The organism is Paraburkholderia sp. CNPSo 3272 (assembly GCF_024206495.1).
GTDB lineage: Bacteria > Pseudomonadota > Gammaproteobacteria > Burkholderiales > Burkholderiaceae > Paraburkholderia.
Genome location: NZ_JAMBPQ010000027.1, coordinates 1 through 57,139, shown reverse-complemented (window position 1 = coordinate 57,139; position 57,139 = coordinate 1). Strand labels below are relative to the sequence as shown.

51 protein-coding genes and 4 pseudogenes (1 of these 55 cut by a window edge) are annotated in these 57,139 nt (G+C 64.5%); 42 read left to right on the top strand and 13 right to left on the bottom strand.

The features are described from left to right. On the top strand, positions 1-154 hold the final stretch of the coding sequence (locus tag M3I53_RS38485) for a ProQ/FINO family protein (protein ID WP_254318855.1). Its footprint begins 782 nt before the window's first position; only the last 154 of its 936 coding nucleotides appear in the window; its start codon lies beyond the left edge, outside the window; it ends in the stop codon at positions 152-154. A gap of 213 nt (positions 155-367) precedes the next feature. Here M3I53_RS38485 and M3I53_RS26690 read toward each other — a convergent pair whose 3' ends face one another. The 3 genes from M3I53_RS26690 to M3I53_RS26680 all read right to left on the bottom strand — a co-directional run bounded on the left by M3I53_RS26690 (position 368) and on the right by M3I53_RS26680 (position 3,729). Then, a complete protein-coding gene (locus M3I53_RS26690) occupies positions 368-1,105 on the bottom strand; it encodes a transglycosylase SLT domain-containing protein (protein ID WP_254318853.1) in 738 nt (245 codons plus the stop codon). A 137-nt stretch (positions 1,106-1,242) separates the two neighbouring features. Continuing rightward, complete coding sequence (locus tag M3I53_RS26685) at positions 1,243-2,139, bottom strand: fructose bisphosphate aldolase (protein WP_254318851.1); 897 nt, start codon at positions 2,137-2,139, stop codon at positions 1,243-1,245. A 195-nt stretch (positions 2,140-2,334) separates the two neighbouring features. Next, a complete protein-coding gene (locus M3I53_RS26680; RefSeq protein WP_254318849.1) occupies positions 2,335-3,729 on the bottom strand; it encodes a PLP-dependent aminotransferase family protein in 1,395 nt (464 codons plus the stop codon). A gap of 172 nt (positions 3,730-3,901) precedes the next feature. Here M3I53_RS26680 and cyoA point away from each other — a divergent pair, with 172 nt between their 5' ends. From cyoA to M3I53_RS26655, 5 genes are all read left to right on the top strand, one after another. Continuing rightward, the gene (gene cyoA / locus M3I53_RS26675; RefSeq protein ID WP_302057856.1) at positions 3,902-4,936 is read left to right on the top strand and encodes a ubiquinol oxidase subunit II; all 1,035 of its coding nucleotides are present in this window, start codon (positions 3,902-3,904) and stop codon (positions 4,934-4,936) included. A 7-nt stretch (positions 4,937-4,943) separates the two neighbouring features. Beyond that, on the top strand, positions 4,944-6,953 hold the full coding sequence (cyoB, locus tag M3I53_RS26670; protein WP_254318848.1) for a cytochrome o ubiquinol oxidase subunit I: 2,010 nt from the start codon (positions 4,944-4,946) through the stop codon (positions 6,951-6,953). Between the two features lie 3 nt (positions 6,954-6,956). After that, entirely contained in the window at positions 6,957-7,562 is a 606-nt protein-coding gene (gene cyoC, locus M3I53_RS26665; protein WP_254318846.1) for a cytochrome o ubiquinol oxidase subunit III, read from the top strand. Beyond that, entirely contained in the window at positions 7,559-7,933 is a 375-nt protein-coding gene (gene cyoD, locus M3I53_RS26660) for a cytochrome o ubiquinol oxidase subunit IV (RefSeq protein WP_309249547.1), read from the top strand. The genes cyoC and cyoD overlap by 4 nt, the downstream gene beginning before the upstream one ends. Before the next feature lie 104 nt (positions 7,934-8,037). Continuing rightward, positions 8,038-8,235 (top strand): CsbD family protein, encoded by a 198-nt coding sequence (locus M3I53_RS26655; protein ID WP_254318845.1) that lies wholly within the window; start codon positions 8,038-8,040, stop codon positions 8,233-8,235. 71 nt (positions 8,236-8,306) lie between these two features. On the opposite strand, the gene M3I53_RS26650 is transcribed toward M3I53_RS26655, so the two are convergent. From M3I53_RS26650 to M3I53_RS38480, 3 genes are read right to left on the bottom strand one after another with little or no spacing between them, the layout of a single operon-like run. Then, the gene (locus M3I53_RS26650; protein WP_254318843.1) at positions 8,307-8,780 is read right to left on the bottom strand and encodes a PaaI family thioesterase; all 474 of its coding nucleotides are present in this window, start codon (positions 8,778-8,780) and stop codon (positions 8,307-8,309) included. 16 nt (positions 8,781-8,796) lie between these two features. Beyond that, complete coding sequence (locus tag M3I53_RS26645) at positions 8,797-8,955, bottom strand: helix-turn-helix transcriptional regulator (protein WP_254318900.1); 159 nt, start codon at positions 8,953-8,955, stop codon at positions 8,797-8,799. A 16-nt stretch (positions 8,956-8,971) separates the two neighbouring features. Continuing rightward, complete coding sequence (locus M3I53_RS38480; RefSeq protein WP_254318842.1) at positions 8,972-11,542, bottom strand: helix-turn-helix transcriptional regulator; 2,571 nt, start codon at positions 11,540-11,542, stop codon at positions 8,972-8,974. 365 nt (positions 11,543-11,907) lie between these two features. On the opposite strand from M3I53_RS38480, the gene M3I53_RS26635 reads away from it, so the two are divergent. The 14 genes from M3I53_RS26635 (at position 11,908) to M3I53_RS26570 (ending at position 27,856) form a co-directional block, all read left to right on the top strand. Then, positions 11,908-13,464: a long-chain-fatty-acid--CoA ligase gene (locus M3I53_RS26635; RefSeq protein ID WP_254318841.1), complete on the top strand. Its 1,557-nt coding sequence runs from the start codon at positions 11,908-11,910 to the stop codon at positions 13,462-13,464. 59 nt (positions 13,465-13,523) lie between these two features. After that, the gene (locus tag M3I53_RS26630) at positions 13,524-14,708 is read left to right on the top strand and encodes a lipid-transfer protein (RefSeq protein WP_254318839.1); all 1,185 of its coding nucleotides are present in this window, start codon (positions 13,524-13,526) and stop codon (positions 14,706-14,708) included. Positions 14,709-14,722: 14 nt separating this feature from the next. Continuing rightward, entirely contained in the window at positions 14,723-15,169 is a 447-nt protein-coding gene (locus M3I53_RS26625) for a MaoC family dehydratase N-terminal domain-containing protein (RefSeq protein WP_254318837.1), read from the top strand. Between the two features lie 19 nt (positions 15,170-15,188). Next, positions 15,189-15,605: a MaoC family dehydratase gene (locus tag M3I53_RS26620; protein ID WP_254318836.1), complete on the top strand. Its 417-nt coding sequence runs from the start codon at positions 15,189-15,191 to the stop codon at positions 15,603-15,605. Positions 15,606-15,637: 32 nt separating this feature from the next. After that, positions 15,638-16,468: an SDR family NAD(P)-dependent oxidoreductase gene (locus tag M3I53_RS26615; protein WP_254318834.1), complete on the top strand. Its 831-nt coding sequence runs from the start codon at positions 15,638-15,640 to the stop codon at positions 16,466-16,468. 28 nt (positions 16,469-16,496) lie between these two features. Further along, positions 16,497-17,645, top strand: a complete 1,149-nt coding sequence (locus M3I53_RS26610; protein WP_254318832.1) for an acyl-CoA dehydrogenase family protein — start codon at positions 16,497-16,499, stop codon at positions 17,643-17,645. A gap of 21 nt (positions 17,646-17,666) precedes the next feature. Further along, on the top strand, positions 17,667-18,863 hold the full coding sequence (locus M3I53_RS26605; protein ID WP_254318831.1) for an acyl-CoA dehydrogenase family protein: 1,197 nt from the start codon (positions 17,667-17,669) through the stop codon (positions 18,861-18,863). Positions 18,864-18,872: 9 nt separating this feature from the next. Beyond that, positions 18,873-20,006, top strand: a complete 1,134-nt coding sequence (locus M3I53_RS26600; protein WP_254318830.1) for an acyl-CoA dehydrogenase family protein — start codon at positions 18,873-18,875, stop codon at positions 20,004-20,006. A 472-nt stretch (positions 20,007-20,478) separates the two neighbouring features. Then, positions 20,479-21,318, top strand: coding sequence for a TauD/TfdA family dioxygenase (locus M3I53_RS26595; protein ID WP_254318899.1), 840 nt, complete (start codon positions 20,479-20,481; stop codon positions 21,316-21,318). Positions 21,319-21,366: 48 nt separating this feature from the next. Next, positions 21,367-22,797: an aldehyde dehydrogenase family protein gene (locus tag M3I53_RS26590; RefSeq protein ID WP_254318829.1), complete on the top strand. Its 1,431-nt coding sequence runs from the start codon at positions 21,367-21,369 to the stop codon at positions 22,795-22,797. Next, on the top strand, positions 22,794-24,449 hold the full coding sequence (locus M3I53_RS26585; RefSeq protein ID WP_254318828.1) for a GMC family oxidoreductase: 1,656 nt from the start codon (positions 22,794-22,796) through the stop codon (positions 24,447-24,449). Before M3I53_RS26590 ends, M3I53_RS26585 begins: the two co-directional genes overlap by 4 nt. Before the next feature lie 90 nt (positions 24,450-24,539). Next, the gene (locus M3I53_RS26580) at positions 24,540-25,823 is read left to right on the top strand and encodes an MFS transporter (protein WP_254318827.1); all 1,284 of its coding nucleotides are present in this window, start codon (positions 24,540-24,542) and stop codon (positions 25,821-25,823) included. 116 nt (positions 25,824-25,939) lie between these two features. Beyond that, positions 25,940-27,055, top strand: coding sequence for a porin (locus M3I53_RS26575; protein ID WP_375542589.1), 1,116 nt, complete (start codon positions 25,940-25,942; stop codon positions 27,053-27,055). 183 nt (positions 27,056-27,238) lie between these two features. Further along, entirely contained in the window at positions 27,239-27,856 is a 618-nt protein-coding gene (locus M3I53_RS26570; RefSeq protein WP_254318824.1) for a histidine phosphatase family protein, read from the top strand. A 20-nt stretch (positions 27,857-27,876) separates the two neighbouring features. Here M3I53_RS26570 and M3I53_RS26565 read toward each other — a convergent pair. Continuing rightward, positions 27,877-28,980 (bottom strand): annotated as a pseudogene (locus M3I53_RS26565) (serine hydrolase). 184 nt (positions 28,981-29,164) lie between these two features. Between M3I53_RS26565 and M3I53_RS26560 the strand changes: the two are divergent. The 10 genes from M3I53_RS26560 to M3I53_RS26515 all read left to right on the top strand — a co-directional run bounded on the left by M3I53_RS26560 (position 29,165) and on the right by M3I53_RS26515 (position 39,392). Then, a complete protein-coding gene (locus M3I53_RS26560; RefSeq protein WP_254318822.1) occupies positions 29,165-29,845 on the top strand; it encodes a MarC family protein in 681 nt (226 codons plus the stop codon). An 85-nt stretch (positions 29,846-29,930) separates the two neighbouring features. Next, entirely contained in the window at positions 29,931-30,686 is a 756-nt protein-coding gene (locus tag M3I53_RS26555; protein ID WP_254318820.1) for a GntR family transcriptional regulator, read from the top strand. 36 nt (positions 30,687-30,722) lie between these two features. Next, a complete protein-coding gene (gene mtnK / locus M3I53_RS26550) occupies positions 30,723-31,982 on the top strand; it encodes an S-methyl-5-thioribose kinase (protein WP_254318819.1) in 1,260 nt (419 codons plus the stop codon). 60 nt (positions 31,983-32,042) lie between these two features. After that, positions 32,043-33,119, top strand: a complete 1,077-nt coding sequence (gene mtnA, locus M3I53_RS26545; RefSeq protein WP_254318817.1) for an S-methyl-5-thioribose-1-phosphate isomerase — start codon at positions 32,043-32,045, stop codon at positions 33,117-33,119. A 71-nt stretch (positions 33,120-33,190) separates the two neighbouring features. Further along, positions 33,191-33,826, top strand: a complete 636-nt coding sequence (locus M3I53_RS26540; protein ID WP_254318897.1) for a class II aldolase/adducin family protein — start codon at positions 33,191-33,193, stop codon at positions 33,824-33,826. A 124-nt stretch (positions 33,827-33,950) separates the two neighbouring features. Further along, complete coding sequence (locus M3I53_RS26535) at positions 33,951-35,066, top strand: sugar ABC transporter substrate-binding protein (RefSeq protein ID WP_254318815.1); 1,116 nt, start codon at positions 33,951-33,953, stop codon at positions 35,064-35,066. A gap of 82 nt (positions 35,067-35,148) precedes the next feature. After that, positions 35,149-36,687 (top strand): sugar ABC transporter ATP-binding protein, encoded by a 1,539-nt coding sequence (locus tag M3I53_RS26530; RefSeq protein WP_309249548.1) that lies wholly within the window; start codon positions 35,149-35,151, stop codon positions 36,685-36,687. Then, a complete protein-coding gene (locus M3I53_RS26525) occupies positions 36,684-37,688 on the top strand; it encodes an ABC transporter permease (RefSeq protein ID WP_254318813.1) in 1,005 nt (334 codons plus the stop codon). Before M3I53_RS26530 ends, M3I53_RS26525 begins: the two co-directional genes overlap by 4 nt. Before the next feature lie 58 nt (positions 37,689-37,746). Continuing rightward, the gene (locus tag M3I53_RS26520) at positions 37,747-38,775 is read left to right on the top strand and encodes a dihydroxyacetone kinase subunit DhaK (protein WP_254318812.1); all 1,029 of its coding nucleotides are present in this window, start codon (positions 37,747-37,749) and stop codon (positions 38,773-38,775) included. Then, positions 38,772-39,392 (top strand): DAK2 domain-containing protein, encoded by a 621-nt coding sequence (locus M3I53_RS26515; protein WP_254318811.1) that lies wholly within the window; start codon positions 38,772-38,774, stop codon positions 39,390-39,392. Before M3I53_RS26520 ends, M3I53_RS26515 begins: the two co-directional genes overlap by 4 nt. A 10-nt stretch (positions 39,393-39,402) precedes the next feature. On the opposite strand, the gene chrA is transcribed toward M3I53_RS26515, so the two are convergent. Further along, positions 39,403-40,638, bottom strand: a complete 1,236-nt coding sequence (chrA, locus tag M3I53_RS26510; RefSeq protein WP_375542588.1) for a chromate efflux transporter — start codon at positions 40,636-40,638, stop codon at positions 39,403-39,405. 255 nt (positions 40,639-40,893) lie between these two features. On the opposite strand from chrA, the gene bfr reads away from it, so the two are divergent. Further along, positions 40,894-41,370 carry a bacterioferritin gene (bfr, locus tag M3I53_RS26505; RefSeq protein WP_254318810.1) on the top strand — a complete coding sequence of 159 codons (477 nt, stop codon included), beginning with the start codon at positions 40,894-40,896 and terminating at the stop codon, positions 41,368-41,370. A 99-nt stretch (positions 41,371-41,469) separates the two neighbouring features. Here the strand turns inward: bfr and M3I53_RS26500 are convergent, their stop codons facing one another. Together M3I53_RS26500 and M3I53_RS26495 are read right to left on the bottom strand one after the other, a co-directional pair. Beyond that, complete coding sequence (locus M3I53_RS26500) at positions 41,470-41,823, bottom strand: Type 1 glutamine amidotransferase-like domain-containing protein (protein WP_254318809.1); 354 nt, start codon at positions 41,821-41,823, stop codon at positions 41,470-41,472. Between the two features lie 224 nt (positions 41,824-42,047). Then, positions 42,048-43,754 carry a site-specific integrase gene (locus M3I53_RS26495; RefSeq protein WP_254318807.1) on the bottom strand — a complete coding sequence of 569 codons (1,707 nt, stop codon included), beginning with the start codon at positions 43,752-43,754 and terminating at the stop codon, positions 42,048-42,050. A gap of 335 nt (positions 43,755-44,089) precedes the next feature. Here M3I53_RS26495 and M3I53_RS26490 point away from each other — a divergent pair, with 335 nt between their 5' ends. Beyond that, the gene (locus tag M3I53_RS26490) at positions 44,090-44,836 is read left to right on the top strand and encodes a carbonic anhydrase family protein (RefSeq protein ID WP_254318805.1); all 747 of its coding nucleotides are present in this window, start codon (positions 44,090-44,092) and stop codon (positions 44,834-44,836) included. 46 nt (positions 44,837-44,882) lie between these two features. After that, complete coding sequence (locus tag M3I53_RS26485; protein ID WP_254318804.1) at positions 44,883-45,062, top strand: hypothetical protein; 180 nt, start codon at positions 44,883-44,885, stop codon at positions 45,060-45,062. A 9-nt stretch (positions 45,063-45,071) separates the two neighbouring features. Here the strand turns inward: M3I53_RS26485 and M3I53_RS26480 are convergent, their stop codons facing one another. Next, the gene (locus M3I53_RS26480; RefSeq protein ID WP_254318802.1) at positions 45,072-45,695 is read right to left on the bottom strand and encodes a phosphatase PAP2 family protein; all 624 of its coding nucleotides are present in this window, start codon (positions 45,693-45,695) and stop codon (positions 45,072-45,074) included. Positions 45,696-45,993: 298 nt separating this feature from the next. On the opposite strand from M3I53_RS26480, the gene bktB reads away from it, so the two are divergent. The 3 genes and pseudogenes from bktB to M3I53_RS26465 all read left to right on the top strand — a co-directional run bounded on the left by bktB (position 45,994) and on the right by M3I53_RS26465 (position 48,598). Further along, the gene (bktB, locus tag M3I53_RS26475; protein ID WP_254318801.1) at positions 45,994-47,181 is read left to right on the top strand and encodes a beta-ketothiolase BktB; all 1,188 of its coding nucleotides are present in this window, start codon (positions 45,994-45,996) and stop codon (positions 47,179-47,181) included. 34 nt (positions 47,182-47,215) lie between these two features. Beyond that, a complete protein-coding gene (locus M3I53_RS26470) occupies positions 47,216-48,067 on the top strand; it encodes a 3-hydroxybutyryl-CoA dehydrogenase (protein WP_254318800.1) in 852 nt (283 codons plus the stop codon). A 45-nt stretch (positions 48,068-48,112) separates the two neighbouring features. Then, positions 48,113-48,598, top strand: a pseudogene (locus M3I53_RS26465) (transposase). Between the two features lie 15 nt (positions 48,599-48,613). Here the strand turns inward: M3I53_RS26465 and M3I53_RS38700 are convergent. Together M3I53_RS38700 and M3I53_RS38695 are read right to left on the bottom strand one after the other, a co-directional pair. Further along, a pseudogene (locus M3I53_RS38700) lies at positions 48,614-49,033 on the bottom strand (DDE-type integrase/transposase/recombinase). Then, positions 49,002-49,310, bottom strand: a complete 309-nt coding sequence (locus tag M3I53_RS38695) for a hypothetical protein (protein WP_375542587.1) — start codon at positions 49,308-49,310, stop codon at positions 49,002-49,004. The pseudogene M3I53_RS38700 and the gene M3I53_RS38695 overlap by 32 nt, the downstream one beginning before the upstream one ends. Positions 49,311-49,551: 241 nt before the next feature. Between M3I53_RS38695 and M3I53_RS26455 the strand changes: the two are divergent. The 6 genes and pseudogenes from M3I53_RS26455 to M3I53_RS26430 form a co-directional block, all read left to right on the top strand. Continuing rightward, positions 49,552-49,961 (top strand): annotated as a pseudogene (locus M3I53_RS26455) (IS5/IS1182 family transposase); the annotation flags it as partial. Between the two features lie 469 nt (positions 49,962-50,430). After that, positions 50,431-51,864 carry a DUF1254 domain-containing protein gene (locus tag M3I53_RS26450; protein ID WP_254318798.1) on the top strand — a complete coding sequence of 478 codons (1,434 nt, stop codon included), beginning with the start codon at positions 50,431-50,433 and terminating at the stop codon, positions 51,862-51,864. Positions 51,865-51,970: 106 nt separating this feature from the next. Continuing rightward, the gene (locus M3I53_RS26445) at positions 51,971-53,479 is read left to right on the top strand and encodes a DUF1254 domain-containing protein (RefSeq protein ID WP_254318797.1); all 1,509 of its coding nucleotides are present in this window, start codon (positions 51,971-51,973) and stop codon (positions 53,477-53,479) included. 56 nt (positions 53,480-53,535) lie between these two features. After that, positions 53,536-54,480: a transporter gene (locus M3I53_RS26440; RefSeq protein WP_254318796.1), complete on the top strand. Its 945-nt coding sequence runs from the start codon at positions 53,536-53,538 to the stop codon at positions 54,478-54,480. A gap of 241 nt (positions 54,481-54,721) precedes the next feature. Beyond that, on the top strand, positions 54,722-55,639 hold the full coding sequence (locus M3I53_RS26435) for a LysR family transcriptional regulator (protein ID WP_254318795.1): 918 nt from the start codon (positions 54,722-54,724) through the stop codon (positions 55,637-55,639). A 136-nt stretch (positions 55,640-55,775) separates the two neighbouring features. Further along, positions 55,776-56,960, top strand: a complete 1,185-nt coding sequence (locus M3I53_RS26430; RefSeq protein WP_254318793.1) for an MFS transporter — start codon at positions 55,776-55,778, stop codon at positions 56,958-56,960. Positions 56,961-57,139 lie beyond the last annotated feature (179 nt).

The following is a 57,139-nucleotide window of genomic DNA, read 5'->3' as shown; positions in this document are numbered from 1 at the left end:
GGGCAACGCCCAGCCCGAGGCCAAGCCCGAGGCGAATGCCGAACCCGCGCCCCAGCCCGAAGCCCACAGCGCAGAGCCGCAAGCCCCGTCCAACGCGCCGGAAGCCGCGGTCCAGCAACCGGAAAACGGCGAGACGCCCGTAAGCGGCGCCTGAGCCCGCGCGCCGGAAGTTTGCCCTTCGAAACGCCCCTTTCGCGGCACCGCCGCGCGAGGGGCGTTTGCACGTCTGGCAAGCCGCCGCCGATCGATGCGCGCGCAACCTTCGGCGCGCGCGTCGGCCTTCGTCTCGCGATCCCGGGTGCTTTCGATGCGCATCGCATCGCCGCCGATCGCGCGCGAGGCAGTCGGAGCGAAGCAGGAAGCGGTCTTAGCGCGCGTTGGCCGAAGCGGCGTTTTGCACGGCAGCCTGCGCGGAGGCCGCCCATGTCGCGGAGGGTGCAGCGGCAGGCGCGGATGCGCCAATTGCGGCCGTTGCCGCCGCATCCGCAAAGGCGGAAGCCGCGGAAGCCGCAAGTCCCACGCTCGCCGGCGCATCGCTCGCGGCTGGCGCGCTAGCGGTGTCGAGCACCCGGCTGAACTCCACGGCGCGCGTGCGGATCTTTTCCGCATAGGCCTTCGAGCCGCCGTAGTTCTTCATCGCGGCATTGAGGTCGCCGCCGGCCGCGCGCTGATAGCCATAGAGGATCGACGAGCCCACGTCGATGTTGACCTGGGGGTCGGTGAGATCCTTGTTGTGCAGAAGATTGCGATGCGCCGACGGCACGACCTGCATGAGTCCGGTCGCGCCATTCGCGCCGTGCGCCTTCTCGCGAAAGCGCGACTCGATCGAGATGATGGCGAGCAGCACCGCAGGCGGCAGCGAATATTTCTCGGCGGCGCCGGTGACGGCTTGTGAGATTTGCGCGGCTTTCTCTTTCGCGATACCGAACTTATGCGTGAGGTATTTCGAAACCGCGCTGGAAACTGCGCTGGAGCTTGCGGGAGCAACGTCGCTCGCAGCCGATGCGCCGACGACTTCGCTAGCGGGCGCCTGCTGCTGCGCCTGCGCGGCCGCGGTTTGCACGAGGCCCGGCAACAGGACGAGCAGGCAGAGTAACTGCCTCATGGCCGGTGCATAGGAGAAAAAGAAGGCGCAAGTATAACCGGCCCCGATTAATGAGGCCGGCTGCGTGTCATCCCGTTTTCACATCCCTGACCGGTGCCAGCGCCGGGCGTCGCGCCCCGCGCGGCTTCAGGCGGGGTTCAGTCCTTCTGCACCGAGGCCTTCCAGATTTCGTCGATGCTAGCGGCGAGCGCGGCGTTGAACTCGGCGTCGCTCATCGACTTCGTGAGGTCGTTGATGAGCGCGCGCGAAAAGCTGGCAATCATGCGATGGTTTTTGGCGAGGCGCGCACACGCGTCAGCGCGCGAATAGCCGCCGGAGAGCGCCACCACGCGCACCACGCGCGGATGTTCGATGAGCGGCAGATAGAAGTCGGGCGTATCGGGAATCGTGAGCTTGATCATCACGTTCTGCGAGGCGGGCAGCGCGTCGAGCCCCTTGAGCAGTTCGTCGCGCAACAGCTTCTCGGCCTTGGCCTTGTCGGGCGCCTTGATCGAGACTTCGGGCTCGAGAATCGGCACGAGTCCGTGCGCGGAGATCTGCGCACCGAATGCGAACTGCTGTGCGGCGATCGAGGCGATGCCGGAAGGCGAGGCATGCTCGATCACCGAGCGCATCTTGGTGCCAAAAATACCGGCCTTCACCGCGCGTTCGAGCAGGGCGTCGAGGCCCGGAATCGGCTTCATCAGGCGCACGCCGTCGGACTCGGCCTCCAGCCCCTTGTCGACCTTGAGGAACGGCACGACGCCACGCTCGCTCCAGAGGAACCCGGGCACCGGCTTGCCTTGCGCCTGGCCTTCCATGGTCGCCTCGAAGAGGATCGCGCCAATCACCTTTTCGCCCGTGAACGCGGGCGCGCTCACGATGCGCACCCGCATTTCATGGATGAGGCGGAACATTTCGGCGTCGCCGCTATACGCGCTTTCGGGGATGCCGTACTGCCGCAGCGCGCCAGGCGTCGAGCCGCCGCTCTGGTCCAGCGCGGCGATGAAGCCCGGTTTGTCGCGCATCTGCGCAAGCATTTGCTCGTTTGCCATCGTCGTATCTCCCGTATTTGGGGCGCCCTTGCGGGCGCGGTTACTCGAATCGGGTCGCCGCCTGCTGCGACGAGTGTACTTGCGCCGCTGCGCCGCGTCTTTGCCATTATGTGGGCATGGCCGCGCAACCGCGCTGAAGAAGGGAAACGAGTAACCGTAGCAATTGCGGTGCCAGGGGAAGCGTGGCAAGTGCCGTCACACGATGACTTGCGCCTGCGCGCTGAGGTCGTTGGCGAGCAGCGCCGAGAGCTTGCGCAGCGCGGCCTGCAATTGTTCGCGCCCGCCCGTCGCGCCCAGAGAAATGCGGATCGCGTTCGCGGTCTCCGGGCCTTGCTGGAACGCCGTGGAGGGCGCCACGGCGAGGCCTTCGGTGCTCGCGGCCGCGGCCAGCTCGCGCGCCTGCCAGTAGCGCGGCAGCGTGTACCAGAGATGAATGCCCGCGCCCGCCGACGAGCCCAGCGTGTGCGCCGCGATGCGCTGGCGCTCGCGCGCTTCGGCCTTCACGTCCGCGAAGATCTGCTCGGCCACGCCTTCCTCGATCCACTGCGTGGCGAGCGCGTTGGTGAGCGGCGCGGCCATCAGCGAGAACGTGCGCAGCGCCGTTACGAGGCGTGTGCGTGTCTCTTCGTCGGGCAGCGCGAGATAAGCCGTGCGCAGGCCGGGCGAGAGCGTCTTGGAAAGCGTCGCGAGATAGCAGACCCGAGCGGGCGCGAGCCTGGCAAACGGCGCGGGCGCATCGGGCGCGAAAGGCCAGTAAGGATCGTCTTCGACGATACGCGCGCCGCAGCGCTGCGCGACCTTCAGAATTTCGAGGCGGCGCGCCTCCGGCATGGTCGCCGTCGTGGGGTTCTGCAACGTGGGGTTCACGTAGATGAGCCGCGCCGCGTGCTCGCGGCAGGCCGCTTCGAGCGCGTCGGGGCGCATGCCGTGGTTATCCACGGCAACGGGGGCGATGCGGCGGCCCAGTTGCGCCGCCGCATGCGGGAGGCCCGGATAGAGGAGCGGCTCGGCGAGAATGACCTCGTCCGGCTGCGTAAAGGCGAGGATCAGCGCGGCAAGCGCCGCTTGCGCGCCCGGACACACCACCAGGCGATCGGGCGCGACGTGGCCAAGCATGGGCTGCAGCCACTTCGCGCCCGCCTGCCAGTCGGCGCGGCCGCCGCCGCCCATGTGATAGGTCATGAGCAGATCGGCGTCGCTGCGCACCAGCACGCGCGCCATGCCTTCGCGCAGCAGCGCGTTCATGTCGAGGCCGGCGGGCGCGGGCGGGATGTTCATGCTGAGGTCCACGCGCTGGAGCAACTCGGCGCGCGGAGCGGCGATGAAGGTGCCCAGCGGCCCGCGCGCCTCGATCAGCCCGCGTCGCCGGGCTTCGTTGAAAGCGCGCGTCACGGTGGTCAGATCGACCGCAAGAAGGGTGGCGAGACTGCGCTGCGCGGGCACGCGCTCGCCGGGGCGCAGTGTGCCTTGCGCCACTGCGCCCTCGATGAAATCGGCGAGCCGCAGATAGCGCGGGCCGTTGCCGGCCTGCATCGCCGTGGCCCATGCATGGATCCCGCCGGCGCTTTGGGGCGGTTGGTCGTGTGTCATTCTGTCGCGGATGTATGCGTCATGTCTTACTCTAGCATGCGTGCATGAAGCGCGTAAATCCATACATATAGGCTATGTATGGCTTCTGCGGGGGCCCGACGGGGCCGCTCCTGCGGCAGCAGAGTGAGCACGTATGGATGGGTTTGCGCGAACGTCAACCATGGAACCAGACATGCGCAATCCAGACCCTCGCTCGGGGCGGGCCGCTACGGCCGGCCCGCCTTCTTCGTCACGTCCACCCCTCATTACCCGCTTTCTGCGCCGCGCCGCTCTCGTCGCGCCGGGCGCACCGCTCGTGCTGCTCAGCGGCTGCAACATGGCGCTGTTCGCCCCGAAGGGCGACATCGGCCTGCAGGAAAAGAACCTGATCCTGATCGCGCTCGGCCTGATGCTGCTCGTCGTGATTCCCGTGATCGTGCTCACGCTGTGGTTCGCGTGGCGCTACCGCGCGTCGAACACGAACGCGACTTACGCGCCGCGCTGGTCGCATTCCACAGCCATCGAAGTGGTGGTGTGGACGATCCCCTGCGTGATCGTGCTTACGCTCGCCGTGCTGATCTGGCGCACGACGCACTCGCTCGACCCGTATCGCCCGATCGAATCGCAAACGAAGCCTGTGCGCGTGGACGTGGTCGCGCTCAACTGGAAGTGGCTCTTCATCTACCCGGACTACGGCGTGGCTTCCGTGAACCAGCTCGCGATTCCCGTGGATACGCCCGTCGAGTTCAACCTCACGGCCGAGTCTCTGATGAACTCGTTCTTCATTCCGCAACTGGGCAGCCAGGTGTATGCGATGCCGGCGATGCAAACGAAGCTGCACCTCATCGCGAACGAGCCCGGCGTCTATGCGGGCCGCTCGGCGGCGTTCAGCGGCCCGGGCTTTTCCGACATGCATTTCGAAACGCTGGCCAAGAGCCGCGCCGACTTCGACGCGTGGATCGCGCAGGCGAAGGCGTCGCCCACGATGCTGAGCCGCGCGGCCTACGAGCGGCTCGCGTTGCCCGGCGAAAAGACCCCGGTGACGATCTATTCGAACGTCGCGCCGGGCCTGTTCGACGGCGTGGTCGGCAAATACATGCGCGACGTGCACGGCAACCCGATTTGCGGCACTGTCCCCGCGGTCCCGGGCACAGTCCCAGGCATAGTCCCCGGCACAGGCGCCCCGGCGCTGACGCTCAACCGTAGCGCCATCCTGGCAGCGGAGTAATCACACCATGTTCGGAAAACTCACGCTCGACGCCGTTCCCTGGCACGAGCCGATCATCATGGGCACGGGCGCCGTCGTGGCGCTCGGCGGCCTCGCCTTGCTCGCCGCGATCACTATCGCGGGCAAGTGGGGCTATTTGTGGCGCGAGTGGATCACGTCGGTCGATCACAAGCGCATTGGTGTCATGTACATCATTCTCGCCGTCATCATGCTGCTGCGCGGTTTCGCCGATGCGATCATGATGCGCGCGCAACAGGCGCTCGCGTATGGCGACGCCGCGGGCTATCTGCCGCCGCATCACTACGACCAGATCTTCACGGCGCACGGCGTCATCATGATCTTCTTCGTGGCCACGCCGCTCATTCTCGGCTTGATGAACGTCGTCGTGCCGCTACAGATCGGCGCGCGCGACGTGGCCTATCCGTTCGTCAACTCGCTCTCCTTCTGGCTTTCGGTGGTGGGCGCGGTGCTCGTGATGGTCTCCATGTTCGTGGGCGATTTCGCGGCTACGGGCTGGGTCGCGTATCCGCCGCTTTCGGAGCTTGGCTATAGCCCGACTGTTGGTATGGATTACTACATATGGTCGCTGCAGCTATCGGGTCTCGGCACGACGCTCTCGGGCATCAACTTCATCGTCACGATCCTGCGCATGCGCGCGCCGGGCATGAAGATGATGCAGATGCCGGTGTTCGTGTGGACGGCGTTCATCACCAACATCCTGATCGTGGCGGTGTTCCCGGTGCTCACCGCCACGCTCGCGCTGCTCACGATGGACCGCTACTTCGACATGCACTTCTTCACGAACGAGCTGGGCGGCAACGCGATGATGTACATCAATCTGATCTGGGTCTGGGGTCACCCGGAGGTGTACATCCTCATCCTGCCTGCGTTCGGTGCGTACTCGGAAATTATCGCGACGTTCTCGGGCAAGCCGCTGTTCGGCTACAAGTCGATGGTCTACGCCACGGCGTCGATCGGCGTTCTTTCGTTCTTCGTGTGGCTGCACCACTTCTTCACGATGGGCTCGGGCGCGAACGTCAATGCGTTTTTCGGCATCATGACCACGGTCATTTCGATCCCGACCGGCGTGAAGCTTTTCAACTGGCTCTTCACGATGTATCGCGGGCGCATCCGCTATCACAGCGCCACGCTCTGGACCATCGGCTTCATGGTGACGTTCGCCGTGGGCGGCATGACCGGCGTGCTGCTGGCCGTGCCGGGCGCGGACTTCGTGCTGCACAACTCGCTCTTTCTCGTGGCGCACTTCCATAACGTGATCATCGGCGGGGTGGTGTTCGGCTGTCTTGCAGGCGTGAGCTTCTGGTTCCCCAAGGTGTTCGGCTTCACGCTCAACGAGTTCTGGGGCAAGGTGTCGTTCTGGTGCTGGCTGATCGGCTACTGGCTCGCTTTCACGCCGCTCTACATCCTCGGCTTCGAAGGCATGACACGCCGCATGAATCACTATGAGGTGGCCGAGTGGCATCCGTGGCTCGTGGTGGCGCTAGTGGGCGCCGTGTTCGTGGGCCTCGGCATTCTGTCGTTCATCGTGCAGATCGTAGTGAGCCTGCGCGATCGTGAAGCCAACCGCGACGTGACCGGCGACCCGTGGGATGGCCGCAGCCTCGAGTGGTCGACCGCTTCGCCCGCGCCGTTCTATAACTTCGCCGTGCTGCCGGAGATCACCTCGATGGAGCAGCACTGGGACAACAAGGAAGCGGGACGCGCCTACGTGCAGCCAGCGAAGTACGAAGATATCCATATGCCGCGCAACACCGGCGCGGGCTTCATCATCGCCGCTTTCAGCCTGCTGTTCGGCTTTGCGGTCGTGTGGCACATGTGGCTGTTCGCGGCGGCGGGCCTCATCGGCATGATCGCCACGTTCATCGCGCGCACCTACAACCAGGACGTGGATTACTGGGTTCCGGCCGCCGAGGTCGAGCGCATCGAGAACGCGCGCTTCAGGCAACTCGGCATCAAGCGTTTCGATCAATCCGAGCACATCGAGGAGATGGCATAAACCATGGCTCACGCTGCTACTACTCACGCCCATGGTCATGGTCACGATCACGACGACAGCACCAAAACCACGCTGGGCTTCTGGATCTACCTGATGAGCGATTGCCTCATCTTCGCGACGCTCTTCGCCACGTTCGGCGTGCTCGCGAATGCGACGGCAGGCGGTCCGGGCGCAAGGGATCTGTTCGAACTGCCCTACGTGCTGGGCGAAACGCTGCTGCTGCTCGCGAGCAGCGTCACCTTCGGCATGGCCATGCTGAATCTTTACGCGCAGCGGCGCGGCCAGGTGATCGTGTGGCTCGCCGTCACGTTCCTGTTCGGCGCGGGCTTCGTCGCGATGGAGGTGAACGAGTTCGCCAAGCTCATCGCCGATGGAGCGGGGCCCGGCACGAGCGCCTATCTTTCGGCGTACTTCACGCTGGTCGGCACGCACGGCCTGCACGTCACGGCGGGACTGTTGTGGATTGCGATCATGATGCACCAGACCTTCAAGTTCGGTCTGACCGGGACGATCCGCCGCCGTCTTGCCTGCCTGAGCCTCTTTTGGCACTTTCTCGATCTCGTGTGGATCTGTGTATTTACGTTTGTTTACCTGCGAGGTTTCCTGTGAGCCACTCCCATGCCACACACCACGCCGTGCATGACGCGTCGCACGGCAGCTTCAAGGGCTACATGATCGGCACCGTGCTTTCGCTCGTGCTGACGCTCGCGTCGTTCGGCGTGGTGATGTTTCGAGTCGTTTCGCCGGGCTTCGGGCTTGCGGCCATCGTCGTGCTCTGCGTCGCGCAACTCGTCGTGCAACTCGTGTATTTCCTGCATATCGGCGCGTCGCGCAGCCAGCGCGCCAACACGGGCATTTTCATCTGCACGGCGTTCCTGATCGCGGTGATCGTCGGGCTTTCGCTGTGGGTCATGCACAACGCCAACGTCAACATGATGCCCACGCAGATCTCGATCGGCCGCGCCATGGCGCACGACTGAGCCGTTACGTAGTGACCCTCAATACCGCGCCGCGCGCTCCGGGCACGCTGCATGCGCTATACGAAGCGTCGCGACACACCGTCGCTTTTACGTGGAGTGTGACCATGAACAAGGACCAGGTGAAGGGCACGGCTGAAAAGGTGAAGGGCAAGGTCAATGAGGCCGTGGGCCGCGCAACCGACAACCCGGCGCGCGAAGTGAAGGGGGACCTCCAGCAGGAAACTGGCCAGGCACGCAAGAATGTCGGCGATGTGAAGGAGGCCGCAAAGGATATGGCGAAGGACGTGAAGCGCCATCACTGATAAACGATGGGTAACCCACCGCGCCGCCGCCTCGAAAGGGGCGGCGGCGTCATGCTGTCCGGGCTCGGCGCTCAGGCCGGTGCGTTCAGTACCGCGAAGGTCGCGTTAGCCTTGAGCACGCAGCGCTCGTCCACCATCAGGCGGCAGGTGGCAAAGCGCAAGCGCGCGCCCATTTTGTCGAGCGCCACGTGCGCTTCGAGCCAGTCGCCGGGACGCACGGAACCGAGGTAATCGAGGCCCAGATGGGCCGTCACCGCGGGGCGTTCGCGTCCCGCCGCGCGTATCATGGCCGCGCCAATGGCGGTGTCGGCGAGCGTGGCCAGCATGCCGCCGTGCGCGATATCCAGATTGTTCAAATGGCGCTCGCCCACGCGCGTTCCGATCACGCCGCGGGCTTCGTCGAAGTAAAGCGTGCCGAATTGACCCATATAGCCAGAGCGAAAGGGCAACGCCACGAAGCCGGGCGGCGGGGCGTCGTCTTTACTTTCCATGGTTGCGTGAGCAACGTTCGTCGGAATGTCATTCACGGGCAGGCGATCGTTCATTGTCCGGGTTCCGCAATCAAGGAATCAGCCCTTTCGCGCGGCCGATGGCGACCGCCTGGGTACGATTGCCCGCGCCGAGCTTGGCGTTGATCTTGCGAAGATGCGACTTCACCGTCAGCTCGGAGACGAACAGCTTTTCCGCGATCACGCGGTTGCGGTGGCCTGCCGAAAGCATGCGCAGCACGTCAAGCTCACGCGCCGTTAGCGCGTCGGCGGGTGAATCCGCGGCCGTAGGGCGAGAGATCGGCGGCGCCCGCCGCTGAGTCCGCCATGCGCGCGTGAGCGGGCGCCACGCCGTGCAGCAACTGCGCGACGAACGCGGGCACCACGCCAAGCGAGCCGATCTGCGTCGGGCCACGCTCGGCCCACGCGCCCAGCAGGCGCATGAGCGCTTCGCCTTCGTCGAGGAACGCGCGCACGAACCCTTCGTGGCTCGCCATGCGCAGCGCATCCGTGAGCGTGTCGAAGGCGGCCGTGCGCTCGCCGTTGCCGTCGAGCGCGAGTGCGAGCAAGACCCGCAACTTCAGCGCGCGCCAATGACGCCGGCGCGCGATCGCCTGCGCGAGGGCTTCGCTCAGCGCCGCGCACGCGGTGGCGTAGCGTCCCTGCGCGATATCGAGGCGGCAGCGCGCGATCACCGGTTCGTCGATCTCGCTCGCATGATAGGAGACCCCGGGGCGCGCCCAGTCCGCGTGCAACGTGGCCGCGCGCAGCGCCTGCTCGGCGGCGTCGAAGCGGCCTTCGAGCGTGGCGACGCGCGTGCGTTCGAGCCATGCGGCGCTCACGGCGCGGTCCGATTCGACCGCGCGGCCCAACTGTTCGAGTTCGGCGAGCAGGCGCAACCACTGCTCGACATTGCCTTCGATGAGCGCCGCGCGCGCCGAGAGCACATGCGTGGCGATCAACCCGTCGGTCACACCCACGCGCTTGGCGCGCGGCAGGGCGTCGGCGAGCAGATGCTTCATTTCGTCGAGCGCGTTTTTCTCGTAGAGCGCGAGCGAGCGCACGCCGTCCACGCTGGTGCGGCCGCCGCCCGAGTCCACGGTGCGGTTCGCCGTGGCGTTGGCGGCCGAAATTTCGAGCCGCGCCAGCGCCGTGCCAAGCCGACCCTGCACCAGATCGATGATTCCTTCGATGGTTTCCGACATCGTGCGCATCACGACATACGGATGATCATGCGTGCGCCGCAACGCACGCGAGAGCACGCCGCGCGCCTCGTCGTAGCGATCGGTGCAGACGTAGCTGAACGCGAGCGAATTCGTGAGGCTGTAGAACGAGAAGTTCGCACGGTCGGGCAGCCGATCGAGCAGGGCGGCGCTCGTTTGCGCGCATGCCTCGACCTGGTCGGTGATCGCGAGCAGCACGCCGCGAATCGCTTCGGCCACGAGGGCGACGCTGTCCTGATTGGGCTGCCCGAGGCTGCCGTCGACAATGCTCTGCGTCGTGCGCATGGCGTCCGCATAGCGGTGGTTCAGGAGCAGCACCCATGCATAGGTGAGGCCGACGTCGGGACGCGTGGCGAGCCGCGCCGCGCCGATGCGGTCCAGCCAGCGCATCAACAGGCGCAGCCGGCCGCTGCCTAGCAACGCCCGCGAATGGCTCGCGATTTCGGCGAGCGCGCCGGCTTCGTCGCCCGCGTCGAGCAAATGATCGATGGCGGGCACGGGGCGTTGCCCGTCGAGATACCAGCGCGCGGCCGCCCCGTGCACCTCGCGTTCACGTTCCGGCTGCGCCGCACGCAGGCGATGCTGCAGGAAGCTCGCGAACAGCCGGTGATAGCGGTACCAGCTGCGCTCGCCGTCGAGCGGCACGAGAAAGAGATTGGCGCGCTCCAGATAGTCCAGCATCTCGCGGCTGTCGTTGCGTCCGGTGGCGACGTCGCAAAGCGCGGCGCAGAACTGCGGCAGCGTGCTCGTTTCCAGCAGGAACGAGCGGCACGCTTCGGATTGCCGGGCGAGGATGTCCTCGGCGAGATATTCCGCGAGTTCGAGGTTCGTGCCCGAAAACGAGGCCACGAAGGCCGCATGGTCGGTGCGCGTGCGCAGCGAGAGCGTGGCCAGATAAATGGCCGTCGCCCAGCCTTCGGTGCAGCGATGCAGCGTGGCGATATCGGCGTCGCGCAGCGGCAGCGCGCATTTCTCGCGGATGAACGCGCTCGCCTCCGCGAGCGTGAAGCGCAGCGCGGCGGGATTGATGTCGAGCAGCTCGCCGCGCGCGCGGATGCGCCCGATGCCGAGTTCGGGCGTCACGCGCGAGGCGGCCACGAGCGGGTTGCCGGGCGGCAGGGAGGCGATCAGGTCCTGCATGAAAGCGAGCACGGTGGGGCTTTGGACCGACTCGAAGTCGTCGAGCAGGATGGCGAGCGGGTTGCCGTGCGCCGCCACGCGCTCGATCAGGCTCGACGCGAACGTTTCCGGGTCGAGCGTAAGCGCGCGCGGCGTGCGTGTGCCTGGCAGCGCGGCGTCGAGATGCAGCAGGAAGCGCCCGAAGTCGTTGTCGGCGGCGTCGAGGCGCAGCCACGCCACCTCGCGGCGATGGGCGCGGCAGTGCGCGGCGTATTGCTGCAGCAGTGTGGTCTTGCCGAAGCCGGCCGAAGCGCGGATCAGCACGAGGCGCGCCGTGTGGGCGCCTTCAATCGTCTCGATCAGTTGCATACGCAACAGATGCGACGGGCTGTCTGCGGGCGGCGTCAGCTTCGACGCGACGATCCCGCGGGGAGGATTCTGATGGCCGCTTGCGGCGTGGGCATCGACGATGTTCACAGGCGCTGTTTCCTTCTGCGGCGCGCGCGGCGGCGCGCCTTGCGGGGCCGCCAGCCGCGCGGGTTGGGCGGGCGGCGGACCTGTCTCATTCGGTTCGTTATTGCTGGCGCGAATGGTCGCGCCCTGTTTTTTGCGTTGCTCGTGCAACCGTCAGGCCATTGTTCCACAGCGGCGGCCCGGCGTCGTACTCCTTTCGAACGATTCGCGAACGCATCCTAAAATCCTCCCTTCGGCTCAGGACAGCGGGCCGGCGTGCGCCTAAAGTGATATCGACTTCACGGCATCCGCGCGACGATCGACCGACCAGCGAACGACCGACGATCACCCGGCGCAGCCAGAACGACACAAGAAAGCTCGGAGACACCATGTACCTCACACAAGGCCTGCATCGCTGCGTGCAGCAACACCCGGCGGAAGTCGCGATCCGCTTCGGCGAGCGCACGCGAACTTTCGCGCAGCTGGGCGACCGCGTGGCGCGGCTAGCCGGCGCGCTCCAGTCACTCGGTATGGGCGCGGGCGACCGCGTGGGCATGCTCGCGCTCAATTCCGACCGCTACCTCGAATACATGCTCGGCGTGTGGTGGGGCGGCGGCGTGCTCAACCCCGTGAATATTCGCTGGAGCGTGCCCGAGATCGTCTATTCGCTCGATGACTGCGACACGCGCATCCTGCTGGTGGACGACCACTTCCTGCCGCTCGCCGGGGACATTGCGGCGAGCGCCGCGCATCGCCCGACGCTCGTCTATACCGGCGAGCGCGACGCGCCGTCCGGCATGCTCGCTTACGAGGCGCTGATCGCCGAAGCGCAGCCTGTGGCAGACGCGTTTCGCGGCGGCAACGACCTCGCGACCATCATGTACACGGGCGGCACGACGGGCCGGCCCAAGGGCGTGATGCAGTCGCACCTGAACCTGTGGTCGTCGGCGACTTCGCGCATGGCGGAGTTCCGCGACTACGCGCACGCCGTTTCGCTGCATGCGGCGCCGCTTTTCCACACGGCGGCGATGGCGCGCGCCGTGGGCCATTTCGTGGCCGGCGACACGCACGTGGTGGTGCCCACCTTCGAGCCGCGCGCGGTGCTCGAAGCGATCGAGCGCAACCGCGTGGACGAAATCCTGCTCGTGCCGACCATGTTGCAGGCCGTGCTGGAGCACCCCGACTTCAAGCGGCGCGATCTTTCTTCGCTCAGGCGCATCTATTACGGCGCATCGCCGATCGCCGCGGGCGTGCTCGACGCCGCGCTCGCCGCGCTGCCCGGCATCGAGTTCTTTCACGCTTACGGTCTCACGGAGGCGTCTCCCGTGGTGTCGGTCAATCCGCCCAAGAATCACGGCCCCGAAGGGCGGGCGAGCGGCCTTTACCGCTCGGCCGGGCGTGCGGGCTACGGCGTGAGCGTCAAGATCGTCGACGGCGAAGGCGTGGAAGTACCACGCAATACCGTGGGCGAGATCGCCGTGCGCGGCGCGAACGTCATGCTCGGCTACTGGAACAAGCCCAAAGAAACGCGCGAGGCGCTGCGCGGCGGCTGGCTGCATACAGGCGACGGCGCCTATATGGACGAAAACGGCTACCTCTTCATCGTCGATCGCATGAAGGACATGATCGTGACCGGCGGCGAGAACGTCTATTCCGCCGAAGTCGAGAACGTGCTCTCGCGTCATCCCGCCGTTGCGCAATGCGCCGTGATCGGCGTTCCCGATGCGCGCTGGGGCGAAGCCGTGCACGCCGTGGTCGTCGCACGCAGCGGCAGTGACGTGGACGAAGCGGCGCTGCGCGAGCACTGCCGCCAGTTCATCGCCGGCTACAAGTGCCCGAAGAGTATCGAGTTCCGCGAGGCGCTCCCGCTTTCGGCCGCCGGCAAAATTCTCAAGCGCGATCTGCGCGCGCCGTACTGGCAGAGCCAGTCAAGACAGGTGGGCTGATCCGCACGGGTGGGCATCGTCATCGTTAACTTGCAATCTCACTTAATCAGGTATCCAAAATGAGCAACAAGGTTGTAGTAGCCGGCGTCGGCATGATTCCGTTCACCAAGCCCGGCGCGAGCGACGACTACGCCACGATGGGCGCCAATGCCGCGAAGGCGGCGCTTGCCGACGCGCGCATCGACTACGCGCTAGTCGAGCAGGCCTATGTGGGCTACGTGTTCGGCGATTCGACCTGCGGGCAGGCCGCCATCTATGGCGTGGGCCTCACGGGCATTCCGGTCGTAAACGTCAACAACAACTGCGCGACGGGTTCCACCGCGCTCTTCCTCGCGCGCCAGGCCGTGGAAAGCGGGGCCGTGGAATGCGCCATCGCGCTCGGCTTCGAACAGATGGTGCCCGGCGCGCTCAAGGGCGCATACACCGACCGCCCCACGCCGATGGAGCGCTTCGTCAAGACCATGCTCGAGGTGCAGGGCTTCGACGAAACCGCGCCGCGCGCGGCGCAGTTCTTCGGCGGCGCCGGCCGTGCCTACATGAAGGAATACGACATCAAGCCCGAAACGTTCGGCCGTATTTCCGTGAAAGCGCGCCAGCACGCCGCGCGCAACCCCTTCGCCGTGTTTCGCAACACCGTGACGCTCGAAGAAGTGATGGCTTCGCCCGCCGTCTTCGATCCGCTCACGCGCTTGCAGTGCTGCCCGCCCACGTGCGGCGCGGCGGCGGCGATCGTCTGCTCCGAAGCGTTTGCGAAGAAGCACGGACTCGACACGCGCGTGGTCATCAAGGCCCAGGCGATGACGACGGACCGCAACAGCACGTTCGACGAAGGCGACATGCGCAAGGTGGTGGGCTACGACATGACGCGTGCCGCCGCGCAACAGGTGTATGAAAAGGCGGGCGTCGGCCCCGAAGATATTCAGGTGGTCGAACTGCACGACTGCTTTACGGCAAACGAATTGATCACCTACGAAGGGCTCGGCCTCACGCCCGAGGGCACGGCCGAGAAGTTCATTCTCGATGGCGACAACACCTATGGCGGCCGCGTCGTCACGAACCCGTCGGGCGGCCTGCTTTCGAAGGGCCATCCGCTGGGCGCAACGGGTCTTGCGCAATGCACCGAACTCGTGTGGCAACTGCGTGGGCAAGCGCAGGACCGCCAGGTCGCCGGCGCGCGCTTCGGTCTGCAGCACAACCTCGGCCTCGGCGGCGCGTGCGTGGTCACGCTCTACGAGCGCCAGTAACGCGAGGCCCGACGATGATCGACAAAAGCCATATCGGCGCGCTGATCTCGCGCCACACGGCACTCGTCGAGGCGGGCCGCCTTCGCTTCTTCGCGAAGGCGACCGGTCAGACGGACCGTCGTTATCTCGACGACGAGGCCGCGAGGGAAGCCGGCTATCCCGCGCTGCCCGTGCCGCCCACGTTCCTGTTCTGCCTCGAAATGGAATCGCCCAATCCGCGCGCGACCGTCGAGCGCCTGAATATCGACCTCGCCCGCGTACTGCACGGCGAACAGCGATTCCGCTATCACCGCATGGCGTTTGCGGGCGAATGCCTCGCATTCGAAACGCGCATCGCGGACATTTACGGCAAGAAGGGCGGCGCACTGGAATTCGTCGTACGCGAAACGCGCGTGACGAACGCACAGGACGACGCGCCCGTTGCAGACCTGCGCAGCGTGATCGTCGTGCGCAACGGTTGATAGAAAAGCAGGAGCCAACATGCAATCGATTCGTTTGAACGACCTCGCCGTAGGCAGCGCGTTGCCGTCGTTCGTCGCGCCGCCGCTCACGCGCCTCACGCTCGCGCTTTACGCGGGCGCTTCCGGCGACCACAACCCGATTCACGTCGATCTGGACTTCGCGCGCCGTGCCGGCATGCCCGACGTGTTCGCGCACGGCATGCTTTCGATGGCGTATCTCGGGCGGCTACTCACGAACTGGGTGCCGCAGCAGGCCATCCGCGAGTTCTCGGTGCGCTTCGCGGCGATTACGCAGGTGGGCGACGCCATCACCTGCAGCGGCGTCGTCACCGAACGTGACGAGACGGCACGCACCGTCAAGGTCGCGCTCACCACGCGCGACGCACAAGGCGAAATCAAGCTGTCAGGCGAGGCGCTCGTCGCGCTCGACGCCTGAACGATCCATCACACACACGGAGTAGACAGAAGATGAGCAAGCTGGTTGGCAAGGTCGCCATCGTATCGGGTTCGGGCCGCGGCATCGGCCGTGAAATTGCACTGAAGCTCGCGGGCGAAGGCGCGGCAGTCGTGGTGAACGACCTGGACGCCGAACCCGCGCAGAGCGTCGTGGCCGAGATCGTCGCAGCGGGCGGCAAGGCCGTGACGTGCACGGGCAGCGTGACGGAGGCGGACTTCGGCACGCGCTTCGTCGGCACGGCGCTCAAGGAATTCGGGCGCCTCGACATCATTGTCAACAACGCAGGCTACACGTGGGACAACGTGATCCAGAAGATGAGCGACGAGCAGTGGAACGCCATCATGGACGTGCACGTGAGCGCGCCGTTCCGCATCCTGCGCGCCGCCGCCGACTACTTCCGCGAAAGCGCGAAGTCCGAAGCCGATGCGGGTCAGGAAGTGTTCCGCAAAGTCGTGAACATCTCTTCCGTTTCGGGCGTGATGGGCAACGCGGGCCAGGCCAACTATTCGGCAGCGAAAGCCGCGATCAACGGCCTCACGAAGGCGCTCGCGAAAGAGTGGGGCCGCTACAAGGTCAACGTGAACAGCGTGGCGTTCGGCCTCATCAAGACGCGCCTCACCGAGGCAGTGGCGGGCGAAGGCAATAGCTCGACCATCGACATCGCGGGCCAGGAAATCAAGGTGGGCGTCAACGCACAGCTCATGAAGAACATCGAGGCGATGATTCCCATCGGCCGCGGCGGCACGCCGGAAGAAGCGGCGGGCGCGGTGTATCTCATGTGCATTCCCGAATCGAACTACGTGACGGGGCAGGTGCTTGTGGTCGGCGGTGGCCGTCCGTAATACGTGGCTCGCAAAGAAGGAGTCGAACATGGCTGAATACCGCAGTCCGTGGATCACGGACGATCTCGTGCTGTTCCAGGACTCGATCCGCAAATTCATCGAGCGCGAACTCGTGCCACACGAAGAGCGCTGGTGGAAGCAGCAGCACGTGGACCGCGAGGTGTGGCGCAAGGCCGGCGAGTTCGGCATGCTCTGCGCGAGCATTCCCGAGGAATACGGCGGCGGTGGCGGCACCTTCGCGCATGAGGCCATCATCGCGCTCGAGCAGTCGCGCGCGATGGTGTCGAGCCTCGGTACGAACGTGCATAGCGGCATCGTCGCGCATTACATCCTGCGCTACGGCACCGAGGAGCAAAAGCACAAGTGGCTGCCGAAGATGGCCAGCGGCGAACGTGTCGCGGCTATCGCGATGTCGGAGCCCGGCGCGGGATCGGACCTCAAGAGCATCAAGACGCGCGCGGTGCGCGACGGCGATCACTATGTCATCAACGGTTCGAAGACCTTTATTTCGAACGGCCTGCTCGCCGACCTGATCTGCGTGGTCGTCAAGACGGACCCGGCGCAGGGCGCAAAGGGCGTGTCGATCGTCGTCGTGGAAACGGACGGTCTGCCCGGCTTCCGGCGCGGACGCGTACTCGAAAAGATGGGGCAGAAGGGCCAGGACACCGCCGAGCTGTTCTTCGACGACGTGCGCGTGCCGTGCGCCAACCTGCTCGGCACGGAAGAGGGCAAGGGCTTTTATCAGCTGATGCAGCAGTTACCGCAGGAACGCATGATCATCGCGCTCGGCGCGCTCAGTGCGATGGAAAAGGCGCTGGATGTCACCACGGCCTATGTGCGCGAGCGCAAGGTGTTCGGCATGAGCCTGCTGGACATGCAGAACACGCGTTTCAAGCTCGCCGAATGCAAGACTCACGCGACCATTGCGCGTACCTTCATCGACGACTGCATGGCGAAGGTGCTGCGCGGCGAGCTCGACGCCGAGACGGCCGCGATGGCGAAATGGTGGTGCACGCAACGCAGTTGCGAAATCGTCGACGAATGCCTGCAACTGCATGGCGGCTACGGCTACATGATGGAGTATCCGATCGCGCGGCTCTACGTCAATGCGCGCGTGAGCAAGATCTTCGGCGGCTCCAACGAGATCATGAAGGAACTGATCGCACGCACGCTGTAATGTCCCCCTTGGGAGCACCAGATGGATTTGCGTTATACCGAAGCGGAACAGGCGTTCCGCGAAGAAGTGCGGGCGTTCGTGCGGGAGAACCTGCCCGGCGATATCCGCGAGAAAGTGCTCGCGCACCAGCGGGTGGAGAAGAACGATTACGTGCGCTGGCACCGCATCCTCAATGCGCATGGCTGGGGCGCGCCCACGTGGCCCAAGGCATTCGGCGGCACGGGCTGGAACGCGCTGCAGCGCCTGATCTTCGAGATCGAGACGCTCGGCGCGGGCGCGCCGCGCCTGTTGCCGTTCGGTCTCACGATGATCGGCCCGGTGCTCATGAAGTACGCGAGCCCGCAGATGCAGGCGCGCTTTTTGCCGCGTATTCCGAACGTCGACGACTTCTGGTGCCAGGGCTATTCCGAGCCCGGATCGGGCTCGGACCTCGCCTCGCTGAAAACGCGCGCGGTGCGCAAGGGCGACAAGTACATCGTGAACGGCCAGAAAACGTGGACCACGATGGCGCATTTCGCCGACTGGATTTTCTGCCTCGTTAGAACGGACTCCGAAGCGAAGCCGCAGGAAGGCATCTCGATGCTGCTGATCGACATGAAGTCGCCAGGCGTCACCGTCCGACCGATCGTCACGCTCGACGGCGGCCACGACGTGAACGAGACATGGTTCGAGGACGTGGAAGTGCCGGTGGAGAATCTCGTGGGCGAGGAGAACCGCGGCTGGACATACGCGAAGTATCTGCTCGGGCACGAGCGCACGGCCATTGCGGGCATTGGCCATTGCTATCGCGAGTTGCGGCAGTTGAAGCACTACGCGGCTCAGGCCGCGGACGGCAAGGGCGGCCGCATGCTCGACGACGCGCGCATGCGCGACAAGATCGCCCGCCTCGAAATGAACCTCATGGCGCTGGAAATGCTGCTGCTGCGCGTGGCGACGGCGGATGGCGGACGCGGCCCAGGCCCCGAGGCGTCGATCGTGAAAATTCGCGGCTCGGAGCTGCAGCAGGACATCGCCATGCTTCAGCAGGAAGTGGCCGGACTGCACGGCTGGCCCTACGCGCCGCAATGGCTCGAGCCCGGCGCCCATGCCCCCGTGAGCGGGCCGCAATGGGCGGCGCCTGCTGCGTCCACCTATTTCGACATGCGCAAGACCTCGATTTACGGCGGCGCGACCGAGGTGCAGAAGAACATCATCGCCAAGATGATCATCGGCTTTTAGGACACGCACATGGACTTCACGTATAGCGAAGAGCAGCAAATGCTCGCGGATAGCCTGCGTCGTTTCGTCGAAAGCGAATACACGTTCACGCAGCGGCGCCGGCGCGCGCGCGAGGGCGCGAGCTTCGATCGCGCGATCTGGACGCGGCTTGCTGAAATGGGCGTGCTCGGCCTCACGGCGCCCGCCGAATACGGCGGGTTCGACGAGGGCGCGGCGAGCCGGCTCGTGGTGCAGCGCGAGCTGGGCCGTGCGCTGGTGCTCGAACCGGTTGTTCCGTGCAGCGTCATGGCAACCGCGATGCTCGCGGCATACGCCAGCGCCGCGCAGCAGGACCGCTGGCTCGGCGCGATCGCCACGGGTCAGCAGGTCGTCGTGCCGGCGTTCGCGGAAACCGCGTCGCGTTACCGGCTCGATGCGGTCGCCACACGCGCGACTCCCGTTGGGCGCGGGTACGTGCTCGACGGCGCGAAAGCACTGGTCTGGCATGGCGAGGCTGCGGATGCGTTCATCGTCAGCGCACGCGTGGGTGACGCGGCCACGGGTGAAATCGCGCTCTTCCTCGTCCCGCGCGAGAGCCGCGGCGTGAGCGTGACCGGCTATCCGACCATGGACGGCCAGCGTGCCGCCGACCTAACGTTCGAGGCAGTCGCACTGGGCGCGGAAGCCATGATCGGGGCGCCTGGCGCTGGCGTGGCCGCGCTCGGGCACGGCGTGGACTGCGGGATCGCGGCGCTGTGCGCGGAAGCGGCTGGCGCGATGGAGCGGCTGATCGAGATCACCGGCGAATATTTACGCACGCGCCGCCAGTTCGGCCAGCCGCTCGCCGCGTTCCAGGCGCTGCAGCATCGCATGGCGGACATGCTCGTGCATAAAGAACTCGCGCTTTCCATGGCCTACGTCGCCGCGCAGGCGCTGGACGAGCCCGATACGCGCAAGCGCCGCCGCATGCTTGCCGCTGCGAAAGTCACGGTCGCCGAGGCGGGGCGCTTCGTTGGCCAGCAGGCGGTGCAACTGCATGGCGGCATGGGCATGACAGACGAGCTGGAAGTGGGCGACTATTTCAAGCGCCTGACGATGTTCGATCCGCTCCTTGGCGACGCAGACCATCATCTCGCAAGCTACGTCGAGGCGATGGAGGACTGAGCCCCACGCGCCGCCCCGCAGGCGCTAGCCATGAGCGCGCAATCGCCGGACGCGTTCGCGAGGCCAAGCGTTTGCTCGCCCAGCCTTCGCACGTGATTTCGGCGCACTGCTCGACGCGGAGGCGGCCGCAAAGGCCATTGCGTTGACCTCGCCGTCTCCGCGCGAGGCGGCGGCGCGCTTCGCGCGCAAGGAAGCGCCGTTGTTTCGCTGGCCGCGCAACGACCGCGAAGCCTGAGCGCACGATCGAACGGAGGAGCCGCGGGGCAAACCCTTGCTCCGTTAGAAGCAGCGCGAAACACACCTGCGCTGCCTGCCGCTTCATGCTTTAGGACCACGACAGCGATTTGTGTGCGCCTTAAGTTAACACCTATCAGACAGCGCCGATCCCGCCGGCGCCGAATAACGGAGACAAGACATGACGAACGCGATCGCCACGCCCGAGGCGAGCCGGACCCCTGCGCACACCCACTTCATGATGGACCCTGTTTCGCCCGCGATCGGCGCGGAAGTCAGCGGCATCGACCTGCGCGAAACGCTGGACGACGCCACCGTCGCCGCGCTGCGCGCTGCGCTCGTGCAGCACAAGGTGCTGTTCTTCCGCGACCAGGACATCACGCCCGCGCAGCACGTGGCGCTTGCGCGCCGGTTTGGGCAGCTCGAAGTGCATCCAGTCTTTCCGCATCACGCCGACCATCCCGAACTCGTCCTGCTGGGCGGCACGCAGGCCGCGAAGGCGCGCGAGAACATCTATCACTCGGACGTGTCCTGGCGCGAGATTCCTTCGATGGCGTCGATGCTGCGCTGCGTGGAATGCCCCCGCACCGGCGGCGACACGATCTGGGTGAACATGGCGAAAGCCTACGCGGACCTGCCGCAGGCCGTGAAGGAGCAAATCGCCGAGCTCGAAGCGATGCACGACATCATGCCGTCGTTCGGCTCGCGCATGTCGGCCGAAGAACGCGCGGTGAATCGCGTGAAATTTCCCGCCGTGACGCACCCCGTGGTCCGCACGCATCCCGAAAGCGGCGAAAAGATCCTGTACGTGAACGAAGGCTTCACGACCCATCTCGCGAACTTTCTGAGCAAGGGTGCGTTCCGCGTGGGTTTCGACTATCGCTACGGCGAATTCGAACTGCTCCAGTATCTGTTTCGCCAGGCCGCTGTTCCCGAGTACCAGGTTCGGCTGCGCTGGGCGCCCAATACCATCGCGTTCTGGGACAACCGCTCGACCCAGCACTACGCGATTCAGGACTATTTCCCGGCCGTTCGGCGCATGATGCGCGCAACGATCATCGGCGACAAGCCGTTCTGACGCCTCGCGTATGACACTGCGCGTCCCAATCGACAGGAACCGTTAGCCGTGCACAAGATCGATCAGTACTACATAGGTGGCCAGTGGGTCGCGCCCGAGCCAGGCGCGCGTATTCATGAGATGGTTTGCCCTGTCACGGAAGCGGTGACGGGCACGGTGCTCCTCGGCACGCACGCCGATGTCGAACGCGCCGTCGCCGCGGCACGCGCCGCATGGCCCGCGTGGTCGGCCACGAGCGTTGCGAGCCGCGTGGCGCTGCTCACGCGCATCATCGAGCGCTATACCGCGCGCTATGACGAACTCGCGCGTGCGGTGAGCGCTGAAATTGGCGCGCCGATCAAGCTGAGCCACGAACTGCAGGCGCGCGTGGGCCTCGCGCAGCTGCAGAGCGTGCGCGCCGCATTGGAGTCGTTCGAATTCAGCGAACGGCGCGGCACGACCGAGATCGTGCGCGAAGCCGTGGGCGTCGTCGCGCTCATCACGCCGTGGAACTGGCCGCTTAACCAGATCGCGGCGAAGGTCGCGCCGGCGCTCGCGGCGGGCTGTACGGTCGTGCTCAAGCCCTCGGAGATCGCGCCGCTCGACGCGCGTCTGTTCGCAGAGGTACTCGACGAGGCAGGCGTGCCGCCCGGCGTATTCAACCTGGTCTACGGCGACGGCGCGACGGTGGGCGCGGCACTCGCCAGCCATCCCGACATCGACATGGTGTCGATCACGGGCTCGACACGAGCGGGGGCGCAGGTCGCCTCGAGCGCGGCGGCCACGGTCAAGCGCGTGGCGCAGGAGTTGGGCGGCAAGTCGCCGAGCCTCATCTTCGAAGACGCCGATCTGCCAACCGCGGTGAAGGCGAGCGTGGTGGCCTGCATGCTGAATTCGGGGCAAACCTGTATCGCGCCTACGCGCCTTCTCGTGCAGCGCAGCCAGTATGAAGCGGCCAGCGAAGTCGCCTGCGCGACGGTCAACGCGCTGAAGGTCGGCGATCCGGCCGCGGCGGACACGATTCTCGGCCCGATTTCCAATCGTGCCCAGTACGAAAAAGTACAGCGGATGATCGCAATCGGCGTTGAAGAGGGCGCGCGTCTCGTGGCCGGCGGCGAGGGGAGGCCCGCGCACCTGTCACGCGGCTTCTTTGCGCGGCCAACCGTGTTCGCCGACGTGCGCAACGACATGACCATCGCGCGTGAAGAGATTTTCGGTCCGGTGCTCGCGATCCTTCCTTTCGATACGGAAGAAGAGGCCGTCGCTATCGCGAACGACACGCCGTATGGGCTCGCCGCCTACTTGTGGTCCGGCGATGCGGCGCGCGTGCGGCGCGTGGCGGCGCAACTGCGCGCGGGCAGCGTGCAGATCAACGGCGCGAAGATGGATCTCGCCGCGCCGTTCGGCGGCATGAAGGCGTCCGGCAATGGCCGGGAGCACGGCGCGTATGGTCTCGCGGAGTTCCTCGAATACAAGCAGATTACGGGTTGCGCGGCATGAACGGAACCGCACAGGAATTCGACTATGTCGTGATCGGCGCGGGATCGGCGGGTTGCGCGATTGCCGCGCGTCTTGCCGAAACTGCGAACGCGAGCGTCGCGCTCATCGAAGCGGGACCGAACGATCACCACTACACGGTGTCGGCGCCGCTCGGTATCGCGGCGACGGTGCCGCGCGAGGGGCCGCGCAACTACGCGTTTCATACCGAGCCGCAAGCCGGCTTGCTCGGGCGCCGTTCGTATCAGCCGCGGGGGCGAGGCCTCGGCGGCAGTTCGTCAATCAACGGCATGGTCTACATTCGCGGTCATCGCGTGGACTTCGACGCGTGGGCGAACGCGGGCTGCACGGGCTGGAGCTACGAAGACGTGTTGCCGTATTTCCGCCGCAGCGAGTCTAACGAGCGTTGCACCGGCCGTGATGACGATCCCTGTCACGGGTCGCGTGGCCCGGTGCAAGTGAGCGAATTGCGCTCGCCCAATCCGTTCTCGCAGCACTTCATCGCAGCGGCATTGCAGGCGGGATTGAAGTTGAACCCCGACTTCAATGGCGTGGACCAGGAGGGCGTTGGCCTCTATCAGGTCACGCAGCGCAATGGCGAACGCTGGAACACGGCGCGCGCTTATCTGCACGGCGGCAATCGCGCCGACACGGCGCACAATGGCGGCCGCGAATGCCTCACGGTGCTGACCGGGGCGCGGGCGCAGCGCATCGTGTTCGAAGGCGCGCGCGCCGCGGCAGTCGAGATATGGCGTGACGGTGTTGCGCAAACCGTGCGGGTGCGCCGCGAGATCGTGGTGAGCGCGGGAACGTTTCATTCCCCGCAGCTGCTCATGGCCTCGGGCATCGGACCGGCGGCGCATCTGCGCGAATTCGGCATCGAGGTCGTCTGTGACGCGCCGCAGGTCGGCCAGAATCTGCAGGACCATCTCGACATCATCGTCAACAAGCAGGTCGCGTCGACCGAGCTGTTCGGGCGCTCCGTGCCGGGCCTGATGCGGCTCGCCCGCGAAATTCACCGCTACCGCCGCGAGCGCACCGGTATGATCACGTCGAACCTCGCCGAGGCGGGCGCATTCGTGCGTAGCGCGCCGGACCTCGCCGCACCCGACCTGCAACTGCATTTTGTGCCCGCGATGCTCGGCAACCGCGGCGAAGGCAAGCCGCCGCGCGGGCACGGCTATTCGTGCCACGCCTGCGTGCTGCGGCCACACAGCCGCGGCGAGGTGACGTTGCGCTCGCCGCACATGCACGATGCACCGTCGATCGATCCGCGTTTTCTCGCTGACGAACGCGACATGGCAGGCATGGTCGCGGGCGTGAAGCTGGTGCGCCGGATCTTCGCGCAGGACGCGCTCGCGCGCCACGGCGGCCGCGAATTGTTCACTGACGACATCGCGCGGGAGGCGGAGGACGACGAGGCGATCCGCGCGTTCGTGCGCCGCAACGCCGACACGGTTTACCACCCGGTGGGGACCTGCCGCATGGGCGCCGACGCGCAATCGGTCGTCGATCCGCAGTTGCGCGTACGCGGGGTGGCGGGGCTGCGCGTCGTGGATGCGTCGGTCATGCCTACCCTGGTGGGCGGAAATACCAATGCCGCCGCGATCATGATCGCGGAAAAGGCGGCGGACCTGATGCGCGCCAACATTTAGACGGCGCGCGTTATTACACGTTCTGTTGCTTTTCAGTTAATTCGGATAACGAATCGAAACGCGCCGCGTTAGAAACCGAGGTCAAGACACATGCTTCAGATCGAACAACCCGTGGCCGCGGCGCACGCTGTGCGTGCGCGTAACGGCTGGGCCACGGTCGCCGCGCTGTTTCTGTTCATGGCGCTGAATTTCGCCGATAAAGCCGTGGTCGGCCTGGTCGCGGTACCGATGATGCGGGACATGGGATTGAGCCCGTCGCAGCTTGGCATCGTCGGCAGCGCGTTCTTCGTGCTGTTCGCCGTGTCGGCCATCGGCGTGGGCTGGATCGCGGACCGTCTCGATCCTACGTGGCTGCTCGCGGGGCTTGCGCTCGTCTGGGCGGCGGCGCAGTTGCCGATGATCTGGCCAGCCAGCTTCGCGACGCTCGTGCTGTGCCGCATCGTGCTGGGCGCGGGCGAAGGCCCGGCGTTGCCGCTCGCGATGCACGTGACCTATGAGGCCTTCGACGACCGGCGGCGCAGCCTGCCCACGCTGATCGTGCAGCTCGGCGCGACGGCGGGGCTCGTGCTGGCCGGCCCCGCGTTGACGTATGTCGAGCAGCGCTGGCACTGGCGCGCCACGTTCCTCGCGCTCGGCGTAGCTGGCGTGGCGTGGGTCGCGCTATGGCTCGCGGTGCGGTTTGCGGGGGCGCCACGCGTGCGCGTTCGGGCAGGGGCCGCTGCGCGCGCCGTCACGCCCGGCTGGCGCGTGCTGCGCTCGCACTTCGGCAGTGCCACGGTGCTGACCGTGTTGTTCCAGTCATTCGCGGGCTATGCGGTTGTCGCCTGCGGCATCACGTGGATGCCCGTGTATTTCCGCCTCGGGCTGGGCTTGCCCCCCGCGCGCGCCGGGTGGTTGTTCGGTCTGCAGGTGCTTTTGCAGGTGCCGGTCGGGTTCGCGCTAGCCACGCTCTCACACGCGCTGCTCAGGCGCAACGTTTCGACGCGTATCGCGCGAGGCGTGCTCGTGAGCGCATGCTGCACGCTCGGCGGCATCTTGCTGTGCGTCTCGTTTGCACCCTGGCCGCCGCTCGTGAAGGTCGCGCTGGTGGGCGTGGCCTGCGCATTCGCCACTCAGGCGTTCACGTTCGGCCCGCAACTCGTGGCCGAAGTCGTGCCGGGCGCGAACCGCGCGGCCATGCTCTCGAGCGTTCATGCACTCGCGACGACGGCCGGCTTGTTCGCGCCGGCGCTCATGGGCCATCTCGTCGATTCGACTGTGGGACCACGTGGCTACGAAGCGGGTTTCGGCGCGCTGGGCGCGCTACTCGCCGTCGCGGGCATCGCGGGCTTTCTGTGGCTGCAGCCCGCAAAGGAGGGCCGCGGGGCACGCTGACGTTCGCGTACCCGATTCGACCGAAACATTTCTTGGCCGGTTCTTTGGTAATTCGCAGCGCAATTCATTCCGCCAACGAACGGATACCGACAACAGAAGAGGAGACATGCATGCGTTTGAAGCTGATTAGCCAGGGTGTGATGGGCGCGACGTTCGCAATGGCCGCGAGCGCCGCTTGCGCCCAGACGAGCGTGACGCTCTACGGTGTGGCCGACACGTTCTTCCAGTACCTGAACAACGGCGGCACCGCGTCGGTTTCGCAGCGCAGCGGCGGTTCGACGGGCTCGATGTTCGGCCTGAAGGGTTCGGAAGACCTGGGCAACGGTTTCAAGGCCAATTTCGTGCTCGAAAACGGCTACAACATCAACAACGGCGCGGGCTTTGCGGACACGACCGCCTTGTTCTATCGGCAGGCGTGGGTCGGTATGGCGCACGGCGACTACGGCGCACTCACGTTCGGCAGGCAGTACCAGCCAAGCTTCCGGGCCGTCTACCCGAGCGATCCGTTTCGTGCCAACGAGGTGCTTTCGCCGCTTTCTGCCGCCGTACTCGCGACCGATCGCAACACGCTTTCCGCGCAGTATGCCGCGGGCCGCACGAGCAACTCGATCTTGTACGTGTCGCCGAAGATGGCCGGGTTCCAGCTCAACGCCATGTACGGGTTCGCTGCGACCGTCACGCAGCCGGTGCCGGCGACCACGGGCAATATTCTCGACGTTTCCGCAACCTATACTGGGTACGGCCTGTTCGTCGGTCTTGCCTATATGAACGAACATTCGGGTACGGAGACCGTGCCGGGCCTGCCGTCCGCCCTCACGCTCGTGGGCACGGAGCACTACACGGCGGCGCTCGCCTACCGTATCGGCATTGTCAACCTGCAGGCGAATTATTCGTACGCGAGGCCGAAGACACCGCCCGCGCATTCGCTCGCGGCCGCCCTCGGCACAGCGCATGCCTATAACGTGACGGAGGTTGGCGCGACGATTCAGGCCACGTCGTTCGATGCGTTCCAGATCGCCGGTATTCAGCGCAATATTCACGGCCTTAACGACGAAACGCTGGGTGTAGAGCTTGGCTACGATCGCCAGATATCGAAGCGCACGAGCCTTTACGCGCGCGCGGGTTATCTGAAGAACCACGGCCAGGCGATGATGAGCTGGCCCGGCATTTCCGTCACGGCGCCGAATTCTTCGCAAACACTTGCGGTGCTCGGCATCTCGCATCTCTTCTGAAGCGAATTACTCCGGAGTGCAGATGAATGGGAGGCGGCGTGGCATAACAGCCTCGTCGCTTTCGATATGCCTTCATTTGCTATGTGTAACAAGCGGGTAGCGGCACGGCGAAACGCCCTCAAAACAGGTATGCTGCAGGCATCCCGTGTGTCCCGCGCGGGGCACGAACGCGTGGAGCTCCCGATGTCTACCAATCCTGCCAATGTGTCCTCCGGACTGCGCGAAGTCTGGTTGATCCGTCATGGTGAAACGGAATGGAGCCTCTCCGGGCAGCACACGGGTCGCACCGATATCGCGCTAACGGGTCACGGACGCGAGCAGGCGCGCTCGCTGGCGCCGTCGCTCGCCGCACAGCGCTTCGACGCGGTGCTTTGCAGCCCGATGGCGCGGGCCATCGAGACGTGCCAGCTCGCGGGCCTCGGCGACCAGATGACGATTTCGGCCGATCTGCACGAGTGGGACTATGGGATCTACGAAGGCCTCAAGACAGCGGATATCCGCAAGACCGAACCCGACTGGAGCGTGTGGCATTCGCCCATCGCGCATGGCGAGGATCTCGCGCGGGTTCAGGCGCGGGCGGCGTCGGTAATCGAGGGCCTGCTGGCCATGCGGGGCCGCGTGGCGCTCTTTTCACACGCGCATTTCCTGCGCGCACTTGGGGGCTGCTGGGCCTCCGGTTCGGCGGCGCTCGGCGAGCATCTTTATCTCGACACGGCTTCGGTTAGCATTCTCGGCTTCGATCATGAGAGCCGCGCCATCCGCCGCTGGAATGCGCTCGGCGAGCGCAGGGCGTTGATGTGAAGACGCCCTGACGCGCTTGCTCAGCGCAACGAGCACGACAGCCAGTGCGCGATACGCACGCCGTCGAGGCGCGAGCCCTCGGGCGTGGCGCTCCCTAGCATTGTGACGATCACGGGCCGCCGGCCGTGCACCATCATGCGCATCACCATATTGTGGCCGGACTCGTTGATGAAGCCGGTTTTCTGCACGCTCGCGCGGACCTGCCCGTAGCGCACCAGCCGATTGCTGTTCACATACTGCAACTGCCCGTGGCCCGTGGTCACGCGTTCCTGATGGTCGATCGAATAGCGGCGAATGAGCGGGTAGCCGTTGGCCGCGCGCACGAGGCTCGCCAGTTCGCGCGCGGTTGAGACGTTCTGCGGCGACAGCCCCGTCGCGTTGACGAAATGCGTGTGCGTCATGCCAAGACGCTGCGCTTTCGCGTTCATGGCCGCGATGAACGCAGGCTGCCCGCCCGTATAGTCGCGGCTGAGCGCCGAAGCCGCGCGATTCTCCGAGGACATCAGCGCCACGTGCAGCATGTTCGCGCGCGTGAGCGACGCGCCCACGCCGAGGCGCGAATGCGTGAACTTGAGCGTGTCGAGATCGGCGGTCGTGACGGAGAGCCGCTGTTGCAGGGGAGCATGCGCGCTATCGAGCCAGACGATGGCCGTCATGAGCTTCTACACAGACGCAATGGGCGCCACCGTGTCGGCATGGCGCGCGTAGAGCGGCGTGTGGGTGTTTTCGTCGACGACGTAGACCGCATGCGAAAAGAGCTGCTTGCGCGACGCCGGCGTAAAGCCGCAGCGGGCGAGCAGGCGCGGGGCGTGCGCGTTTTTGGCGTTCACCTGCGCCGCGTGTTGCGGCGCGGGCGGCGGCCCGTGTCTGGGCTTCGTGCGTTTGGTGCGGCGCTTCGGCCCGGAGAGTTTGGTGGAGGGCGCATCGGCGGGCATCGAACGATGTGCGGGCTTCGTCTTGTGCGCGACTCTCTTCTTCTTCGTGGCCGTTGCGTGGTGGGTTCTTTCGGCCGCGCTGCGATGAGCGGCGGCATGGGCACTGGCTGGAACCGCGCCTGCCGCGAGGGCCGCGACAATCAGGGCGAGCAGGCTGGGCAGCAATCGAAGTCTGGAAGCGAAAGGCATCGACGGATGGGCTTGAACGTTGGGTCTGCGCTGTGCGCGTCGAGATTTTGGCGGCATTGTTCGAGCGGGATCGACCGATGAAGTTCCATCCCGGTTCCATAATCGTCATTCAGTGGGGATCATCGTCGTATTGAACGGGCGGCGAGCGGGTCCGTATACTCCGTCATGCCAAGGGGGAACAGGGATGCTCAATCAACTCTCCGACACCTTCCTGCTCGTCTTCGCGGGACTCTTTCCCGTGATCAATCCGCCTGCGGCGGGGTTCATCGTGCTGAGCATGCTGCCGCATGCGACGGCCAGCGAACGCGCATTTCTCGCGCGGATCATTGCCATCAACAGCCTGTTCATTCTGCTCGGGGCGCTGCTCATGGGCGCCTATGTGCTCTCGTTCTTCGGCATATCGATACCCGTGTTGCGGGTTGCGGGCGGGCTGGTCATCGCGTTCGCAGGCTGGAATCTGCTGCACAAATCGCCCGATGGCGCGGAGGCGGCACAATCGCAGGCGCCGCCGGATTCGGCGCGCCGGGCGACGCTGCGCGCCATGGCGTTTTATCCGCTCACGCTGCCGGTCACTGTCGGACCGGGGTCGATTGCGGTCGCGATTGCGCTTGGTACGGGTCGGCCGCGCGGGCACGTGCAACTCGTCAATGTCGTCGGCGTGCTGCTCGCCTTGGTCGTTCTTTGCGGCTGCATCTATCTGTGTGTGCGCTTCGCGGGGCATGTCGGCAAGCGGCTCGGACCGGTCGGGACTGAAGTGCTTATGCGCTTGCTCGCGTTCGTGCTGCTGTGCATCGGCCTGCAGATCTTGTGGCTCGGGATCGAGGATCTGCTCGAGTCGGTGCCGCTTACAGTGAGCGTCAAATAGCGCAGCGCGCCGCCGCAGCCCTTGCCATGTTGCGCCGCATGAAAGGGAAAACCACGAGCTCATAACATCAGACGTCTGATGTAGATTGGAGCCCAACGTAGCCAACCCACGCAATCTTGCGGAAGCCATGCGCCTGAGCGTCGATCAGTCGATGTGCGAACGAATCCAGGATTCGCTGCTGGAAATGATCCGCGACCGCTCGCTCAAGCCGGGCGATCAAATCCCCCCGGAGCCCGAGCTTTGCGAGTTGTTGGGCGTGGGCCGCTCCAGCCTGCGGGAGGCGGTCGCGCAGATGATTTCCCATGGTCTTCTCACGCGCGTGCACGGCAAGGGGACCTTCGTCAGACAAATTACGCTCAAGCTGCAAGGCGGTCTGGATGATCTGATGTCTGTGACGGACATGATACGCAGTGTCGGTGCGGTGCCTTCCACGAGCCGTCTTCAGGTGAGGACGATCGCGGCTTCCGGCAGCCTCGCGCAAAAGCTCGGCCTCCCCGAAGGCGATCCCTGCGTGCGCTTCGAACGCGTGCGGCGTGCCGACGATGCGATCGCCGCTTACTGCATCGACATCGTGCCCAAGGCGCTGCTCGAAGGGCAGGAACTGGGCGAGTCGCTGTTCGGCACGCTGGAGCGCGCGGGCGTTCGGCTCTCCCATACGCATAGTTCGATTCAGCCGACCGTTCTCACCCCGCGGGATTTGCCGGAATTGCAGGAGAGCATCGGCATGTTCCTGCTGATCGATGAAGTGGATTTCGACGAGACCGGCCGCGCGGTCTGCTACAGCAACGACTACTACAACGCCAGCATTTTCAAATTCGATCTCGTGCGCAAGCGACGTTAGGCGGGCCAGCGGCCCATTTCCGGACAGGAAGAACGTATGCACTTCGAAGCTTTCAGTTCTGCCGAATTGACCGACTATCTGCTGGGCATTCCGGCCGTTTGCGCAAGGCTTGGCGACGACAGGGAATTGCAGGTCGTCGAAGTGGGCGATGGCAACCTGAACTACGTCTACTTCGTGAGCAGCACGCGTGACCCGCGCTTGAGCGTCGTCGTGAAGCAGGCGCCGCCGTACCTGCGGCTGGTTGGCGAAGCATGGCCGTTGCCGCGCGAGCGCATGGAGCGCGAAGTGGCGGCGTTGCGCCGCTTCGGCGCGTTGTGCCCCGAGCACGTGCCGAGCGTCTTTCACGCGGATAGCGAGAAGTTCCTGATGGTGATGCAGCGGCTCGATTCGCATCGCGTGCTGCGCGGGGGGCTGATAGACGGCATCGTATATCCGCGGCTCGCCGATCACATTTCCACGTTTCTGGCCCGCACGCTCTTTCACGGGTCCGATCTCTATCTGGCGCCGGATGCCAAGAAAGCAGCCGTCGGCGGCGACATCAACACGGAATTGTGCAAGATTACCGAGGAACTCGTCTTCACGTTTCCGTTCGAAGATCATCCCTCGAATGTCTACAGCCCCGCGCTGCCTGTTGCTGCGATCGAACGGCTGCGCACGCACGAGCCGCTGAGGCGCGCGGCAGGCGAGATGAAGTGGGCCTTCATGAACCATGCGGAAACGCTCGTGCACGGCGACCTGCACACGGGCTCGATCATGGCGAACGAGCATGAGACGTATGTGATCGACCCCGAGTTCGCGTTCTATGGCCCGATGGGCTTCGACACGGGCGCGTTCATTGCGAACCTGCTGCTCGCGTATTACGCGCGCGACTGGCACGACCGCGAGGCGGGACGCGACCCGGCCGCCTACCAGGGCTGGCTGCTCGAACAGGTCGAGGCTGTGTGGAACGCCTTCGCGAAGAAGTTCGCGCAGATCTGGCGGCTGCACGAGCGCGAGACCGGCCACGCGTACATCGGCGGGCCGGGGGGCACGCGTGCGGCGGAGGCCTTCCGCGACGATTTCATCAAACGCCTCTTCGCCGATACGCTCGGCTTTGCGGGCTGCAAGATGATTCGCCGCATCGTCGGCATGGCGAAGGTGGCGGAAATTACGAGTATCAAGGACGATACGGTGCGCGCGCGCGTGGAAGTGCGCTGCCTGAAGCTCGCCGAAGCGCTGCTGGTCGGGCGGGGCGAGCTGGCGTCGATCGAGGCGGTCACGGCGCTGGCAGCGCAGGTGCTCGCCGAACCGGCGTAATCGAATACAGGCTGCCGCATGAGCGGCAGCGCCCGGACAACCGGCATCGACGGAGAACGTATGACGTTGCAGGCGCAGCAATCGAGTCTTCCGCCCACCATCGAGTGGCGCGACGACACCCTTTATCTGCTCGACCAGACGCGTTTGCCGCGCGAATGCGTGGTCGAAGCGGTGGACAGCGTCGAGGCCGTCTGGCGCGCGATACACGAACTGCGCGTTCGCGGCGCGCCTGCGATTGGCGTCGCGGCCGCCTATGGCCTGTGTGTGGCGATGCGGCACGAGCCAACCGAGTCGCGTGATGCGTTTCTCGCGCGTCTCGAAGCGCACGCCGCGTATCTGGACAGCGCAAGGCCCACCGCAGTCAACCTGCGCTGGGCGCTCGAGCGGATGCTCTCACACGCACGCGCGCAGGCCACCGAGACGGGCGCGGCGCTTTACGAAGCGCTCGTTGCCGAGGCGAAGCGCATTCATCAAGAGGACATCGAGCTGTGCGCGCGCATCGGTGAAGCCGGGCGCGCGCTGATCGCGCCCGGCAGCGGCGTGCTCACGCACTGCAACGCCGGTGCGCTGGCCACGGCGGGCATAGGCACGGCGACCGCGCCGCTCTATTGCGCGCACCGCGACGGCGTGGCGTTTCGCGTCTACGCAGACGAGACGCGTCCGCTCCTGCAAGGCGCGCGACTCACCGCTTACGAACTGCAGCAGGCGGGGCTCGACATCACGCTGATCACCGACAGCATGGCGCCGACCTTGATGGCCCAGGGGCTCATCGATCTCGTGATCGTCGGCACCGATCGCGTGGCCGCGAACGGCGACGTCGCGAACAAGATCGGCACGCTCGGCGTGGCGATCGCGGCGAAGCATTTCGGCATTCCGTTTTATGTGGCGTGTCCTTCGTCCACGCTGGATCTGCGCACCGCCAGCGGCGCGGACATCGTGATCGAGGAACGCGGCGCGGCGGAGGTGACGCATCTCGCGGGGCAACGCACCGCGCCCGAGGGCATTCAGGTGCGCAACCCTGCGTTCGACGTGACGCCCCATACACTCGTTACCGGCATCGTGACGGAGCGGGGCATCGTGCGCGCGCCGTTCGAGGCGAGTCTTGCAGCGCTTTTCGCCAACGGAGCGGCAGCGTGAGCGGCGCGAACGAAGGCCGCCGTGCGGGCGAGGCGGGGGAACGTGCGCGCGATGCGCGAGCAGAAACCGAAATGCGCCAGCAGATCGTCGATACCGCGCGTGAAATGGAGCGCCTCGGCATCAATCAGGGCACCTCGGGAAACGTGAGCGCGCGCTGGCATGACGGACTCCTGATTACCCCGAGTGGCGTGCCGAGCGCCGCGCTCACGCGAGAGCGCGTCGTCTGGATGCCGCTCGACGTGCGCGACGACGATCCGCTCTTCGAAGCGCAACGCCCCTCGTCGGAGTGGCGTTTTCATCGCGACATCCTGCGCGCGCGCGCCGACGTGAACGCCGTGGTCCATACGCATTCACAAGCCGCGACGGCGCTCGCAATTCACAGTCGCGGCATACCCGCGCATCACTACATGGTGGCCGCGGCGGGCGGCAATTCGATTCGCTGCGCGCCGTATGCGACTTTCGGCAGCCAGGCGCTCTCCGATCACGCGCTCGAAGCGCTGGACGACCGGCTCGCGTGCCTGCTCGCGCATCACGGCGTGATTGCGCTCGGCCGCGATCTCGCACGGGCGTTGTGGCTGGCGAACGAAGTGGAAGTGCTTGCAAAGCAATATTTGCTGGCCTGCCAGCTCGGCGAGCCGCCGCTGCTTTCCGACGCGCAAATGGAGGAAGTCATCGAGAAGTTCAAGGGCTACGGCCCGCGCAAGTAGTACGCGCTCGCGCGCGTCCAGGCAGGCGTTGCATTGCAAAACACACGCGGTACAAACGATTACGCAGTCGGTTGGCGGTTCGCAGGTCAGTCAAAAACCAGCAGATCAAAGACAGGAGACGGTGATGGCGTGGAGTTCAGCAGGGTTCGACAGTTGGGTGGCGCGCAGCGCGCGCATGGGAGCTACGGCCGGCGTGACGATGTTTGCCGCCGCGGCAATGCTGGCAGGGTGCTCGAAGAGCGAGTCGCCTTCAACCAGCGCGGCTGCGTCCGACGCCGCCGCTGCGAGTGCACCGGCGCAGGCCGCGGCCGCGGCGCCGGCAGTCACGAAGATCAAGGTAGGCTTTTCGATCGCCACGCTGAATAACGCGTTCTTCGTCGGCTTGAAGAACGGTGTGGAGCGCGGCGCGGATAAGCAGGGCTTCGATCTCGTGCAAACGAACGCGAACGGCGACGCGCAGCAGCAGGTCAACGACACGCTCAATCTGCTGAGCCAGGGCGTGCAGGCGATCGTGCTCAACCCGATCGATTCGAAGGCGATCATCCCGGCCGTCGAGAAGGCCAATTCGATGAACGTGCCGGTCTTCATGCTCGACCGCGGCTCGGACGGCGGCAAGGTGACCTCGTTCGTTGCTTCGGATAACGTAGCGCTTGGCGCCACCGGCGCAAAGTGGATCGCCGACCAGTTGAGCAAGCGTTATGGCTCGCCCAAAGGCAACGTGGTAGATCTGATCGGCCTTATCGGCACCACAGCGGCGACCGATCGCGAGAAGGGCTTCTCGGAAGAGATCGCGAAGTATCCCGACATCAAGGTCGTCGCGCGCCAGGAAGGCGGCTTCGACCAGGAGAAGTCGCTCAACGCGATGACGAGCATTCTGCAGAAGTATCCGCAGATCGACGCGGTATTCGGCGCGAACGACGACAACACGGTGGGCGCGGAAAAAGCCATCGACAATGCGGGCCGCTACAAGCCGCTCGGCGACCCCGGCCACATCATGGTGATCGGCGCGGACGGCACGGCGCAGGCGCTTTCGGCGATCCGCGCGGGCAAGCAGGACGCGACGATCTCGCAGAACCCGATCGGCATGTCCGCCAAGGCGATGACGTTCATCACCGCCTACGAGGCGAAGAAGGACGTGCCCGCGAACTACGCGTGGCCGACCTATCTGATCGACAAGTCGAACATCGATTCGGACGCCGCGAAGCAATACGGTCTGTGGGCCCTCGAAGTCAAGCAGTAACGGGCGGTCTTAAGCGCCGGCCGCGCGCGCCGCGTGCGCCGGCGCCCGGGAAGAACGGATGAAACGCGAATCGGGTTCGGCAATGGACGTATCGCAGCAGGCGAACACCAGCGCGGGCGGCAGCACAGGCGCGCCGCCGCTGTTGCGCATGAACGGCATCGTGAAGAGCTTTCCCGGCGTGAAGGCGCTGCGAGGCGTGAGCCTCGAGCTGCATGCGGGGCACGTGATGGCGATCGTCGGCGAGAATGGCGCGGGCAAGTCGTCGCTCATCAAGACGCTCTCCGGGGCTTACGAGCCGGACGAAGGCACGATCGAGATCGACGGTGTACGACTCGCGCGCGGCACCCAGGCCGCGATCGACGCGGGCGTGGCTGTGATCTATCAGGAGCTTTCGCTCGTCAACGACATGACGGTGGCCGAAAACCTCTTTCTTGGCCGCATGCCGCGGCGCTATGGCCTCGTCGATCATCGCAGCGCCAACGCCATGGCGCGCGAGGCGCTGGCCCAGGTCGGGCTGGAAGGCGTGCCGCCCGCCATGCGCCTGGGCGATCTGCCGCTCAACAAACGCCAGCTCGTGGAGGTCGCCAAGGCGCTCGCGCGCGACGCCCGCATACTCGTGATGGACGAGCCCACGGCCGCGCTCCAGCATCACGACATCGAGCATCTCTACGCCGTCGTGCGGCGACTGCGTGCGGCGGGCATGGGCATCATCTTCATCTCGCACCATCTCGAAGAGGTCTTCGAACTCGCCGATTCGGCCGTGGTGATGCGCGACGGCGCGACGGTCGGCGCGCGGCCCATGCCGGAGTGGAACGAACCGGCGCTCGTTCAGGCAATGGTCGCGCGCAATCTCGACTCGTTCTATCCGTGGGAGGCTCGGCCATATGGCGACGTCGTGCTGGAAGCGCACAACGTGGCGAGCGAGCCCGTGCTGCGCGACGCGAGTTTCAGCATTCGCGCGGGCGAGATCGTGGGCATCGGCGGCATTGCGGGCGCGGGGCGCACCGAGCTTTTGAAGACGCTTTGCGGCGCGCTCCCGCTTACCCGTGGCGAACTGCGGCTACGCGGGCGCAGGCTCGCGCTGCGCTCGCCCGCGCAAGGCATGCGCGAGGGCATTGTTTACACCGCCGAGGACCGCAAGCTCGAAGGACTCGTGCTCGATGCGAGCATCGAAGAGAACGTCGCGCTTTCGAGCTTGCGGGCACTGGTGCGCGGCGGCTTCGTGAGCGCGGCGAGAAAGCGCCGCCTCGCACGCGAGGCGGTCGAACGCTTCGCGGTGCGCGCGCCTTCGGTCACGTCGCTGACCGGCAATCTTTCGGGCGGTAATCAGCAGAAGGTGATTCTCGGGCGCGCGAGCGCGACGTCGCCCGCCGTGATCCTGCTCGACGAGCCTACGCGCGGCATCGACGTCGGCGCGAAGACCGAGATCTATGCGCATATCGTCGCCATGGCGCGCGCGGGCGCGGCCGTCGTGCTCGTCAGCTCCGAACTGCCCGAGCTGCTCGGCATGTCCGACCGCGTGCTAGTGATGTATCGCGGCAGCATCGTCGGCGAAGTCGCGCGCGAGCACGCCAGCTCGGAGACGATCATTCAATGGGCTACCACCGGAGTTGCAGCATGACGTCCACCACGGTTCGACCGCGCGAAGAAACACAAACCCTGCAACAGCGCGTGCTGCGCCAGCTGCGCAGCGGCCTTGGGCCGCTGATTGCGGCGCTCGCGCTGATCTGTATCGCGCTTTCGCTCGCGTCGCCCGAATTTCTCACCACGAGCACGCTCACCAACATCATGGTGCAGGTGTCCGTGGTCGGGATCGCGGCAGTGGGCAGCACGTTCGTGATCATCACCTCGGGCATCGATCTTTCCGTGGGCTCGCTCGTCGCGCTGAGCGGCATGGTGGCCGCGACCGTCATGGCGGGCGCGAGCCCGGACGCGGTCGGGCTCGGCGTGGCGGGGCTCGCCATTGCGCTCGTCACCGGCGCGGCGGTGGGCGCGCTCAACGGCTTCGGTATTGCGTGGCTGCGGCTCGTCCCGTTCATCGTCACGTTGGCGATGATGGCGATGGGGCGCGGCCTCACGCTCGCCATTTCGGACGGACGCACGAAATTCGACTTTCCCACCGTGTTTACCGCGTTCGGCGCGAAGACGTTTGCGGGCCTGCCAGCGCCAATGCTCGTGATGCTGGCCGTGTTCGCCATTGGCCACGTGTTGCTGCGCAAGACCGAATTCGGGCACCAGGTGTTCGCCGTGGGCGGCAACAAGGAAGCGGCGCGGCTCGCGGGCATTCCGGTGAGCCGCGTGATCTTTCTCACCTACATGTTCGCGGGCGTGACCGCTGCCATCGCGGGCATTGTCCTCGCGGGGCGGCTCAATTCGGCGTTGCCATCCGCGGCTAACGGGCTGGAGCTGCAGGTGATTGCAGGCGTCGTGATCGGCGGCACCTCGCTCGCGGGCGGACGCGGCTCGATCGTCGGCACATTCATTGGGGTGGTGCTGATCGGCGTGATTAATGTCGGGCTCTCGCTGCTCGGCGTCAATCCGTTCTGGACGCAGTTCATCCAGGGCGGCGTGATTCTCGCGGCCGTTTTGCTCGACGCGCTGAGCCAACGGCGCAAGCTTTGAACGGAGAAGTCAACGTGAGCGGTGGTGCGAAGGCCACCCATTACTGGAGACGCGACACGTGAAAAAGATCATTAATCATCCTGATCATTTCGTCGACGAGATGATCGACGCATTGCTGCTCGCCCATCCGGGCTGGCTCAAGCCGGTCACGGCCGACCGCCGCGCGCTCGTGCGCGCCGACGCGCCGAACGCGGGCAAGGTGGGCATCGTGACAGGCGGCGGTTCCGGACACCTGCCGGGCTTTCTCGGCTATGTGGGAAAAGGGCTCGCGAGCGGCGTGGCGGTGGGCAACGTGTTTTCGTCGCCATCGTCCGAGCAGATCTACGAGGCCACCAAGGCGGTGCACGGCGGCGCGGGCGTGCTCTACCTGTACGGCAATTACGGCGGCGACGTCTTCAACTTCGATCTCGCCGCGGACCTGGCCGACGCCGACGGCATCGAGACCCGCACCGTACTCGTTGCCGACGATGTCGCTTCCGCGCCGCCCGAGCGGGCCTCGGATCGACGCGGCGTGGCGGGGATGGTATTCGGCTTCAAGTGCGCGGGCGCGGCGGCCGAACGCGGCGACACGCTCGACGACGTCGCGCGTATTGCCGCGAAGGCGAACGGCGCGACGCGCACGATGGGCGTGGGCCTTTCGCCGACGATCCTGCCGGCGGCAGGCAAGCCCACCTTCACGCTGCCCGATGGCGAGATGGAAATCGGCATCGGGATTCATGGCGAGCCGGGCACGCACCGCGGCAAACTGGAGAGCGCGGATGCCATCGCCGAACGGCTTGCGGGCGCGATAATCGGCGACTTGCAGGCCAAGGCGGGGGCAAGCGTGGCGCTGCTCGCCAACGGGCTCGGCGCGACGCCGCTCGAAGAACTGTATCTGCTGTACCGGCGCGCCGCGCAGGCCGTTGCCGCCGCCGGGCTGCGCGTGGCGCGCGCCTATGTGGGCGAGTACGTGACGAGCCTCGAAATGGCGGGCGCCTCGGTCTCCGTGATGCAACTCGACGAGGAACTCGACACGCTCCTCGATGCACCGGTGCGCTCGCCGTTCTGGCGCGAAGGATGGCGCGTGGACGAGGGAGGTGCGAGATGAGTCTTTCGGTTAGCGAAGTAAGAGCGCGGCTCATCGGCGCGTTGAATGCGATGCCTGCCAGCGCGGAGGAACTGCGCGAACTCGACGCCGCGCTCGGCGACGGCGACCTGGGCGTGACCGTGAAGGCGGGCTCGCTCGCGGCAGCCGACGCCATCGCGAAGCTGCCGCCCGACGCCGCGCTGGGCGACGTGCTGGTCGCCACAGGCAAGGCGTTTTCCACGGCGAACCCTTCGACGTTCGGCGCGCTCGTGGGGGGCGGGCTGCTCGCCGCGGCGAAGACGGTGACCGGTAGCCACGCTGCGGGCCGGGGCGAAGCGCTCGCGATGGGGCGCGCGGTGGCCGCGCGCATCGCCGAGCGGGGCAAATCGCAGCTCGGCGACAAGACGGTGCTCGACGCACTCGTGCCGAGCCTCGATACGCTCGAAGCGTTCGGATCGGGCGCCGACGAGCGCGCGCTCCTCGACGCGATGATCGACACGGTGGAGCGACAGGTACGCGCCACGGCCGCGCTGCAGTCGAAGAAAGGGCGCGCGGCGTGGGTGCAGGAACGCAGCATCGGTCACGCGGATCCTGGCGCGACGGCGTGGCTCAGGTTTCTTCAAGCCTGGCGAGGGTGAGTTTCGCCACTCAACGAACAAGCATCTCGGCCACGCCGGCCGCCGCCGAAAACACGACGACAACGAGCGGCGGCACCTTCCAGCGCGTGAGCAAAAAGAAACCGATGGCAGCGACCGCAAAGTCGATCCGTGACTGGACGGCGCTCGTCCATACCGGCGAATAGAGCGCCATGGCGAGTAGCCCGACCACGGCTGAATTCACGCCCGCCAGCACGGCCGCCATGGAGGGATGGGCGCGTAGCGCTTGCCAATAAGGCAGCGCGGCGAGCACGAGAAGCAGGCCTGGTAAAAAGATGCCTGCTAGTGCCACGAAGGCACCCAGCGCATGACTGGATGGGCCGCTCATGATCCATCCAAGGAAAGCCGCGAACGTGAAGAGCGGGCCGGGCACCGCTTGGGCGGCTCCATAGCCGGCAAGAAAGTCGTTCGGCGAGACCCAGCCCGTTGCCACGGTCTCGCGCTGCAGCAACGGCAGCACTACGTGACCGCCGCCGAATACGAGGGCGCCCGAGCGGTAGAAGGCGTCGAACACGCCGACGGTATGCGTCGTGTCGAACGCGGCAAGCGCTGGAAGCCCGAAAAGCAGAGCGCAAAAGAGGACGAGCGCGACCAGACCGGCGGTACGCGACACGCGAAACTCCTGCGTGTGCTGACGCGTGCCGGCGATGGTTTCCGAAGTCGTGGATCGGCACAGCAGGATACCGAGCGCCGCGCCGAGCACGATGACGATCAACTGTGCATACGCCGTCGTCATGACAGCGAGAAGCACGACCGCAACGAGTGCAATGCCGGCGCGGCGGTGGTCGGGGCACAGGCGGCGCGCCATGTCCCATACAGCTTGCGCGACGACGGCAACGGCGACGAGTTTCAGTCCGTGAATTAGCCCGTTCCCCACGGGGCCGCCGAGTTCAGGCGCGACGATGGCAAAGGCGATCAGAAGTACGACGGATGGCAACGTGAAGCCGCACCAGGCTGCCAGCCCGCCTCGCCAGCCGGCGCGCAGCAGACCGATCGAAAAACCGGTCTGGCTACTGGCGGGCCCCGGGAGAAACTGGCAGAGGCCGAGCAGATCCGTGAAGGTTGCGTCGTCGAGCCAGCGTCGCCGCTCGACGAATTCGCGACGGAAGTAGCCGATATGGGCGATGGGACCGCCAAAGGACGTCAGGCCCAGCTTCAGAAAGACTCGCAGGACTTCGAACGCGGAGCCCGCACGCTCCGGCACAGACATCGACATATCGGTTTTCATTGGAACTCGGTCGTAACGAATACAAACATAGATCGATTCTGCGGCGATCATACCCGATACGCCGGCACGATCGGAGGCCGGGAAGCTTTCGCTGGCCGCGTCTTGTTCACAAACAACACACGCGCGACAGACGGTTTAAAGCGTCATTCATCTGCGTAAATCGAGCCGATAACACGCTGAATTCCTTCGTGCGCTACGTGCGTCAACTGTCTATGCTCGTTGTAATCGTCCCGACACAGCGCCCCGGAGGGAGTCATGCAAGCCGATCCGAAAGTTATCGAATATCTCAATGCGGAGCTGAAGAACGAGCTGACGGCGATTAATCAGTACTTTTTGCACGCACGACTTTACGGACACTGGGGTCTCGCAGGACTCGGCAAACATGAATACGACGAGTCGATCGAGGAGATGAAGCATGCCGACAAACTGATCGAACGGATTCTCATGCTCGACGGCCTGCCCAATCTGCAGGACCTTAGCAAACTTCTGATCGGCGAGGACGTTCGCGAAGTGCTCGAGTGCGACCTCAAGCTCGAACGCACGGCGCAGGCGCAGTGCAAGGAAGCCATTGCGTACTGCGAATCCGTGCGGGACTTCGTGTCGAGGGAGATTTTCGTGGAGATCCTGGACGACACCGAGGATCACATCGACTGGCTGGAAATCCAGCTCGGATTGATCGACAAGATCGGCCTCGAAAACTATCAGCAGTCGGCGATGGGCTCGAGCAGCTGATAGGCAAACTCGCGTGCAACACGCTGACTATTGTTTGCCAAACGCGTCCGCGATCACCCGGCGCGTTTGACCTCGTCGCTGTGCAGATAGATCGCCTCATTACGCGCCTACGATCTCGCTGCGCATGCTGTCTATTACAAAAGCCTCGCCATCTCTCAAAGTTCTATATGGCATTTGGTGGCGCTCGTAGAACGCGACCTCCTCACCGACCGCGACCGACGCGGGATGGTCTGATTGAAAGTGCACGACCAGGGAAAATGGCAAGATTCCAAGCCCGTCCCAGACCACGGCTGCGTCATAGCCCGGGGGGACTTCTGCCGGGTCGCTGACACGATCAAGTGCGCGCAGTGTGCTCGAGGCAACGACCGCTGCTGCACTGAATCCCGAGTAGACGATCCTGTCACGTTCCAGCGAATCCGCTATCGCGACATCGAATCCGCTTTGCTTGCGCACAGGGAGGTCTCCACGTAAGCTGGGTAACTCTGTGAATACAAAATGCTTTGGGATGGTCGACGAAATTGAGCACTTCGTCGAATCTCCGAAGTGGCCGGCTACTCCCGATACGCAACGCTTCGACGAAGAAGCTGAAGGGGATCGGCTCTCACCGCAGCGCGGTGCTTACCAGCGACGCCGCCCTTCGCCGTTACGACCGCGTGAGCCATCTGGTGAACGTGGATTCACTTCGCTTTGCCAAATGCGTCCGCGATCTGCCGCGCGCGCTTGACTTCGTCGCTATGCAGATAGATCGACGTGGTCGAAACGGAAGCGTGCCGCAGGTTGTCGCGCACCGTGGTGAGTTCCGCGCCGCGCCCGAGCGCGTGCGTGGCGTGCGTGTGGCGCATCCAGTGCGGACTCGCGCGGCGCAGCTTTCCCGCAAGCGGCGCATGATCGGCCTCGATGGCGTCGGCGGCGAGCAGGAAGAAGCGCCGGAGCACCCCCCACAAACGCACGCTGCTGATCGCGGCGTCGCTGTCGGCCTCGAGACTGCCGATGACCGGAGTCGCCGGATTCCAGCGCACGGGCACGACAGGCAAGTCGCGTTCGGCCAGATAGTGCGCGAGCGCCTCCCACGCGAGCGGCGGCAAGGCGACGCGCGCAAGCTTCTTTCCCTTGCCCGTCACGCGCAGCCAGTGATCGCCGCGTGCATCCGTCTCGACGTGGCCGAGCGTGGCTCCAACCAGTTCGCTCGCGCGCAGACCGGTCGCATAGCCGAAATCCAGCAGGAAGCGCAGCCGCTGTGCCGCCGGCGCTGACCAGCCGTACGACCACTCGAGGCCGTCTGCGATCGTGCGCACCAGCGCCCATTCCCCTTCGCTGAATGCGTGCGAGGTGTCTAGCGCCTGCGCAGCGCTCGCGCCGCGCACTTTAACACCGGAAAACGGATTGGCGAGCACGTAGCGCTGCTCGATGAGCCAGCGGAACAGCGCGCCGAGGATCGAAAGCGCATGCGCCACCGAGCGTGCCGAGAGGCTGCCGTTGAACGGCCGCCAGTCCGGCGACGTGCGTGCCCGCACGGGGCCGACCCAGCGTCCGCGCGGAGACGGATGGCGCAGGAACGCGCGGTAGGCGATGGCGTCTTCGGTCGAGAGCGATGAGAGCGCGCGGCCGCGCTCGACGATCGCCCAAAGGATCAGGCGTTCGGCTTCCTTCCGGTAAGTACGCTGCGTGGCGGGCGACTCGTGCAGCGCGAGCCAGGTCTTGATAGCTTCATAGTCGTTCGACGCGTCCAGCGTGCAGGTCGCGCGCGGTGCGCGAAAGGTGCCTTCTGAGCCGTCGACTTCGTGCGGCAGCTTGAGGGACTCCCACGGTGCGATGTCGCTGCGCTGGCTCGCCAGGATGAGAGCGCGCGCCTTTTCCGTGAGTGCAGGCCAGGCCGCAAAGAACGCCTCGATCGCGCGGGCGCTTGCCACACCGAGTCCCGGCACCGCCTTCCACCACTGGCGGCGGCGCGGGATACGCACGGTGAGGTCGGCGAGCGTGGTGATGCCGTGCGCGTACAGCACCCGCACGGCGCGCGGCGTGAACCACTGTGCGATGTCGTCGGCGATCTGGGGCTCGGGCGGGCGCGCGTTGCGCAGGCTGTCGATTGCCTGCGCGACAGCCTTGGCGTGCCGCTCGCGTTCCTCCACCGGATGTTCGAACAGCGCCACCAGATCGTCGCGATGCGCCGCGCGCGCCAGGGCGACGAGCCTGCGCCGGATGCGCCCCAGCACGCCCCGCGCCGACTTTCCGTCGCCGAGCGCCGCGGGGAGATAACGCTCGACGGCGGGCCGCACGGCGAGGCCCGCATACCAGGCGCGGAGCATGGCGAGTTCGTCGGCGTCCGGGAATCCGGGTGGCTCGGCGCAAGCGGGTGCGGGAAGGGGCGTGTGACGCGTTTTCATGTAGTGAAGTTTAGCGCAGAAATAGGCGTCTAGTGATAAGAAAGATTATCTTCATAGCTGCAAGTTGGTATGGATTCTCGGCAAAAAAAGCGAGATGCTTCCGCAAGTGGTGGCACAGGCACGCTGGTGTCGCGTAGCCGCCTCCGAAGTCGAATGCCAGCAGACGGTTCAATCCTCATGACGGCGGCTCAGCCAGCTATCACGATTTCTCGCGCAGCCTATACTCCGTCTGACCATCTTCCCATTTCCTTCACGCTGATCTGAGGTCGTTAGCGAACGTCGATGAAGATCTTTCTCCGAGTCAAGGTTCGACCTCCGTCAGATAGGAGATTCCAATGTCTGCAAACACGGCGATTGAAGTTCCCGACGACCCGGCGGATGGCGGAAGGCGCAGGTGGATCAAGGCTGGCATAAGCGTGGCGACGCTCGTTGCCGGCGCGCAGTTCACGACGGGCGATATCCAGGCGGCGGCGTTGTCCGAATCACAGCGCAATGCGCTGACACCCGATCAGATTATCGAAATGATGAAAGCCGGCAACGAACGGTTTCGTACCGGCAAAATGAAAAAGCAGGACTTTCTCGCGCAGAAGAGAGCGAGCGCCAGCGGCCAGTACCCCGCAGCAATCGTCCTCAGTTGTATCGACTCGCGCGCGCCGGCCGAAATCATTCTGGATATGGGAATCGGCGACACCTTCAATGCAAGAGTCGCGGGAAACGTCGCCAACCAGGACATACTCGGCAGTATGGAGTTCGCATGTGCCGTTGCGGGTGCGAAAGTGATTCTGGTGATGGGCCATACCGCCTGCGGAGCGATAAAAGGCGCAATCGACAACGTTCAGTTGGGAAATTTGACGGGTTTGCTTCAGCAGATCCAGCCGGCGATCACCGCGACGAAATATTCAGGAGAGCGATCCAGTAAAAATGTTGAATTCGTCGATGCTGTCGCGCGATCGAACGTTCAGGGTGCGATAGCCGCTATCCGCAGCGGAAGTCCGATTCTGTCCGATCTGGAAAATAAGGGGAACGTGAAAATAGCGGGCTCGATGTATGACATTCGAAACGGCAAGCTAACGTTCCTGTGAGAATTCGAAGTCAGTTCACAAGCGACGCGCGGCTATTGTGAGGTGCGTGCCGGATCTCGCGGTCTGGCACACCTATGTGCCGCGCGAAATGACTGTCAAGGAAATGGATGCGGGGGACTGGAACGCCTACATGAATGCGGAAGCGCGCATTTTCCAGGCGGTTCGCGTCAACGTCGTCGAGAAGCCTCGAAATCCTGGCGTGGCAGCCGCATGGAGAAGCGCTTGACGATGCGGCTCAATACGGCCGCAACCATCGCAGACTAATAAGCACAGCGAGAAGCTTCCTGTACAGCGCGATCAGCGCGCTGGTCATCGCCATGCCCGCAATGCGCCAGAACGGGCTGCCAGCCATGCAGGCCAGCAACGCGACGATCGCCGCGCCGATCATGTCGAATGGCCAGTGCACCCCGACAAATATGCGAGCCCAGCCAACGGCGATATCGACGATCAAGGCAAGCAAGCCGATTCCACGCTTCCCGCCGTACCGGAAGGTGAACGAAACTGCGGAAAGCAACGTCACATGGTCGCCAGGAAACGAAGAATCGGGAGCACGGGCGAGAAACGTATGGCCCGTTGCGCTAACGAAAGGGCGGGGGTGATACCACGCCAGACCGATCAGCTGGTTGATGCCAAGGGCCAGCAAGCCGGCAAAGCAGGCGCGCACGGCCAACGCGCGGCGCTCGTCCGAGCCTGTCAGCCACAGCGCCACCAGCATGGCCGGGACCGACAAGATCGCATAGTTTGCGATCAGCGTGCCCGCAGCAATGACCCAATGCGGCGTTGCGGGTGTGGCATTGAGTGCGAGAAAAATGGTTCGTTCAATGTTTCGACTGCATCCATAGGGCCCTTTGGTTTTCATGCCCGTTCTTGCGTCACCGCTGGAAAGCGGTTTCGGTTTGTCAGACGCGATTTTATGCACGGGCGCCTTAACGAAACCTTAACTGGGGCGATCGGAACCCCCGGTCTGGCCGGCGTGGAGGGCATGACATGGCCAGTTTTGTCAGTATGTCGGCCGGTTTGATCAGTCTGTCCGGAACTGGTTGGCGCTACGATTGCCACGGTGCGCCCTGGGGACTCCCTGAACAGGGCGGGACCAGGCGTTGAAACAGGCTGCGTCGGCGCTTCACAGGCGGCAGACAGATAACTGAGGAATCCATATGAGCAGGGAAGTCGTGGTGGTAGGCGGTGTGCGGACCGCGATCGGCAAATTCGGCGGCAGCCTGAAAGACGTGCCGCCAACCGAACTCGGTTCAATCGTCGTGCGCGAACTGCTGGCGCGCAGCCACGTCGAGGCAAAGGACGTGGGGCATGTGGTATTCGGCAACGTTATCGCCACTGAGCCGCGGGATTTTTACCTGTCTCGCGTCGCCGCGATCAACGCCGGCATTCCCGAATCGACGCCTGCGTTCAACGTCAACCGGCTGTGCGGTTCGGGCCTGCAGGCGATCGTTTCCGCCGCGCAGACCATTCTGCTCGGCGATGCTGACGTGGCGATCGGCGCTGGCGCCGAGAACATGAGCCGCGCGCCGTACATTACGGCCGAGGCGCGCTTCGGCGCGCGTATGGGCGACGCACGCCTCATCGACATGATGCTGGGCGCGCTCAATGATCCTTTCCACGCCGTGCCGATGGGCGTGACGGCCGAAAATGTTGCGGGCCGTTACGGCATCACGCGCGAGCGTCAGGACAATCTCGCGCTCGAGTCGCATCGCCGCGCAGCGCGAGCGATCGCTGAAGGCCGGTTCACCAGCCAGATCGTGCCGGTCAAACGCACCGTGAAAGGGCGCGAGACTGTATTCGACACCGACGAACATTTGCGCCACGATGCAACGATCGACGACTTCGCGAAGCTCAAGCCCGTATTCGCGAAAGAAAACGGTACGGTCACGGCGGGCAACGCTTCCGGCATCAACGACGCAGGCGCGGCCGTCCTGCTGATGTCGCGCGCAGCGGCCGAGGCGCGCGGCCTCGCGCCGATGGCGAAACTCGTCGCATATGCACACGCGGGCGTCGATCCGCTTTACATGGGCATCGGACCGGTGCCCGCTACGCGTCTTGCGTTGCAGCGCGCGGGGCTGTCCGTCGCGGACCTCGATGTGATCGAATCGAACGAGGCCTTTGCCGCCCAGGCATGCGCGGTCACGCAGGAGCTGGGTCTGGATCCTGAAAAGGTGAACCCCAATGGCTCGGGTATTTCGCTCGGCCATCCCATTGGCGCTACCGGCGCACTGATCGCCGTGAAGGCGCTGCACGAACTCAAGCGCATTGGTGGCCGCTACGCGCTCGTCACGATGTGCATTGGCGGCGGGCAGGGGATCGCCGCCATTTTCGAAAACGTGCAGTGAGTTGAGTGCGCCTTCGGGCGCGCCAAATAAAGCCATGCAAATCGAAACATTGGGAATCGTGGGCGCCGGGACGATGGGTTCCGGCATCGCGCAGGTCGCCGCGCTCGCTGGCGTGCGCGTGATTGTGGTCGACGTCAGCGAAGCCGCGCTCGACAAAGGTCTTACCGCGCTTAAGGGAAGCCTCGATCGGCTCATCGCGAAAGACAAGCTGGACGCGGCGGCGAGCGAGGCCGCGCTTGCCCGCATCGAGACGTGCACCGATTATCAGCGCCTCGGTGCTGCTGGGCTGATCATCGAAGCAGCCACCGAAAACCTCGAACTGAAGCTGCGCATTTTGAAGCAGGTTGAAGCAGTCGCGCGTCCCGACGCCATTCTGGCTTCCAATACGTCTTCAATCTCGATCACCACGCTTGGCGCCGCGCTTGCCGACCCGTCGCGCCTCGTCGGCATGCACTTCTTCAATCCGGTGCCGTTGATGCCGCTCGTCGAAATCATCCGGGGCCTCGAAACCGGTAGCGCCGCAGCGGAGGCAGTCCACGAGTTGACGGTGCGGCTCGGCAAGTCGCCGATCAGCGTGCGCAACTCGCCGGGCTTCGTGGTCAACCGCATTCTCGTGCCGATGATCAACGAGGCTTTCTTCCTGCTCGCGGAAGGCGTCGCGCCAGCCGAGGATATCGATACCGGCATGCGTCTCGGAGCGAATCAGCCGATCGGGCCGCTGGCGCTTGCCGATCTCGTTGGACTCGATGTGGTGCTTTCGGTCATGGACGTTTTTTACCATGACTTCGGCGATTCGAAGTACCGCGCGTGCCCGCTGCTTCGTGAACTGGTGGCCGCAGGACGTCTGGGTCGGAAGACTGCGCGCGGGGTCTATCGTTACGGCTAGAAGGTGTTATGAACTTTCGGCCGGACCTGGTACCCTGGCGGGATGATAAAACGCAGACCTTATCCAACGGATGTATCGGATGAAGAGTGGTACTTCGCCGCTCCGTACCTGACATTGATGAACCAGGATGCACCAGCGTCGCTACGAATTGCGTGAGATGTTCAACGCCTTGCGCTGGATTGTCCGCGCGGGTGCGCCATGGCGTCTGCTGCCCAATGAATTTCCGCCGTGGGAGGCGGTCTACCAGCAGACACAGCTCTGGATTCAGGCTGGCTGTTTTGAAGCCATGGTCAATGACCTGCGTTCGATTATCCGCGTGGCGCAGGATCGCCTGGGGCAGCCCAGGCAGTCATCCTCGATGGCCGAACGCTGCAGTCGACGTGCGAGAGCAGTCCACGCGCAGGCTATGACGGGTACAAGCGTAAGAAAGGCAGCAAGGTGCATATGGCGGTGGATACATTGGGGCAACTGCTTGCGGTGCATGTGACGCGGTTCTGTCGCAATAAGGAAGATGGCCGGCGAGAGCGCTGAAATACAGAGGATTGCTTATGCAGAGAGAGAATAGAATTGCTGCGCGGGAGTGAGTGCCTTACGGCCGTCGTTTATCTGACCTTTGCGAATCATATGCATGGTCTCGATTCCGCCAAGAATAATGCGTGCGCAACGAAAATTCTTGAATCCCATCATTGGGCGCGTTCGACGCTTGATGGCCCGGTGATCGTGTTCGACAATGTTGTTCAGATACTTCTTGGCGGACCTTGATTGGTGTTACCTGCTTAGCGTTGATTGCTTGCAAGGCAGCCAGATTCGATCCGCTCTTATCGATCGTCACGGTCTCGGGTTCGCCATTCTGGTTGATTGCCTTTTCGAATAAGCCCGAGCCGCAGCCTTATCCCGTCGGGCTCGCAGCAGAAAATCGACGGTGTTGCCTGCCTTATCGAGAGCCCGGTAAAGACTGCCACTCACCCCTGATTCGAATGTAGGTCTCGTCCATCCTCCAGCTCTTGCCGACCGCTCGTTTGCACCGTCGAAACGCCTTCTCCAGGACCGGCAAGAGTTTGATCGCCCAACGATGAATCGTCGAGTGATCGACCACAATCCCGCGCTCGTCCATCATCTGTTCGAGATGACGCAGGCTCAGCGGATATGCCACGTACCACCGAACGCAGAGTAACATCACGTCCAGCGGATAATGCAACTGTTTGAGAATTTTTGCTACCGCGGGACTCAGCCCGTGGTTCATCGATCACGCCACGCATTCAGGGCCCGTCAGCATAGCAGATCTCCTTATTGCGACAGATCCAGATAGATTGCCAAGAAGCTATGCGGACGGAGATCGTTCAGCAAGTCGCGAGTCTTCAGTGAAACGCCGCGGACCATCAAAGGTTGGCGACGTACCAGCGCTTCCATTCAGTTCTTCAACAAGAGCGGACATAATGAAATGGCCAGCCCGATCCCACCGACCGTTCTACGATAGCTAGTTCGTTGGCATGCGTTCTATGCCTGGCAATCCGTACGATTGGCACATGCTGGCTGAAGCACTGGAGAAGGCGGCAATCCTGTGCGACGCCACGCCAGAAGTCGCCCATCGTCGACCGCGGCTACAAGGGTGTCGCCATCGACGGCGTGAAGATCTACCACCCGGGTATCACACGCGGACTACGCGCAATGATCAGACGGCGCAGCGCGATCGAGCCAGCTATCGGCCACATGAAGACCGATGGGAAGCTCGACCGGAACTGGCTAAAGGGGGGCGCTCGGCGATGCGATGCACGCCGTGCTGTGCGGCGCAGGTCACAACCTGCGCATGATCCTCAGGAAGCTGCGGCTTCTTTGTGCCTTAATTCTCACTGCCTTGTTCAACTGTTTCATTGCCGCCGATTTGCCCGCGTGACGCCGACGGCACGAGAAACGAATTGTTCAGGGACAACTATTGAGCCAATGACTGATGCAAAAATTATAGATGCTTGATATTCTTTTGATGCGTCAAAGCTAAATTCCGCATGACCGGCAACCTAAAAGTAGTAAAGCATCGAAAATGGGCCATTAGAAAAGGGGGAAATCATCGGTGGACGAAGCCGAGAGGGCAAACAATTGTCACCGAGTTTCTATTGGCCTGCAAAGCTACCAGCAGTGGCTTACGAGCGAAAGCGGGAGCGACATGCGTGATGCATGTCTACGAATTCGGTCGCACCGAATACGGCCGTCCGCGTCCTCCATATCTTGCGGTCTGGGGTTCCTGTGACATGAAGAACCGCCTGGAACAAAGAATAAAGAAATGCCTACGCTGAAAACCGCATGATCTGCAGCGCACCGCAGCGTAATTGCTTTTCCTTCCTACAGGAGCCTTTATGCATCGACGCTTGATTGCTGCACTGCTTCTCGCCTGTGCCAGCACGGCGGCCCACGCGAAAGACAACATGGGATACGACTTCGACCGTGGCTATCCCACGCCGCAAACGTCGGAGCGCACGCGTGCCGACGAAGTGCTGCAAACGGCCGTCGTCACCTATCGCTTCTGGTATCCAACGGTATCGGTGGAAGGCATATTTAACGGCACTCGTACGGCTGGCATTCAGGATGGCAAGGAGTGGGGGATCGCGGCCGCGGGCCCAAGGCAAGTGGGCTTCACACTGAACTCGGATACCCCGTACGGCTCCGCGGTGCTGGACTTGTCACAGGGGCCGATCGAGATCGACTTGCCGCCTGGGCCGTACATTGGTCTTGTCAACGACCACAACCAGGGCTGGGTCAAGGACCTCGGCCTTCCTGGTCCTGACGCGGGCAAAGGCGGCAAGCACCTGATCCTGCCGCCGGGATGGAAGGGCACGGTACCCGACGGTTACTACGTTGCCCGTTCTCGGACGCTGAAGAATCTACTTGCTGTTCGCGCATTGCCGGTCGGCGGAGATATTCCGAAGGCAATGGATGCGCTGCGCGCCGTCAAGATCCGGCGCTGGTCCGAAGGCGGCGCCAGCAGCCCGGCGCTCGAGGCCGTGGACACCACGAAACGCGCGATGGACAGTTCGTCGCTTCGCTGGGAAGACAATATTCAGTTTTGGGAAGTCCTCGACAAGATCATTCAGGAAGAGCCGCAGAATCCTGCCTTCTTGCCCATGTATGGACTGCTCGCCCAACTCGGCATCGAGAAGGGTAAGCCATTCAATCCCGACGACAAGCTGAAGGCCGTGCTTGTAAATGCCGCGGGCAAGGGACGCAGCCAGATGCTGGTATCCGCATTCGACAGCGACCGCCCTGACCGGAAAGCCTGGCCCGACCGGCAGTGGGAGTGGGTGGGGCTCGTGCCGGGCAGTGCCCAGTTCGAAACGCCTGGCGGGATCGACCTCGACGCTCGCGATCGTTGGTTTGCCCAGGCCATTGTTACCTCGCCCGCCATGTTCCGGCGCGACCCAGGGGCGGGCTCGCTCTACTGGCTTGGCGCTCGAGACGCTCAAGGCGCGTATCTCGATGGTGGCAAGAACTACACGCTGGTAATTCCGCAGCCTGTGCCGGACAAGCTCTTCTGGTCCGTAACCGCTTACGACGCCGCTACGCGCTCGCAGGTTCAGACCGACCAGGACAATGCCGCATTGCGCTCGCTGTTCGAGCTGAAGGACGTGGATCAGAGCAAGCCAGTGACACTGTACTTCGGCCCGGCCGCGCCGAAGGGGCACGAGGACCACTGGATCAAGACTGTGCCAGGAAGAGGCTGGTTCGCCTATATCCGGATCTATGGTCCGGAGGCCGCCGCGTTCGACAAGAGCTGGAAGCCCGGCGACTTCGTGCCAGCGAAATGAACAAGCCGGGCAACGGGGTTCTACCTTCGTGACTGATGTCTCTCGTGGCAGCGCGTAGCGCGTCGCCAGGCAGTTTGTCGTAACTGGAGATCCAATGCTTCCTGCAATGACACGTTCGTTTTCCCTGTCCATCATCGCGGCCACGCTTGCGGCATGCACGAGCGCAGCACCGCCGGCAAGCTACACGATGACGACTCCGATCCCTGAGCAGATCATCACGCAAGCCGCGGTCGACACGCGTATCGGCAAGCTCGAGTACTTCGACGGCGTACCAACGTCGAAAACCGCCGAGAAGGTGTACGACAACCTCGTGTTCATGCGTGGCGTCGAAGCGTTCCTGAACGGCATACCAGGCGCGTCGATGGTGGCAATCCGCCAGGCGTTGCGTGACGCGGGCGCGACCGGTAGTACTATCGGCATATTCGCGTCGTTGATGGATTCGAAATCGATCTTTCTGACACCGAACTCGGAGACTGTCTACTTCTGGAACTGGATGGACCTGAAACACGGCCCGATGGTGGTCGAAACACCGCCCAACATCCTCGGCGTGGTCGATGATTTCTGGTTCCGCTACGTCACCGACATGGGCAACGCAGGCCCGGACAAGGGGCAAGGCGGCAAGTATCTGTTCGTGCCGCCGGACTATACGGGCAAGCTGCCGTCGAGCGGCTACTACATCGTGAAGTCGCCGACCTTCGGCAACCTGCTGTTCGGGCGCGCGTTCACGAAGAGCGGCGACCCGAAACCAGGCGTAGCGAGCCTGAAGGCAGGGTTGCGTGTTTATCCGCTCGCGCAGGCCGCGAATCCGCCCGCCACGCGGTTCATCGACCTGTCGGGCAAGACCATGAACACGGTCCATGCGAACAACATCGAGTTCTACGACGAGATCAACCAGATCGTTCAGGAAGAACCGGCCGGTGCCTATGGACCCGACATGACGGGACTGTTTGCGTCGATCGGCATGGTGAAGGGCAAGCCGTTTGCGCCCGACGCACACACGAAGGCCATCCTGACCGATGCCGTTGCAGTGGGCAATGCCACCGCCCGCACGATTGACTTCGCGAACCGCAATCCGGCCGCACTGATTTATCCAGACGGGCACTGGACAACGCCGTTCATCGGCGGCAGTTACGAATGGCTGAACCAGGGCGCGCGCAATTTTGACGCACGCACGATGTTTTTCTACGCCGCAACCATCGACACCCCCGCGATGGCGGTGGCCATGCCCGGCATCGGCTCGCAATACGCGGCGGCGAACGTCGACGCGGCTGGCAAGCCGTTCGACGGCGCGAAGCACTACGTGCTGCGCGTGCCGCCCAATGTGCCCGTGAAGGACTTCTGGTCGGTGGTGATCTACGACACGCAGACGCGCTCGATGCTGCAGACCGACCAGCGGTTTCCGAGCCTGTCGAGCGAAAGGCAGAGCCTGCAAAAGAACGCCGACGGTTCCGTCGATCTGTTTTTTGGTCCGAGTGCGCCGGTGGGCCACGAATCGAACTGGGTGCAGACGATTCCTGGCAAGTCGTGGTTCACGATCTTCCGCCTGTACGGGCCGCTGCAGCCGTGGTTCGACCATAGCTGGCGCTTGCCCGACATTGCGCAGGCAAACACCTAGCCGCGGGAAGCCATTACACGATCACGTTGGATTCGAACAGGGCAACAACGATCAAAGTGCGTAGAACATCGACAAGCCTACTGGCCGCACTGACGTGCTTCGGCGCGCTGGGCGCTTCGTTTCATGCCGGCGCGACTGAAGGCGGTATCGGCCGCCCGATCACCGGCATGCAGATCGCACCCTATGCCGGTATCGTTCCGCCTACCTCGGACTGGATCGTCTCGCTCAACACGATCTACTATGAGGGCTCAGTGAGCGCGAGCAAAACGCTGCCGATCGCGGGGAAGGTGACGGCGGGGCTCGACTTCACGATCTCATACACGCTGATCAACGCGGTGAAAACATGGGGCATCACCGCGGGCGGCTGGAACTTCGCGACGTCGTTCGGCGTGCCCGTGCAATATACGGACGTTTCCTCGTTCCATGGTCTTTTGCCGAACGACCACGGTACGCAGATTGCCGACGTGTTCTTTTCGCCTGTGGTGGCCGGCTACCACCTGACGAAACTCGATCACGTTGCGCTGAGCGTTCAAATCTACGCGCCCACGGGTGCCTACAACCCTGACCGCCTCGCCAACGCCGGCCAGAACACCTGGACGTTCACGCCGACCATCGCATACACGCACCTCTTCCCGGCGGCAAACATCGAGTTCTCGCTCAACTACGGACTGGAGTTCTATACGCGGAACGGTGCCACGCAATATCACAACGCACCGGTCAGCGTGCTGGATGTCCTGGCACTCAAGCGTTTTGCGGGCGGCTGGGGTGTCGGCATCATCGGCGGTTACATCCAGCAGGTGGGCAACGATACGGGCGGAATCGCACAACTGACTGGCGGCGCGCAGGGGCACGCAGTGGGCATCGGGCCGATGGTGACGTGGACTGGCAAGATCGACAAGACGCCGGTTGCCGCGACGCTGCGTTGGGTAAACGAGTTCAACGTGAGCAATCGCCCGAAGGGCAATGCTGTCCAATTGACTGTCAACGCGACTTTTCAGTGAGACCGCCGGTGGCGGCGTAGGTAACATGCCGTCCGGTTTTGAGTGCAGATGTGCAGCCGAACGGTCTGGTGCGTAGACGCGAATCGCCGCCCGTTCTCGAAGGAGCAACGGCCGATCGTGGGTATTCCCACACTGTAGAAAGCCGCGAGAGAAGACACGTGCCGTGCGGTGCCCGTCCAGGCTATGCTGTTTCGCGGCGCAGGGCTTGCCTGCGCCGACCGATTAGCCTGCCGTGTCCGCCATGAACCTACGCCAACTCGAACATGTGGTCGCCCTCGCGGAAGAGGGCAGTTTCGCCCGCGCCGCACAGCGCGTGCATCTAAGCCAACCCGCTCTCAGCCGTAGCATCCAGTCCATCGAGGAAGAGCTCGGCATGGCGCTCTTCGACCGCACCACCCGGGACGTGCAGATCACGTCCGCGGGCGAAACCGTGGTGCGCCGGGCGAAGAAGGTGCTGTTCGAGGCGCGCTGTCTGGTGCGCGACGTGGACTTGCTGCGCGACCACAGTATCGGCTCGGTGAGCTTCGGGGCAGGCCCGTATCCGGCGGCCATGCTGCTGCCCGCGGTGCTCGACAGCCTCGCGCAGCAGCATCCGCAGATGCGTATCGACGCGCGCATCGACAACTGGAAAAATTCGCTCGAATCGCTCTACAGCGAGGAACTCGATTTTCTGATCGTGGATATTCGCGGCGCGCCGACCGTCAGCGAGGTCAACGTAATCCCGCTGCCCAGGCATCGCGCGGGCTGGTACGTACGTGAAGGCCACCCGCTCGCGCGCCTGGCCACTGTGGAGACCCACCAGCTGCAGGCATTTCCGGTTATCTCCGTGCCGCTGCCCGACGCAATGCGCGATGGGCTGCGCAAATGGCTGCGCTATGCGCCTGGCAACGAACTGGACTTCCATCTCGTCTGCAACGATGTGAATGTGCTGCAGGAGTACGCGCGTAAGACCGACGCACTGTTGCTGCTCACCACCCATGCGTTCCCGAATCCGTCGCGCATGGCCGACCTCGTGCCGCTCTGGCTGCCCTCGCGCAAGCCGCTCTGGCTCCAGTTCTGCATCATCCATCTGGCCGGACGCACGCTTTCGCCCGCAGCGGAACAGGCCATTCGCGCTGTTCAGGAGGTTGCGGCAGCGCACTACCCGCACGACAATTAATGCACTGATCGCATCGATACAATGCAAACTATGCAGTTGTATTATTTGTCTCTTCGTCGTTCAATCTCCCCAAACGGCAACTTTTGGCGACCGCTTCACGCCGGCGCGCAAAGGAATAGCCGCAAATGGAGACACAATGACATCAGAGACACGTTACAGGCGTCAGCGATGGGTGATCGTCGTCGGCCTGTTTTTCTTCCTCGCCATCAACTTTGCGGATAAGGCCCTGATCGGTCTCGCCGCCGAACCGATCATGCGCGAGCTCGGGCTCACGCACACACAATTCGGACGCATCGCGGCGAGCTTCTTCACGTTCTTCTCGATTTCCGCGCTGCTCGTCGGTCTGCTCGCTAACCGCGTGAAGGCGCGCTGGCTGCTGCTGGCGATGGCGATCACGTGGTCGCTTTCGCAGGTGCCGCTGCTCGTATTCGCAACGCCGCTTACGCTGATTGTCTCGCGTGTGCTTCTGGGTGCGAGCGAGGGACCCGCGTATCCAGTGGCCGTGCATGCGCTCTACAAGTGGTTTCCCGACCACGAGCGCACGGTTCCATCGGCAGTACTTACGATCGGCGCATCCTTCGGCGCCGGCCTCATTGCGCCGGTTATCACTGCCGTGATCGTCCATTTCGGCTGGCACGCTGCGTTCGCCATGCTGGCCGTGGTTGGCGTGGTCTGGAGCATAGCCTGGTTGTGGATCGGCAAGGAGGGGGCACTCGATTCACACGCCGCGCAGGGGGGGCGGCCCGCGAACCCTGCCGATTCCCTGCGCGTGCATTCACCGGTGCCTGAGTTGCCGCAGCGCATTCCGCTCGCCGCGTTGCTGCTCGCGCGAACCTGTATTGGCAGCGATCTCAGCGGCTTCGCCGCCTATGTGATCCTCACAATGTCGACGATCTGGCTACCGAGCTATCTTGTGCTCGTGGCGGGTTATTCGCTCACGCAGGTCGGCTGGATCGTTGTGCTGCCCGCATTCGGCCAGATGGTGGCTTCGCCGCTGCTCAGCTGGTGGTCGCAGCGCCTGATGGCGCGCGGCGTGTCGAGCCGCCATGCGCGCGGCACGCTGGGCGCGGCGGCCGTGGTGGTATCTGGCGTGGCGCTCGCCCTCATGCCGCTGCTCCCGGCCGGGCTACTGCTCGTGTTCGCGGTGACGATCGCGTTCTCGCTCGCTTCGTTCACGTTCGTAACGGGCGTGACTCTCGCCGGCGAGATCGTGCCGCCGGCGCAGCGCGGCGGAGTGCTGGGCATCAACATCTCACGCAGTGTCGAAGATCGGATCATGAACGGGCAGGGCATTCGCCCCTGTTCCATTAACGCCTGCTGATCGATGACCTGGTTTGCGCTGGGCCTGCGAAGGCTGCTTTTGCCCGGCCAGGTCGACGATCACCTGCTCGATGTCGGCCTGTGTAAATTCGCGTTGCTTCTTCCTGCGCGCGTGGCCTTGCTTGCGCTCCGTTCGGGTCGAGTCCCCACGGTGCGTTCGCGAAGGCGCTTTACCAATCC

Coding starts and splice junctions, on each gene's coding strand:
- M3I53_RS26610 (WP_254318832.1), top strand. CDS start 16,497: ATGGCTGAATACCGCAGTCCGTGGATCACGGACGATCTCGTGCTGTTC.
- M3I53_RS26650 (WP_254318843.1), bottom strand. CDS start 8,780: ATGAACGATCGCCTGCCCGTGAATGACATTCCGACGAACGTTGCTCAC.
- M3I53_RS26535 (WP_254318815.1), top strand. CDS start 33,951: ATGGCGTGGAGTTCAGCAGGGTTCGACAGTTGGGTGGCGCGCAGCGCG.
- cyoA (WP_302057856.1), top strand. CDS start 3,902: ATGCGCAATCCAGACCCTCGCTCGGGGCGGGCCGCTACGGCCGGCCCG.
- M3I53_RS26530 (WP_309249548.1), top strand. CDS start 35,149: ATGGACGTATCGCAGCAGGCGAACACCAGCGCGGGCGGCAGCACAGGC.
- cyoC (WP_254318846.1), top strand. CDS start 6,957: ATGGCTCACGCTGCTACTACTCACGCCCATGGTCATGGTCACGATCAC.
- cyoB (WP_254318848.1), top strand. CDS start 4,944: ATGTTCGGAAAACTCACGCTCGACGCCGTTCCCTGGCACGAGCCGATC.
- M3I53_RS26625 (WP_254318837.1), top strand. CDS start 14,723: ATGATCGACAAAAGCCATATCGGCGCGCTGATCTCGCGCCACACGGCA.
- bfr (WP_254318810.1), top strand. CDS start 40,894: ATGCAAGCCGATCCGAAAGTTATCGAATATCTCAATGCGGAGCTGAAG.
- M3I53_RS26630 (WP_254318839.1), top strand. CDS start 13,524: ATGAGCAACAAGGTTGTAGTAGCCGGCGTCGGCATGATTCCGTTCACC.
- M3I53_RS26435 (WP_254318795.1), top strand. CDS start 54,722: ATGAACCTACGCCAACTCGAACATGTGGTCGCCCTCGCGGAAGAGGGC.
- M3I53_RS26495 (WP_254318807.1), bottom strand. CDS start 43,754: ATGAAAACGCGTCACACGCCCCTTCCCGCACCCGCTTGCGCCGAGCCA.
- M3I53_RS26540 (WP_254318897.1), top strand. CDS start 33,191: ATGCGCCAGCAGATCGTCGATACCGCGCGTGAAATGGAGCGCCTCGGC.
- M3I53_RS26480 (WP_254318802.1), bottom strand. CDS start 45,695: ATGAAAACCAAAGGGCCCTATGGATGCAGTCGAAACATTGAACGAACC.
- M3I53_RS26525 (WP_254318813.1), top strand. CDS start 36,684: ATGACGTCCACCACGGTTCGACCGCGCGAAGAAACACAAACCCTGCAA.
- M3I53_RS38695 (WP_375542587.1), bottom strand. CDS start 49,310: ATGAACCACGGGCTGAGTCCCGCGGTAGCAAAAATTCTCAAACAGTTG.
- M3I53_RS26595 (WP_254318899.1), top strand. CDS start 20,479: ATGATGGACCCTGTTTCGCCCGCGATCGGCGCGGAAGTCAGCGGCATC.
- M3I53_RS26515 (WP_254318811.1), top strand. CDS start 38,772: ATGAGTCTTTCGGTTAGCGAAGTAAGAGCGCGGCTCATCGGCGCGTTG.
- M3I53_RS26490 (WP_254318805.1), top strand. CDS start 44,090: ATGTCTGCAAACACGGCGATTGAAGTTCCCGACGACCCGGCGGATGGC.
- M3I53_RS26430 (WP_254318793.1), top strand. CDS start 55,776: ATGACATCAGAGACACGTTACAGGCGTCAGCGATGGGTGATCGTCGTC.
- M3I53_RS26620 (WP_254318836.1), top strand. CDS start 15,189: ATGCAATCGATTCGTTTGAACGACCTCGCCGTAGGCAGCGCGTTGCCG.
- M3I53_RS26635 (WP_254318841.1), top strand. CDS start 11,908: ATGTACCTCACACAAGGCCTGCATCGCTGCGTGCAGCAACACCCGGCG.
- M3I53_RS26585 (WP_254318828.1), top strand. CDS start 22,794: ATGAACGGAACCGCACAGGAATTCGACTATGTCGTGATCGGCGCGGGA.
- M3I53_RS26470 (WP_254318800.1), top strand. CDS start 47,216: ATGCAAATCGAAACATTGGGAATCGTGGGCGCCGGGACGATGGGTTCC.
- M3I53_RS26580 (WP_254318827.1), top strand. CDS start 24,540: ATGCTTCAGATCGAACAACCCGTGGCCGCGGCGCACGCTGTGCGTGCG.
- mtnA (WP_254318817.1), top strand. CDS start 32,043: ATGACGTTGCAGGCGCAGCAATCGAGTCTTCCGCCCACCATCGAGTGG.
- M3I53_RS26655 (WP_254318845.1), top strand. CDS start 8,038: ATGAACAAGGACCAGGTGAAGGGCACGGCTGAAAAGGTGAAGGGCAAG.
- M3I53_RS26605 (WP_254318831.1), top strand. CDS start 17,667: ATGGATTTGCGTTATACCGAAGCGGAACAGGCGTTCCGCGAAGAAGTG.
- mtnK (WP_254318819.1), top strand. CDS start 30,723: ATGCACTTCGAAGCTTTCAGTTCTGCCGAATTGACCGACTATCTGCTG.
- bktB (WP_254318801.1), top strand. CDS start 45,994: ATGAGCAGGGAAGTCGTGGTGGTAGGCGGTGTGCGGACCGCGATCGGC.
- M3I53_RS26560 (WP_254318822.1), top strand. CDS start 29,165: ATGCTCAATCAACTCTCCGACACCTTCCTGCTCGTCTTCGCGGGACTC.
- M3I53_RS26645 (WP_254318900.1), bottom strand. CDS start 8,955: ATGCTTTCGGCAGGCCACCGCAACCGCGTGATCGCGGAAAAGCTGTTC.
- M3I53_RS26615 (WP_254318834.1), top strand. CDS start 15,638: ATGAGCAAGCTGGTTGGCAAGGTCGCCATCGTATCGGGTTCGGGCCGC.
- chrA (WP_375542588.1), bottom strand. CDS start 40,638: ATGAAAACCGATATGTCGATGTCTGTGCCGGAGCGTGCGGGCTCCGCG.
- M3I53_RS26685 (WP_254318851.1), bottom strand. CDS start 2,139: ATGGCAAACGAGCAAATGCTTGCGCAGATGCGCGACAAACCGGGCTTC.
- M3I53_RS26600 (WP_254318830.1), top strand. CDS start 18,873: ATGGACTTCACGTATAGCGAAGAGCAGCAAATGCTCGCGGATAGCCTG.
- M3I53_RS26680 (WP_254318849.1), bottom strand. CDS start 3,729: ATGACACACGACCAACCGCCCCAAAGCGCCGGCGGGATCCATGCATGG.
- M3I53_RS26445 (WP_254318797.1), top strand. CDS start 51,971: ATGACACGTTCGTTTTCCCTGTCCATCATCGCGGCCACGCTTGCGGCA.
- M3I53_RS26570 (WP_254318824.1), top strand. CDS start 27,239: ATGTCTACCAATCCTGCCAATGTGTCCTCCGGACTGCGCGAAGTCTGG.
- M3I53_RS26690 (WP_254318853.1), bottom strand. CDS start 1,105: ATGAGGCAGTTACTCTGCCTGCTCGTCCTGTTGCCGGGCCTCGTGCAA.